This window comes from Streptomyces sp. NPDC085944 (assembly GCF_040686295.1).
In the GTDB taxonomy this organism is placed as follows: Bacteria; Actinomycetota; Actinomycetes; order Streptomycetales; family Streptomycetaceae; genus Streptomyces; species Streptomyces salinarius.
The window spans coordinates 57,210-113,671 of record NZ_JBFBJX010000019.1 but is presented as its reverse complement, the minus strand read 5'-3'; the positions used below and the strand labels follow the sequence as shown (position 1 = coordinate 113,671).

At 71.5% G+C, this 56,462-nt stretch carries 49 protein-coding genes and 1 tRNA gene (2 of these 50 cut by a window edge); 22 read left to right on the top strand and 28 right to left on the bottom strand.

Annotated features, from left to right (window positions below; all coding sequences use genetic code 11):
- The 6 genes from AB0P07_RS30510 to AB0P07_RS30485 form a co-directional block, all read left to right on the top strand.
- On the top strand, window positions 1–496 hold the 3' portion of the coding sequence (locus AB0P07_RS30510; RefSeq protein ID WP_365556239.1) for a TIGR03089 family protein. Its footprint begins 269 nt before the window's first position; the window shows 496 of its 765 coding nt (coding positions 270–765); the start codon falls outside the window, past its left edge; the stop codon is at window positions 494–496.
- Window positions 497–1,138: 642 nt separating this feature from the next.
- Entirely contained in the window at window positions 1,139–2,329 is a 1,191-nt protein-coding gene (locus tag AB0P07_RS30505; RefSeq protein ID WP_365556237.1) for an LCP family protein, read from the top strand.
- A gap of 266 nt (window positions 2,330–2,595) precedes the next feature.
- On the top strand, window positions 2,596–4,305 hold the full coding sequence (locus tag AB0P07_RS30500) for an LCP family protein (protein WP_365556235.1): 1,710 nt from the start codon (window positions 2,596–2,598) through the stop codon (window positions 4,303–4,305).
- A 253-nt stretch (window positions 4,306–4,558) separates the two neighbouring features.
- A complete protein-coding gene (locus AB0P07_RS30495) occupies window positions 4,559–6,271 on the top strand; it encodes an LCP family protein (protein ID WP_365556233.1) in 1,713 nt (570 codons plus the stop codon).
- 208 nt (window positions 6,272–6,479) lie between these two features.
- Complete coding sequence (locus AB0P07_RS30490) at window positions 6,480–8,204, top strand: LCP family protein (protein ID WP_365556276.1); 1,725 nt, start codon at window positions 6,480–6,482, stop codon at window positions 8,202–8,204.
- Between the two features lie 76 nt (window positions 8,205–8,280).
- The gene (locus tag AB0P07_RS30485; protein WP_365556231.1) at window positions 8,281–9,987 is read left to right on the top strand and encodes an LCP family protein; all 1,707 of its coding nucleotides are present in this window, start codon (window positions 8,281–8,283) and stop codon (window positions 9,985–9,987) included.
- Window positions 9,988–10,002: 15 nt separating this feature from the next.
- Here the strand turns inward: AB0P07_RS30485 and AB0P07_RS30480 are convergent, their stop codons facing one another.
- Window positions 10,003–11,058: a glycosyltransferase family 2 protein gene (locus tag AB0P07_RS30480; protein ID WP_061444364.1), complete on the bottom strand. Its 1,056-nt coding sequence runs from the start codon at window positions 11,056–11,058 to the stop codon at window positions 10,003–10,005.
- A 287-nt stretch (window positions 11,059–11,345) separates the two neighbouring features.
- On the opposite strand from AB0P07_RS30480, the gene AB0P07_RS30475 reads away from it, so the two are divergent.
- A complete protein-coding gene (locus tag AB0P07_RS30475; protein WP_365556228.1) occupies window positions 11,346–12,722 on the top strand; it encodes an LCP family protein in 1,377 nt (458 codons plus the stop codon).
- 18 nt (window positions 12,723–12,740) lie between these two features.
- Here AB0P07_RS30475 and AB0P07_RS30470 read toward each other — a convergent pair whose 3' ends face one another.
- Entirely contained in the window at window positions 12,741–14,015 is a 1,275-nt protein-coding gene (locus tag AB0P07_RS30470) for an LCP family protein (protein WP_365556226.1), read from the bottom strand.
- A gap of 119 nt (window positions 14,016–14,134) precedes the next feature.
- Between AB0P07_RS30470 and AB0P07_RS30465 the strand changes: the two genes are divergently transcribed.
- The gene (locus tag AB0P07_RS30465; RefSeq protein WP_061444361.1) at window positions 14,135–14,701 is read left to right on the top strand and encodes an acyl-CoA thioesterase; all 567 of its coding nucleotides are present in this window, start codon (window positions 14,135–14,137) and stop codon (window positions 14,699–14,701) included.
- Between the two features lie 57 nt (window positions 14,702–14,758).
- Here the strand turns inward: AB0P07_RS30465 and AB0P07_RS30460 are convergent, their stop codons facing one another.
- Window positions 14,759–15,799 carry a vWA domain-containing protein gene (locus tag AB0P07_RS30460; RefSeq protein WP_365556224.1) on the bottom strand — a complete coding sequence of 347 codons (1,041 nt, stop codon included), beginning with the start codon at window positions 15,797–15,799 and terminating at the stop codon, window positions 14,759–14,761.
- A 140-nt stretch (window positions 15,800–15,939) separates the two neighbouring features.
- On the bottom strand, window positions 15,940–17,097 hold the full coding sequence (locus tag AB0P07_RS30455; protein ID WP_365556222.1) for an acyl-CoA dehydrogenase: 1,158 nt from the start codon (window positions 17,095–17,097) through the stop codon (window positions 15,940–15,942).
- A gap of 191 nt (window positions 17,098–17,288) precedes the next feature.
- Here AB0P07_RS30455 and AB0P07_RS30450 point away from each other — a divergent pair, with 191 nt between their 5' ends.
- Window positions 17,289–18,632, top strand: a complete 1,344-nt coding sequence (locus tag AB0P07_RS30450; RefSeq protein ID WP_365556220.1) for a UDP-glucose/GDP-mannose dehydrogenase family protein — start codon at window positions 17,289–17,291, stop codon at window positions 18,630–18,632.
- A gap of 115 nt (window positions 18,633–18,747) precedes the next feature.
- Here AB0P07_RS30450 and AB0P07_RS30445 read toward each other — a convergent pair whose 3' ends face one another.
- Window positions 18,748–19,257, bottom strand: a complete 510-nt coding sequence (locus AB0P07_RS30445) for a CGNR zinc finger domain-containing protein (RefSeq protein ID WP_365556218.1) — start codon at window positions 19,255–19,257, stop codon at window positions 18,748–18,750.
- Window positions 19,258–19,368: 111 nt separating this feature from the next.
- Between AB0P07_RS30445 and AB0P07_RS30440 the strand changes: the two genes are divergently transcribed.
- A complete protein-coding gene (locus AB0P07_RS30440; protein WP_365556216.1) occupies window positions 19,369–19,728 on the top strand; it encodes a VOC family protein in 360 nt (119 codons plus the stop codon).
- Window positions 19,729–19,756: 28 nt separating this feature from the next.
- On the opposite strand, the gene AB0P07_RS30435 is transcribed toward AB0P07_RS30440, so the two are convergent.
- The gene (locus tag AB0P07_RS30435) at window positions 19,757–20,887 is read right to left on the bottom strand and encodes a dipeptidase (protein WP_365556214.1); all 1,131 of its coding nucleotides are present in this window, start codon (window positions 20,885–20,887) and stop codon (window positions 19,757–19,759) included.
- A 93-nt stretch (window positions 20,888–20,980) separates the two neighbouring features.
- Window positions 20,981–21,337, bottom strand: a complete 357-nt coding sequence (locus tag AB0P07_RS30430) for a MerR family transcriptional regulator (RefSeq protein WP_362289038.1) — start codon at window positions 21,335–21,337, stop codon at window positions 20,981–20,983.
- A gap of 65 nt (window positions 21,338–21,402) precedes the next feature.
- Between AB0P07_RS30430 and AB0P07_RS30425 the strand changes: the two genes are divergently transcribed.
- Complete coding sequence (locus AB0P07_RS30425; RefSeq protein WP_365556212.1) at window positions 21,403–22,494, top strand: alkene reductase; 1,092 nt, start codon at window positions 21,403–21,405, stop codon at window positions 22,492–22,494.
- Between the two features lie 4 nt (window positions 22,495–22,498).
- Here the strand turns inward: AB0P07_RS30425 and AB0P07_RS30420 are convergent, their stop codons facing one another.
- From AB0P07_RS30420 to AB0P07_RS30410, 3 genes are read right to left on the bottom strand one after another with little or no spacing between them, the layout of a single operon-like run.
- Window positions 22,499–23,677: a dipeptidase gene (locus AB0P07_RS30420; protein ID WP_365556210.1), complete on the bottom strand. Its 1,179-nt coding sequence runs from the start codon at window positions 23,675–23,677 to the stop codon at window positions 22,499–22,501.
- Window positions 23,678–23,705: 28 nt separating this feature from the next.
- Window positions 23,706–24,248, bottom strand: coding sequence for a 5-(carboxyamino)imidazole ribonucleotide mutase (gene purE / locus AB0P07_RS30415; RefSeq protein WP_365556208.1), 543 nt, complete (start codon window positions 24,246–24,248; stop codon window positions 23,706–23,708).
- Window positions 24,245–25,384 carry a 5-(carboxyamino)imidazole ribonucleotide synthase gene (locus tag AB0P07_RS30410; protein ID WP_365556206.1) on the bottom strand — a complete coding sequence of 380 codons (1,140 nt, stop codon included), beginning with the start codon at window positions 25,382–25,384 and terminating at the stop codon, window positions 24,245–24,247. The genes purE and AB0P07_RS30410 overlap by 4 nt, the downstream gene beginning before the upstream one ends.
- A gap of 164 nt (window positions 25,385–25,548) precedes the next feature.
- On the opposite strand from AB0P07_RS30410, the gene AB0P07_RS30405 reads away from it, so the two are divergent.
- A complete protein-coding gene (locus tag AB0P07_RS30405; RefSeq protein ID WP_365556204.1) occupies window positions 25,549–26,121 on the top strand; it encodes a GtrA family protein in 573 nt (190 codons plus the stop codon).
- 23 nt (window positions 26,122–26,144) lie between these two features.
- Here AB0P07_RS30405 and draK read toward each other — a convergent pair whose 3' ends face one another.
- The gene (gene draK / locus AB0P07_RS30400) at window positions 26,145–27,419 is read right to left on the bottom strand and encodes a two-component system sensor histidine kinase DraK (protein WP_365556202.1); all 1,275 of its coding nucleotides are present in this window, start codon (window positions 27,417–27,419) and stop codon (window positions 26,145–26,147) included.
- A gap of 73 nt (window positions 27,420–27,492) precedes the next feature.
- A complete protein-coding gene (locus tag AB0P07_RS30395; protein ID WP_019329973.1) occupies window positions 27,493–28,170 on the bottom strand; it encodes a response regulator transcription factor in 678 nt (225 codons plus the stop codon).
- A 607-nt stretch (window positions 28,171–28,777) separates the two neighbouring features.
- Between AB0P07_RS30395 and AB0P07_RS30390 the strand changes: the two genes are divergently transcribed.
- Complete coding sequence (locus AB0P07_RS30390) at window positions 28,778–30,274, top strand: MFS transporter (protein WP_362483634.1); 1,497 nt, start codon at window positions 28,778–28,780, stop codon at window positions 30,272–30,274.
- Window positions 30,275–30,414: 140 nt separating this feature from the next.
- Here the strand turns inward: AB0P07_RS30390 and AB0P07_RS30385 are convergent, their stop codons facing one another.
- From AB0P07_RS30385 to AB0P07_RS30370, 4 genes are all read right to left on the bottom strand, one after another.
- Window positions 30,415–30,621: a DUF397 domain-containing protein gene (locus tag AB0P07_RS30385; RefSeq protein ID WP_365556199.1), complete on the bottom strand. Its 207-nt coding sequence runs from the start codon at window positions 30,619–30,621 to the stop codon at window positions 30,415–30,417.
- Window positions 30,622–30,632: 11 nt separating this feature from the next.
- A complete protein-coding gene (locus AB0P07_RS30380; protein WP_365556197.1) occupies window positions 30,633–31,487 on the bottom strand; it encodes a helix-turn-helix transcriptional regulator in 855 nt (284 codons plus the stop codon).
- Window positions 31,488–32,265: 778 nt separating this feature from the next.
- The gene (locus AB0P07_RS30375; RefSeq protein ID WP_365556195.1) at window positions 32,266–32,823 is read right to left on the bottom strand and encodes an ATP-binding protein; all 558 of its coding nucleotides are present in this window, start codon (window positions 32,821–32,823) and stop codon (window positions 32,266–32,268) included.
- 197 nt (window positions 32,824–33,020) lie between these two features.
- Window positions 33,021–33,398 (bottom strand): STAS domain-containing protein, encoded by a 378-nt coding sequence (locus AB0P07_RS30370; RefSeq protein WP_365556193.1) that lies wholly within the window; start codon window positions 33,396–33,398, stop codon window positions 33,021–33,023.
- Window positions 33,399–33,639: 241 nt separating this feature from the next.
- On the opposite strand from AB0P07_RS30370, the gene AB0P07_RS30365 reads away from it, so the two are divergent.
- A complete protein-coding gene (locus AB0P07_RS30365) occupies window positions 33,640–34,566 on the top strand; it encodes an RNA polymerase sigma factor SigF (RefSeq protein ID WP_362348906.1) in 927 nt (308 codons plus the stop codon).
- Window positions 34,567–34,651: 85 nt separating this feature from the next.
- Here the strand turns inward: AB0P07_RS30365 and AB0P07_RS30360 are convergent, their stop codons facing one another.
- From AB0P07_RS30360 to hutU, 5 genes are read right to left on the bottom strand one after another with little or no spacing between them, the layout of a single operon-like run.
- Window positions 34,652–34,984, bottom strand: coding sequence for a hypothetical protein (locus AB0P07_RS30360; protein WP_365556190.1), 333 nt, complete (start codon window positions 34,982–34,984; stop codon window positions 34,652–34,654).
- Between the two features lie 35 nt (window positions 34,985–35,019).
- Window positions 35,020–36,192 (bottom strand): imidazolonepropionase, encoded by a 1,173-nt coding sequence (gene hutI / locus AB0P07_RS30355; RefSeq protein WP_365556188.1) that lies wholly within the window; start codon window positions 36,190–36,192, stop codon window positions 35,020–35,022.
- A gap of 41 nt (window positions 36,193–36,233) precedes the next feature.
- On the bottom strand, window positions 36,234–37,583 hold the full coding sequence (locus AB0P07_RS30350) for a formimidoylglutamate deiminase (RefSeq protein ID WP_365556185.1): 1,350 nt from the start codon (window positions 37,581–37,583) through the stop codon (window positions 36,234–36,236).
- The gene (locus AB0P07_RS30345; RefSeq protein ID WP_365556183.1) at window positions 37,580–38,797 is read right to left on the bottom strand and encodes an allantoate amidohydrolase; all 1,218 of its coding nucleotides are present in this window, start codon (window positions 38,795–38,797) and stop codon (window positions 37,580–37,582) included. Before AB0P07_RS30345 ends, AB0P07_RS30350 begins: the two co-directional genes overlap by 4 nt.
- A complete protein-coding gene (gene hutU, locus AB0P07_RS30340) occupies window positions 38,794–40,512 on the bottom strand; it encodes a urocanate hydratase (protein WP_365556181.1) in 1,719 nt (572 codons plus the stop codon). Before hutU ends, AB0P07_RS30345 begins: the two co-directional genes overlap by 4 nt.
- A 179-nt stretch (window positions 40,513–40,691) precedes the next feature.
- On the opposite strand from hutU, the gene AB0P07_RS30335 reads away from it, so the two are divergent.
- Window positions 40,692–42,065, top strand: a complete 1,374-nt coding sequence (locus tag AB0P07_RS30335; protein WP_365556274.1) for a diaminopimelate decarboxylase — start codon at window positions 40,692–40,694, stop codon at window positions 42,063–42,065.
- A gap of 100 nt (window positions 42,066–42,165) precedes the next feature.
- Here AB0P07_RS30335 and AB0P07_RS30330 read toward each other — a convergent pair whose 3' ends face one another.
- Entirely contained in the window at window positions 42,166–42,753 is a 588-nt protein-coding gene (locus AB0P07_RS30330) for a hypothetical protein (RefSeq protein ID WP_365556179.1), read from the bottom strand.
- Between the two features lie 130 nt (window positions 42,754–42,883).
- A complete protein-coding gene (locus tag AB0P07_RS30325) occupies window positions 42,884–43,747 on the bottom strand; it encodes a MurR/RpiR family transcriptional regulator (RefSeq protein WP_365556177.1) in 864 nt (287 codons plus the stop codon).
- Between the two features lie 152 nt (window positions 43,748–43,899).
- Between AB0P07_RS30325 and AB0P07_RS30320 the strand changes: the two genes are divergently transcribed.
- On the top strand, window positions 43,900–44,334 hold the full coding sequence (locus tag AB0P07_RS30320; RefSeq protein WP_365556175.1) for a hypothetical protein: 435 nt from the start codon (window positions 43,900–43,902) through the stop codon (window positions 44,332–44,334).
- A 350-nt stretch (window positions 44,335–44,684) separates the two neighbouring features.
- Here AB0P07_RS30320 and AB0P07_RS30315 read toward each other — a convergent pair whose 3' ends face one another.
- Window positions 44,685–46,070 (bottom strand): cystathionine beta-synthase, encoded by a 1,386-nt coding sequence (locus tag AB0P07_RS30315; protein ID WP_361008509.1) that lies wholly within the window; start codon window positions 46,068–46,070, stop codon window positions 44,685–44,687.
- A gap of 167 nt (window positions 46,071–46,237) precedes the next feature.
- On the opposite strand from AB0P07_RS30315, the gene AB0P07_RS30310 reads away from it, so the two are divergent.
- The 3 genes from AB0P07_RS30310 to AB0P07_RS30300 all read left to right on the top strand — a co-directional run bounded on the left by AB0P07_RS30310 (window position 46,238) and on the right by AB0P07_RS30300 (window position 49,841).
- Window positions 46,238–47,263: an SGNH/GDSL hydrolase family protein gene (locus tag AB0P07_RS30310; RefSeq protein WP_365556172.1), complete on the top strand. Its 1,026-nt coding sequence runs from the start codon at window positions 46,238–46,240 to the stop codon at window positions 47,261–47,263.
- Between the two features lie 241 nt (window positions 47,264–47,504).
- On the top strand, window positions 47,505–48,725 hold the full coding sequence (locus AB0P07_RS30305; protein ID WP_365556170.1) for an acetyl-CoA C-acetyltransferase: 1,221 nt from the start codon (window positions 47,505–47,507) through the stop codon (window positions 48,723–48,725).
- A gap of 306 nt (window positions 48,726–49,031) precedes the next feature.
- Window positions 49,032–49,841 (top strand): hypothetical protein, encoded by an 810-nt coding sequence (locus AB0P07_RS30300; protein WP_365556168.1) that lies wholly within the window; start codon window positions 49,032–49,034, stop codon window positions 49,839–49,841.
- Window positions 49,842–49,865: 24 nt separating this feature from the next.
- On the opposite strand, the gene AB0P07_RS30295 is transcribed toward AB0P07_RS30300, so the two are convergent.
- Window positions 49,866–50,177, bottom strand: coding sequence for a hypothetical protein (locus AB0P07_RS30295; RefSeq protein WP_328560900.1), 312 nt, complete (start codon window positions 50,175–50,177; stop codon window positions 49,866–49,868).
- 103 nt (window positions 50,178–50,280) lie between these two features.
- Here AB0P07_RS30295 and AB0P07_RS30290 point away from each other — a divergent pair, with 103 nt between their 5' ends.
- Entirely contained in the window at window positions 50,281–50,511 is a 231-nt protein-coding gene (locus tag AB0P07_RS30290) for a DUF4287 domain-containing protein (protein WP_365556166.1), read from the top strand.
- Between the two features lie 77 nt (window positions 50,512–50,588).
- Here AB0P07_RS30290 and AB0P07_RS30285 read toward each other — a convergent pair whose 3' ends face one another.
- From AB0P07_RS30285 to AB0P07_RS30275, 3 genes are all read right to left on the bottom strand, one after another.
- Complete coding sequence (locus AB0P07_RS30285) at window positions 50,589–51,512, bottom strand: Bax inhibitor-1/YccA family protein (protein ID WP_365556164.1); 924 nt, start codon at window positions 51,510–51,512, stop codon at window positions 50,589–50,591.
- 168 nt (window positions 51,513–51,680) lie between these two features.
- Window positions 51,681–52,859 (bottom strand): 4-hydroxybenzoate 3-monooxygenase, encoded by a 1,179-nt coding sequence (locus AB0P07_RS30280; RefSeq protein WP_365556162.1) that lies wholly within the window; start codon window positions 52,857–52,859, stop codon window positions 51,681–51,683.
- Between the two features lie 169 nt (window positions 52,860–53,028).
- Window positions 53,029–53,112, bottom strand: a tRNA-Leu gene (locus AB0P07_RS30275).
- Between the two features lie 445 nt (window positions 53,113–53,557).
- Here AB0P07_RS30275 and AB0P07_RS30270 point away from each other — a divergent pair.
- Both AB0P07_RS30270 and AB0P07_RS30265 read left to right on the top strand, forming a co-directional pair.
- The gene (locus tag AB0P07_RS30270) at window positions 53,558–54,328 is read left to right on the top strand and encodes an ABC transporter ATP-binding protein (RefSeq protein WP_102927536.1); all 771 of its coding nucleotides are present in this window, start codon (window positions 53,558–53,560) and stop codon (window positions 54,326–54,328) included.
- 73 nt (window positions 54,329–54,401) lie between these two features.
- A protein-coding gene (locus AB0P07_RS30265) for an FtsX-like permease family protein (protein WP_365556160.1) crosses the window boundary here: on the top strand, window positions 54,402–56,462 show its 5' portion. It continues 471 nt past the right edge of the window; only the first 2,061 of its 2,532 coding nucleotides appear in the window; its start codon is at window positions 54,402–54,404; the stop codon falls past the right edge of the window.

Below are 56,462 nucleotides of genomic sequence, written 5' to 3'. Positions count from 1 at the left end.
CGATGTGGCGGGCGACCCGAAGGCGGCGGACGTGGTCGTGAGCGGGCCGGAACCGGAGTCGCTGGAGGCGGCGCGGGCGTGCTCCGGTCCGCGGATCGCGCTGGCGCTGCGGCCGCTCGGGGGGCGGTTCGCGCCGGCGGCGCCGGAGGGCTTCGCCGATTACGCGGTGGAGGTGCCGGGGCAGGGGGACCGGTTCGTGCCGTACGCGCCGGTGGACCCGGAGGCGCCGGCGCTGATCGTGGCCGGGCGGGAGTTCAGCGGGGCGGAGGTCGTGGAGCGGGCTCGGGCGGAGGCGTCGGGGCTGGGGCTCACGGGGCCGGGGGCGCGGATTCTGTCGGGGTTGCCGTACGACACGTGGGAGGGGTTGAGCGCGGGGTTGTACGGGCCGTTGGCTTCGGGAGGGTCCGTGGTGCTGTGCCGGCATCTGGAGCGGGCGGGGGCGGATGTGGTGGATCAGCGGATCGAGGCGGAGCGGGTTTCGGTGACGGCGCGGTGAGGTTTCCGCGGGGTGGTTGGTGAACCGGCGTCGAGGTGACACCGGGTAGGGCGGCGACCTGTGCCGGCCAGGGCCCGGCGTGCGTGCCGGCTCGGGGCGGGGCTCGGGGCCCGTCGGCGCGGAGCGGTGCGCGGGGCCCGGCGCCTGTGCCGACGCGGGGCGGGGCGCGTGGCCCGGCGCCTGTGCCGACGCGGGGCCCGGCGCGTGTGCCGGCGCTGCGGGGATGCCTCCCCCAGTGCCTGAACGGCCTGGGAGGTACCCCCAGCGCCCACCCGTGCCACCAGGCGGCACGAATGCCCGCAGCTTGGGGGGCTGACGACTGGCCGCAGCTCGGGGGCGAGCGAATGCTCGCCAGCTTGAGGGGGCCGGCTACGTCCGCAGCTTGGGGTGGGCCACTGCCCGCAGACCAGCCGGGGACGGCGCGAGGGCCCGCGGCCAGGAGGCACGGGCGACTGCCCGCAGCCTGAGGGGCGGGGACTGCCCGCAGTTGGTGGGCGGGCGGCTGCCCGCGGCTGGGGGGAGCGGACCAATGCCCGTGGGGGCGTTTCGGGTCGTGTGCCCCGTTTGGGCTAGTTCCGTGCTGTCCTTCGCGGTGCCCCGGGGCATGGTCGTAGCAGCGCGCGGGTGTGGACGGAGGCAGGCGTGGGCGAGGACGCGGGTACGGCGGCCTCCGGTGGGCAGCCGGGGCGCGGGGCGTCCGCGAGCGGCCGTGGGCTGAAGCGGCGGCGGCGCAGGCGGCGGCTGGGGATCGCCGGGATCGCGGTCGTGGTGCTGGCCGGGGGTGCCGCGGGCGCCGGGTGGGCGGTGTACGCCAAGCTGAGCGGCAACATCACGGCGGACGATGCGGCCGCCGCCGAACTCGCCCGGTACGAGAAGGAGCGGCCCACGGCACTGGTGGACGGCGCGCAGAACATCCTCCTGATCGGGTCGGACTCGCGGTCGGGTGCCGGCAACTCCCGCTACGGCCACGACTCCGGGACCGAGCGGTCGGACACCACGATTCTGCTGCACCTGGCCGCGGACCGGGACAGCGTCACCGCCGTCTCCCTCCCCCGCGACCTCATGGTGAACGTCCCGGGCTGCCACCGCCCCGACGGGTCACTCACCGAACCGGCGTTCACACAGTTCAACTACGCCTTCGCGGCAGGCGGTTCGGCGTGCTCGATCCGCACGGTGGAGAAGCTGACCGGCATCCGGATCGACCACCACGTGGTCGTCGACTTCGAGGGCTTCAAGGAGATGGTCGACGCGCTCGACGGCGTCGAGGTGTGCCTGCGCAAGCCGGTCGACGACAAGGACGCCAAACTGAAACTGCCCGCGGGCAGGGTGACGCTCGACGGGGAGCAGGCGCTCGGATACGTCCGCGCCCGGAAGTCGCTCGGGGACGGCAGCGACACCGACCGGATGGACCGGCAGCAGCGTTTCCTGGGGGCGCTCGTGAACAAGGTGCAGAGCAATGGCGTACTGCTGAATCCGGTGAAGCTGTACCCCGTACTGGACGCGGCCACGTCCTCGCTCACGACGGATCCCGAGTTGGCGAGTCTGCGCGGGCTGTACGACCTCGTGCGCGGGCTGCGCGGAATTCCCGCCGAGCGCGTGCAGTTCCTGACCGTCCCCCGGGAGTCGTACGCGGGCGACGCCAATCGCGACCAACTCGTGCAGCCCGGCGCCGAGAAGCTGTTCACCCGCCTGCGGACGGACGAGCCCGTGACGATCACGGCCGAGCGGTCGGACCCGAGCGGCGGTACCGGGAATTCCGGCGAAACCGGTGCCGCCGAATCCCCGGCGCCGACGTTCAGCGGGAACACCGCCGACGAGGACATCTGCGAGTAAAGCGCATTCCAAGAAGGGGCAACCGCGGGTGCAAGGTGGCTTGCGCGCGCGGACAATTGTCCGAGAAATGCGCCGGATTGCCCAGTTGTAAGGTTCGTGGAATGCGTCACTGCCGTCGCCCCGTGCCGGGCGGGACGGTTAGTGTGAGCGACCCGGTGTGCCCGGCCGCGGAGTTCTGCCCTGGCCACGCACTGAACTGACGTGAGTGAGACCGGGCGCCCGGAGGGGAGGGCGCCGCGTGGCCCCGACGGAGGATTCGGAAAACCGTGGACGCGCAAGGCCGTGGGCAGGCGGAGGACATCGACCCCGCAGACCAGTGGGTGCTCAATCCGGACACCGGCGATTACGAATTGCGACTGTCTTCTTCCACTCCGCAGTCACCGGTACCGGGGCCCCGCCGGGCCACGCCGGCACCGACTCCCGAGGTTCCCGCGCCGCGCCGGCGGCGTGCGACGCCGGAGGAACCGCCGCCGGGACGGCGCGACCGCCGGCGGCCGGCGAAGAAGGCCAAGAAGAAGTCGAAGGGCAAGAAGATACTGCTGTGGACCGGCGGCACGATGGCGTTCGTCATCCTCGCCGCCGGCACGGCCGGTTATCTGTATCTCCAGCACCTCAACGACAACATCGACTCCCTCCCGGACGACGGCGCGAGCACCGGCGGTTTCCGCAAGGACGAGGCGATCAACATCCTGCTGATCGGCACCGACAAGCGCACCGGCTCCGGCAACGACGGCTACGGGGACAAGGGCAGCGCCGGCCACGCCGACACCACGATTCTGCTGCACGTCGCCAAGGACCGCTCCAACGCCACCGCCCTCAGCATCCCCCGCGACCTGATCGTCGACATCCCCGACTGCCCGACCACGCAGGAGGACGGCAGCACGAAGGTCATCCCCGGGACCTCCGGCGTCCGCTTCAACCAGAGCCTCGGCCAGAGCGGCCGTACGCCCAGCTGCACCATGCGGACCGTCACCGAGCTGACCGGGGTCCAGCCCGACAACTTCATGGTGGCCGACTTCAACGCGGTCAAAACCCTGTCCTCCGCGGTCGGCGGCGTCAAGGTCTGTCTGGCGAAGGACATCGACGACCCCGACTCGCACCTGAACCTGTCGGCGGGTGAGCACCTCATTCAGGGCGAGGAGGCGCTCGCCTTCGTCCGCACCCGCCACTCCGTCGGCTTCGGCGGCGACCTGAGCCGTATCGAGCTCCAGCAGCAGTTCCTCAGCTCGCTGATGCGCCAGCTGAAGTCCAACGACACGCTCACCAGCCCGACGAAGATGGTGAAGCTGGCCGAGGCGGCAACCGACGCGCTGACCGTCGACGCCAAGCTGAAGGACATCGGCAAGCTGAAGGACCTCGGTCTGGAACTGGGCAAGCTCGACACGAAGAACCTGACCTTCGCCACCGTGCCGGTCAAGGACAACCCGGCGGAGAAGACACCGGTGACCGTCGTCCTCAAGGAAGAATCCGCCCAGCAGGTCTTCGACATGGTCAAGAACGACGTCTCCTTCACCGAGGTCAAGAAGAAGGAGAAGGAGAAGAAGAAAAAGGAGGACGCCGCCGTCGCCGCCCGCCTCGAGGGCGAGAAGTCCGACCCTTCCGAGGTCCGCGTCCGCATCCTCAACGGCGGCGCATCGTCCGGCAGCGCGGGGCGGGAGCTGACCTACCTCCAGAACGAAGCCGGTGTCACGAAGTCGGAGAACGCGGGCAACGCCCCCGCCGACATCGCCAGGACCACCCTGGAGTACGCCCCCGACCAGGCCGACCAGGCCCGCGCCCTCGCCGAGATCCTCGGCCTGTCCGGCGCCGCCATGAAGCCCGGCGAGAGCGTCACCAACTCCCAGGGCCTGCCCACCATGACCCTCACCCTCGGCAAGGACTTCAAGGGCGCCGGAGTCAAGCTCGACGCCACCTCCGCCGAGGCGCCGAAGGACCTCCAGAGGTCCACGGCGGACAAGGTCGAGTGCGCGAAGTGACCTGAGGGGCCCCACGCGCGTCTGACAGTACGACAGTCCATCGGTCGGCCGGTCGCCCATCGGCCGTCCGTCGGCCGGCCGGTCCCTCATCCGGCCGTCCGTCGGCCGGCCGTTCCGTGGGTCGACCGGCGGAGCGGTCCCCGGTGAACAATCCACCGGTCGCCGTACAGCCAACGAGGGGCTTCGTACGTCCAACTGTGCGAGCAGGTCGCGTGCGGGTGTGCGTTCGCAGGCCCGAGGGTGGGAGAGGGACATGACGCAGAGCAGTGTGCGCGGGGAGGGAACGCGACCGGACACGGTCCGGCACGCCCGCGGCCGGCGGGCCGGACGCGACGGCCGGGGCGAGAGCACCGGGGACACGGCCGGGCAGGGGGACCGGGGAGGGTCGCAGGGCCACGGCGGCAGGAACGGCAGGCGCCCCGGGCGGCGGCGCGCCGGACGCCGGCACCGGGTGCTGAGGTGGTCCGCGACCACCCTCGCGGTGCTGATACTCGGCACGGCCGGCGCCGGATACCTCTACTACCAGCATCTGAACGGCAACATCGACAAGGGCGAGCGCAGCAGCGGCGACTCCAAGGCGCACAAGACCGAGCCGAACGCGGCCGGCCAGATGCCCCTGAACATCCTGCTGCTCGGCTCCGACAGCCGGGCCTCCGACGCCAACGTCGCGCTGGGCGGCGGCAGGAACCACCGCGACAACCCGCCGCTCGCCGACGTGCAGATGCTGATCCACCTGGCCGCGGACCGCAAGAGCGCCGCGGTGGTGAGCATCCCCCGGGACACCCGGGTCGACATCCCCACGTGCAAGGACCCCGACTCCGGCAAGGAGTTCCCGGCGACCAACGACATCATCAACACGTCGCTGGCCCGCGGCGGCGCCGGCTGCACCCTGGCCACCTGGGAGAACCTGACCGGGGTCTACATCGACCACTGGATGACGATCGACTTCGCGGGCGTCGTCTCGATGGCGGACGCGGTGGGCGGTGTCGAGGTCTGCGTGAACCAGAACGTGTGGGACCGCCCGCTGCCCGGCGTGCCCGGCGGCTCGGGTCTGAAGATGACGAAGGGCTCGCACAAGGTCAAGGGCGAGGAGGCGCTGCAGTGGCTGCGCACCCGGCACGCCTGGGGCAGTGACCCGCTGCGGGCCCGGGCCCAGCACATGTACATGAACTCGATGATCCGCACGCTGAAGAGCCAGAACGTCTTCACCGACGCCGGTCGGCTGATGGACCTGGCGGAGGCCGCCACGAAGTCGCTGACGGTCTCCGAGGAGATCGGCACCGTCAAGAAGCTGTACGACCTCGGCACGCAGCTCAAGACGGTGCCCACGGACCGCATCACCATGACGACGATCCCCACCGTCGAGGACCCCGACGACAGGAACCACCTGCTGCCGGCCGCCGACGCCGACAAGATGTGGGCGATGCTCCGCGACGACGTGTCCTTCGACGACAACGGGACGAGGGGGAAGAAGGACGGCGGCAAGGACGCCACCGGGGACGGTGCCGCGGCGGACGGCGATGCCGCAAAGCCCTCCGACGAGCCCGCCGCAGACTCCGAGATCGGCGTCCTCGTCCAGAACGCCACCCGCTCGGCCACCCTGGGTCCGGTCACCGGCCGGGCCGGCGCGGTCGCCGGGACGCTGGTGGGCAAGGGCTTCGTGAAGGCGACGAAGGACACCTCGGCAGCGCTCTCCGAGGAGCGGACCGTCGTCCGTTACCCGAGCGACGAGCTGGCGGGCGACGCGCGGCGCGTCGCCGAGGCGCTGGGGATCCCCGCGAACGCGGTGCGCAAGTCCACGGACGTGTCCGGGGTCACTCTCGTCGTGGGAGCTGACTGGCGCGAGGGCGCGTCCTATCCGAAGCAGAAGACGCCCGAGGCCGGAGACCTGCCGGAGAGCAGCGACGCCATCAACGGCTCGGACACCAGCAAGTGCATGGACGTCTACAAGCCCTACCGATGGTAGGAGTTCATGAAAATAGGAGGGAATGCCCTGTTGTAGGGGTGACGATCGTGACACCGGAGTCGTTCGACGCCGAACCGGGCGGATAGTGTGAGCGCTCCGGTGCCCCCTGCCGCGAGGTCCGCCCTGGCGTCGTGCACTTGTTGACCTTTTTCTACCGTGCGCCTTCAGGAGAAGGTGCCGCGTGGCCCCGACGGAGGATTGGGAGAGCGTGGACGCGCAAGGACGTGGGCGGGCAGACGACGTGGATCCCGCAGACCAGTGGGTGCTTAATCCGCGTACCGGTGAATACGAACTGCGGATGTCCCCTTCCGGACCCTCCGCCCCCTCCGCACCGGAGTCGTCCGTCCCCGGCCCCCGCACGGCGGGCCGCCGCACGTCCGCTCCGGACCGCGAGGTGCCGCCCCAGCGGCGGCGTCGCCCGGAGCCCGAGGAGCCGGTGCCGGGCCGGCGCGGACGCCGGCCGGAGAAGAAGAAGTCCAGGGGCAAGAAGGTCCTGCTGTGGACCGGCGGCACCATGGCCTTCGTCGTCCTCGTGGCCGGCGTGGGCGGTTACGTCTACCTCAAGCACCTCGAGGGCAACGTGTCGACGACGGACGTCGGCAACGCCGGAAGCAGCAGCTTCAGCAAGGACGAGGCGTTCAACATCCTCATCATCGGCACCGACAAGCGCACCGGTGAGGGCAACGAGGGCTACGGCGACAAGGGCAGCGCCGGGCACGCGGACACCAACATCCTGCTGCACGTCTCCAAGGACCGCTCCAACGCCACCGCGCTCAGCATCCCCCGCGACCTGATCGTCGACATCCCCGACTGCGAGACCGTGCAGGAGGACGGGACGAAGAAGATCGTCCCCGGCTCCGAGGGCGTCCGCTTCAACCAGAGCCTGGGCGACCTCGGCCGGGACGCGGGCTGCACGATGCGGACGGTGACGGAGACGACCGGCATCAAGCCGGACCACTTCATGATGGCCGACTTCAACGCGGTCAAGACGCTGACCTCGGCGGTCGGTGGTGTCGACGTGTGCGTGGAGCACGCCGTGGACGACTCGAAGTCCCATCTCAAACTCCCCGCGGGCGAGTCCACGGTCGAGGGCGAGCAGGCCCTCGCCTTCGTCCGCACCCGGCACGCCTTCGGCAACGAGGGCGACCTGGACCGCATCAAGGTGCAGCAGCAGTTCCTGGGCTCGCTCATGCGGAAGATGTCATCCGGCGACACCCTCACCAGCCCCACCAAGCTGGTGAAGCTCGCCGAGGCCGCGACCAAGGCCCTCACCGTGGACAGCGCCATCGGCAACGTGGGCACGCTCAAGGACGTCGCCCTGGAGCTGAAGAAGGTGCCGCCGAAGAACATCACGTTCACCACCGTGCCGGTGCTCGACAACCCGGCCGAGAAGGTCAAGGCGACGGTGATCGTGAACGAGGCGAAGGCACCCCCGGTCTTCGACATGATCAAGAACGACATCTCCTTCACCGAGGTCGAGCAGGAGAAGAAGGCGAAGAAGAAAAAGGAGGACGCCGCCGTCGCCGCCCGCCTCGAGGGCGAGAAGTCCGATCCCTCGGAGATCAGGGTCCGCGTCCTCAACGGCGGTGCTCCCACCGGCAGTGCCCAGCAGGAGCTGAACTACCTCCAGACCCGGGCCGGCGTCGCGAAGTCGGAGAACGCGGGCAACGCCCCCGCCGACATCGCCAGGACCACCCTGGAGTACGCCCCCGACCAGGCCGACCAGGCCCGCGCCCTCGCCGAGATCCTCGGCCTGACGGGCGCCGCCATGAAGCCCGGCGACAGCGTCACCAACTCCCAGGGCCTGCCCACCATGACCCTCACCCTCGGCAAGGACTTCAAGGGCGCCGGAGTCAAGCTCGACGGCACCTCCGTCAAGAAGCCGGACCTGGACAACGCGTCCACGGCCGACCAGAAGCTGTGCGCCAGTTGACCTGACGGGTCTGTCGCACGTCTCACAGGACGGCGACAGGTCCGCGCGGTGGCGCGGGGTGGGGAGGGACGCGGAGATGACGCGGAGCAGTGTGCAGGGGGACGAGACGCAGGAGGGCGCGGCAGACGCCTCCGAGCGTGCCGGGACCGTCGTAGGGGACGGCGACAACGGTGTCGGCGACACGGCGGACGATGGTGCGGGCGACACGGCGGACGATGGTGCGGGCGACACGGCGGACGACGCCGGGGACGGCTCGGGGAACGACGGCGGGAAGCCCTCGGTGGCGGCCGCCCGTCCGCGCCGGCGCCGCCGCGCCCTGCGCTGGACCGCGGTGCTGCTCGCCGCGGTCCTGGCCGGCACCGCCGGGGCCGGTTACCTCTACTACGAGCACCTCAACGCCAACATCAAGCAGGACGCCCTGAACCTGGGCGACAACAAGGTCGCCGCGCCGACGCCCAACGCGGCCGGACAGACCCCGCTGAACATCCTCGTCATCGGCTCGGACGCCCGGGACAGCAAGGAGAACCAGCAACTGGGCGGTGCCCGCGAGACGTTCGGCTCCACGCCGCTCGCGGACGTGCAGATGCTGGTGCACCTGTCGGCCGACCGCAGCAACATGTCGGTGGTCAGCATGCCGCGCGACACCCTGCTGGAGATACCCAAGTGCACCGACCCGGACGACGGCACGGTGTACCCGGCGAGCGAGGGCCGGGTGATGACCAACCAGAGCCTCGGTCGCGGCGGTCCGGGCTGCGCGGTGGCCACCTGGCAGGAGCTGACCGGCATCCACATCGACCACTTCGTGATGGTCGACTTCGCGGGCGTGGTCTCGATGGCGGACGCCGTCGGCGGCGTCCAGGTCTGCGTGGACGCCAACATCCACTCGCGCGACAACGAGGGCCACGGCTCCGGTCTGAAACTCGAGAAGGGCACCCACCCGGTCAAGGGCGAGCAGGCCCTGCAGTGGCTGCGCACCCGGTACGGCTTCGAGGACGGCAGCGACCTCGCGCGGGCCAAGGCCCAGCACATGTACCTCAACTCGATGGTCCGGGTGCTGCGCGAGAACGCGACCCTCAGCAGCCCGAACCGGCTGCGCAGGCTCGCCGAGGAGGCCACCGGGGCGCTCACCGTCGACCCGGACCTGGACTCCGTCAAGAAGCTGTACGACCTCAGCGACGAGCTGCGCAAGGTGAAGCCCGAGCGCGTCACCATGACCACGATGCCCAACCGGTACGTGGGCGCCCGCGTCGAACCGACCGAGGACGCGGAGCAGTTGTTCCGGCTGGTGCGGGAGGACATCGCCCTGGACGGCAAGGACGCGAAGAAGAAGCCCGACGCGGAGCCGGAGCCCCCGGCCGACCCGGCCGCACCCGACGACGAGCTGGCGGTCCAGGTCCGCAACGGCACCCGCACGGACGAGCTGGGCACCGCCCCCGGACGTGCGAACGCGATCGCCGGGCTCCTGGTCGAGCGGGGCTTCACGAAGGCGGTCGCGGACCCCTCGGTGCTGCCGAGCGAGGACCGTACGGTGATCCGCTACCCGAGCGCCGACCTGGAGGGCGACGCACGGCGCGTCGCCGAGTCCCTGGGCATCCCGGCGAGTTCGGTGAAGCGGTCCACGGACGTCTCCGGCGTCACCCTGGTCGTGGGCGCCGACTGGCGCGAGGGCACGGCGTACAAGGCGCCCGGGAGCGACAACAGCACCCCCGAGTCCGCCCAGGCCCTCAACGGCGCGGACGACAGCGCCTGCATGCACGTGAACCCCGCGTTCACCTGGTCCTGAGGCGGTCGGGCCGGGTCAGCGGGCCCCGGCGGCGTCCGTGGCCCCGGTCTCCGGCCGCACCGCCGGGCGCCGCGAAGCGATGACCTTGCGCGCCAGCGACTTCGGGCTGGTCAGGAAGCCCCAGCCCCACGACATGTGCATGGTCGCCAGCGCCACCGGGATCTGCGCCCGCGCCTTCAGCCCGAGCCCCTTGCCCGCGGGCAGCGAGCCCGCCACGATCGCCGCGAGGTAGCCGCCGGGCACCACGAAGCCCCACGGGGTCAGCGCCGCGCCCACCACGACACCGGCCGCGATGGCGCACACGGCGGTCGGCGGGGCGAGGTAGCGCAGGTTGATGGAGCCGGAGTGGTAGCGGGCGACGACGTGCCGCCAACGGCCGTAGTCCTTGTACTGCTTGGCCAGCGCCCGCACGGACGGCCGGGGGCGGTAGGACACCTTCAGCTCGGGCGAGAACCAGATCAGGCCGCCGGCCTCGCGGATGCGGAAGTTCAGCTCCCAGTCCTGGGCGCGGATGAACTCCTCGTTGTACCCGCCCTGCCGCTCCAGCGCCTCGCGGCGGAACACGCCGAGGTAGACGGTCTCGGCGGGCGCCGCCTGTCCGCCCGTGTGGAAGGCCGCGTTGCCCACGCCGATCTTCGACGTCATCGCGGCGGCGACGGCGTCCTCCCAGGCGTTCTCACCCTCGGCGTGCATGATGCCGCCCACGTTCTGCGCGCCGGTCTCCTCCAGGAGCCGTACGGCCGTGGAGATGTAGTTCGGCGACAGCATGCCGTGGCCGTCCACGCGGACGACGACCGGGTGACGGGATGCCTTGATCGCGGCGTTCAGCGCGGCGGGGGTGCGGCCGGTGGGGTTCGGCACGGTGTGCACGCGCGGATCCTCGGCGACGAGCTCGGCGGCGATCTCCTCCGTGCGGTCCGAGGACGGACCGACGGCGATGACGACCTCCATCTCGCCGGCGTACTCCTGGGCGAGGATGGCGCGGACGGCGCCGCGCAGGTGCCGCTCCTCGTTGAGGACGGGCATGATCACGGAAACGGCGGGCAGCCGCACGTCGGACTTGGCGTTCATCGGTGCTCACGTTACCGCGAACGGGGGACACGGGTGCGCGCCGCGGGGGTCACAGCCCCGGGCAGCAGATCGTATGGGCCTACGGTGCTCACGAATCCCACGTCCGGCCGCACGCTCCACGCCCAGGTGCCCGTCCCCGCGGAGGTGTCCCCTTGCCCACGCCGCCCCGCTCGTCCCGGGCCCCGGCCTCGACCGACCGGGGCGGGCCTCCGTCGCAGCGCGGCGGCCCCCGGCCGTCCCGGCGTCCGCCGAGGCCCCCCGTACGGCGGAAGAGGCCGCGCTGGGCCATGCGGGCGGTGACCGCCATGTCGGTGGTGGTGCTCGGCTCCGCCGGGATCGGGCACGCGGTGCTGTCGAACCTGGACTCGGACCTCTCGCGGGTCGACGCGTTCAAGGACATGAAGAACCGGCCCAAGGCTGGCGACGGCATGAACGTCCTGATGGTCGGCACGGACGGCCGGGACGAGATCACCAAGGAGGAGCGGCGCAAGTACAAGCTGGGCGGCGCGCCCTGCCACTGCACCGACACCATCATGATCGTGCACATCTCGGAGGACCGGGAGCGCGCGAGCGTGGTCAGCCTGCCGCGCGACTCGTACGCCGTCACGCCCGGCCACACCGACCGGACCACGGGCGAGCACCACAAGGGGCACCCGCTCAAACTGAACGCCGCCTACGCCGAGGGCGGCCCGCAGCTGACCATCCGCACGGTCGAGAACATGACCCGCGTGAAGATCGACCACTATCTGGAGGTCGACTTCACCAGCTTCATGAAGACCGTGGACGTGCTCGGCGGGGTGAAGATCTGCACCGTCCAGCCGCTCAAGGACAGCTACACGGGGCTCGACCTCGCCCCGGGCACCCACACGCTGATGGGCGGGCAGGCGCTGCAGTACGTGCGCTCCCGCCACCTCGACGGCGCCTCGGACCTGAGCCGGATGAAGCGCCAGCAGCGCTTCCTGGCCGCCCTGATCGACCGGGCGACCTCCTCGGGGATCCTGCTGAACCCGCTGAAGTTCCGTGACGTCACCCGGGCCGTGCTGGGCTCGGTCCGCGCCGACGAGAGCTTCGGCACCGACGAGCTGCTGACGCTGGGGCGGGCGATGCGGGACTTCTCGCCGTCGTCGTCCGAGTTCACCACCGTGCCGATCGGGCAGATGGGATACAAGATCGAGGGCGTCGGTTCGACCCTGAAGTGGGACCCGGTGAAGTCGAAGCGGCTCTTCGACGCCCTGCGCGAGGACCAGCCGCTGGCCGCGCCGAAACCCAGACCGAAGGGGCCGGCTCCGGTGCGGGTCCCGGTGGACCCGAAGCAGATCCGGGTCCAGGTGGAGAACGGCACGCACACCTCGGGGCTCGGCAAGCGGGTGGACGACGCGCTGGCCGCGACCGGGTTCCGCACCACCAAGGCGCCGCGCAACGCCGGGGACCGGGCGGTCGAGCGGACCGTCGTCGCCTACGACCCCCGCTGGGACCAGTCGGCGAAGTCGCTGGCCGCCGCCCTGCCCGGCAGTGAGCTGAAGCCCGTGAAGGGCCAGGGCGCGACGCTGAAGGTGATCGCGGGCGCCGATTTCAAGAAGGTGGCGAAGGTGCGGCCGGCCGACCCGCCGCAGGAGTCGGGCACGGTGGTGCGGGGCGACGAGGTGGTGTGCGGCGACAAGTGAGGTCCGCCGTTCTCCGGCTCAGTTGCCGGAGACGGTGACCTTCTCGTCGTTCTTCAGCTCCTCCACGAGCTTCTTCACCTTGGCGTCGTCCCACTTGAGGTTGGAGCCGACGCTGCCCGAGATCGGCATGTTCATCGAGGTGCCCTCGCCGCCGCTGACGCTCTTCATCGCCCAGAACATGCTCGCCAGGTCGAACAGGCCCATGTCCTTGTCGACGATCAGGGAGTCCAGGCCGGCGCCCATGGTCGGGTAGAGCTTGAACGGGTTGAGGACCGTCGACGGGGTGGCCACCTGGCTCGCCAGCGCCGACAGGAACTTCTGCTGGTTCTTGGTGCGGTCCAGGTCGGAACCGGCCAGCGCGTACCGGGTGCGGACGAAGGCGAGGGCCTCCTCGCCGTTCAGGGTCTGCTTGCCCTTCTTGAAGTCGGCGCCGGACTTCTTGTCCTTGATGTCCTGCGGGATGTCCATCTCGACGCCGCCGACCGCGTCCACGATGTTCGCGAAGCCGGCGAAGCCGATCTCCACGTAGTGGTCCAGACGCAGCCCGGTGTTGTGCTCGATGGTGCGCACCAGCAGCTCGGGGCCGTCCTCGGCGTAGGCGGCGTTCAGCTTGGTGTGCCGGCCGGTGCCCGGATACTTCTTGCCGGACTCGGAGCCGACGAAGCTCGGGATCTCCACGTCCGAGTCGCGGGGCAGGGAGATCAGCGTCGACCCGTTGTCCCCGGTGTGCAGGATCATCATCGAGTCGGTGCGCTTGCCCTCGGCGGATCCGGTGTGCAGGTCCTTCTTCTGCTCGTCGGTCATGCCCTCGCGGCTGTCGGACCCGACGATCAGGTAGTTCGTGCCCTCGCCGGCCTCGGGCCGCTCGATGACCTTGGACAGGTCGACCTCGCGGTTGAGCTTGGAGTCGGCCCAGAAGTAGGTGCCCACGGTGGTGACGACGAGCACGGTCACCACCGTGATCGCGGTCCACTTGATCCGGCGGCGCCAGTTCGGCGCGGGCCGGTCCCGGAGCTGACGGCCGGGGCCCTGGCCGCCGCCACCGCCGCCGTAGACCTGGCCGGTGTTGTAGCCGCTGTCGTAGCCGTCGCCGCCGTACCCCTGACCGTCGGTGTACGACGGCTGCTGGGGCACCCCGGCGCCGTACGGTGGGGCCGACGGGCCCGGGCCGGGCGTCGCACCGCGGCGGACCTGACGCATCACGCGCGCGCTCTCGGGCCGTTCGCTCGCGCTGCCGCGCCCGTAGCCGCTGCCGCGGTTGTCACCGGACCATCCCTCGGGCCAATCATTCATGCGCCCAGTGTGCCGGGCCGCCCTGTGGGCGTTACAAGGTATGTCGGAAAATCGGGGCAGCGCTGTTGCGAACCCGGCACAAAATCACGCCGGTGTGGCTCCGGCATAAGGTGGAGGCCATGACAGACCAGGCAGAACAGGCCTCGGCCGCGCAGCCGGCACCCCCGGAGATCCCGGGCAAGCCGACCTCGGCCTCCCGCACCACCCTCAGCCACATCATGACGCACAGCGACACCAACCTTCTGGGGACGGTGCACGGCGGTGTGATCATGAAGCTTGTCGACGACGCGGCGGGCGCCGTGGCCGGACGGCACTCCGGCGGCCCCGCCGTCACCGCGTCCATGGACGAGATGGCGTTCCTCGAACCGGTCCGCGTCGGCGACCTGGTCCATGTGAAGGCGCAGGTCAACTGGACCGGCCGCAGTTCCATGGAGGTGGGCGTCCGGGTCATGGCCGAGCGCTGGAACGAGTCCACCCCGGCCACCCAGGTCGGCTCGGCCTACCTGGTCTTCGCCGCCGTGGACGCCGACGGCAAGCCCCGCACGGTCCCGCCGGTCCTCCCCGAGACCGAGAAGGACAAGCGCCGCTACCAGGAGGCCCAGATCCGCCGCACCCACCGCCTGGCCCGGCGCCGCGCGATCATGGAGCTGCGGGAGCGGCGGGTGGCCGAGGGGTACGAGGACTGACCTCCATAGGAGCATCCCCCGCCCGGGACGTCGCGGCCCTCGCGGACGGCACGGGCGTCAGAGCATGAGCAGGAGCCGCGTGTTCGCGACCAGCTTCCGGTTCACGCTCGTGCTCTGCACGAAGATCGTGAAGTCGTCGTTGTGGTCCGGCTTGACGCGGACCTCCACGTCCGGCAGACCGAGCAGGGCGCGGGCCTCGGGTCCCGTGTAGATCTTGTCCGTCTTCTTCTCCAGCACCGATATCTGCTTCTTCGGCTGGACCTTCTCCGACTTGCTCAGCTGGTAGAACGCGCCGCCGGTGCGGTAGGTGTGCCCGCTCTCGACGACCCACTCCCGGACCGCGACGTCCCGGGTGACGTCGATGAGCTGGTACTTCGACGACTCCACCGGGGTGAGGCCGGCCGCCTTGATGGTGTCCTTGTTGACCGTGTCCGCGCCGGTGGAGAAGACGGCCCGCGAGCCCCGGATGCCCTTGGTGCGGCCCACCATGAACTTCTCGGTGGCCTCCTGGATGACCTGTCCGGCCTCCTCCAGGCCCTGGGTGCTGGTGGCGTCCCAGATGGCGATGTTGTCCTTCGGGAAGCCGTACTGCATGGCCTCGCGCCTGCCCATCTGGTCGGGCACGAGGACGGCCAGCGTCCAGTTGTCCTCCTGCGTCTCGATCATCGATGACACGGCCTGGACCAGGGCGCGCGGGTCCTTGGCGGGGGCGTCGGGGCAGCGGTGGCTCACGTTCTCCTGGCCGTCGGTGAGGACGAAGGTCAGGAAGCTGTGGTCCCCGTAGAGCTGGGCGGTCTGCGCCAGCTCGTGCTGCGACTTGAGCGTGGCGGCCAGCAGCGCCGTCATACCGCCGACCCGGTACATCTGCTTCAGGGACGGCATCCGCAGCACGTCCTTGTCGTAGATGACGCACTGCACCCGGTCGGCGAAGACGTACACCGTGACGCGGGTCTCCTGGTCCAGCTCCTGCGAGCGGCGGGCCAGGTAGGCGATCTGCTGGTCGGCGACCTCGACCACCTTGTGGCTCAGGCGGGACATGGACGAGCTGGCGTCCAGCACGAGAGCGACGTGGTTGATGTAGTTCTGGCTTCCGGACATGGCGGATCCCCCTCTTACCGACTGCCGCTCGGCGGCTTCCCGACTCGATGGATCCACCGTCTCACCCACCACTGACAACCCGTCACGACGAGCGAGGGGCGCCCGGCCGGCGGACGCCCCTCGCTGCACGGAAACCGCCGTTACGGCAGGTTGCGCGCCATGACGATCCGCTGGACCTGGTTGGTGCCCTCGTAGATCTGCGTGATCTTGGCGTCGCGCATCATGCGCTCCACCGGGTAGTCGCGGGTGTAGCCGTAGCCGCCGAGCAGCTGGACGGCGTCCGTGGTGACCTCCATGGCCACGTCGGAGGCGAAGCACTTGGCGGCGGCGCCCTGGAAGGTGAGGTCGCCGTCACCGCGCTCGGACTTGGCGGCGGCCGCGTAGGTGAGCTGGCGGGCCGCCTCGATCTTCATGGCCATGTCGGCGAGCATGAACTGGACGCCCTGGAAGTCGGCGATCGGCTTGCCGAACTGCTTGCGCTCCTGGACGTACCCCTTGGCGTAGTCGAGGGCTCCCTGGGCGATGCCGAGGGCCTGGGCGGCGATGGTGATGCGGGTGTGGTCCAGCGTCTTCATCGCGGTGGCGAAGCCGGTGCCCTCCGCGCCGATCATGCGGTCGGCGGGGATGCGGACGTTGTCGAGGTAGACCTCGCGGGTCGGGGAGCCCTTGATGCCGAGCTTCTTCTCCGGAGCGCCGAAGGAGACGCCCTCGTCGGACTTCTCCACGACGAAGGCGGAGATGCCCTTCGAGCGCTTGGCCGGGTCCGTCACGGCCATGACCGTGTAGAACTCGGACTCGCCCGCGTTGGTGATCCAGCGCTTGACGCCGTTGAGCACCCAGAAGTCGCCGTCGCGGACGGCCTTGGTCTTCATGCCGGCCGCGTCCGAGCCCGCGTCCGGCTCGGAGAGGCAGTACGAGAACATGCCCTCGCCCTTGGCGAGCGGGCCCATGTACTTCTTCTTCAGCTCCTCGGAGCCGGAGAGGATGACGGGGAGCGAGCCCAGCTTGTTCACCGCGGGGATCAGGGAGGAGGAGGCGCAGACACGGGCGACCTCCTCGATGACGACGACGGTGGCGAGCGCGTCGGCACCGGCGCCGCCGTACTCCTCGGGCACGTGCACGGCGTGCAGGTCGTTGGCGACCAGCGCGTCCAGCGCCTCCCGCGGGAAGCGGGCCTCCTCGTCGACCGCGGCGGCGTACGGCGCGATCTTCGCCTCGGCCAGCGAGCGGACGGCGTCGCGGAGCATGTCGTGCTCCTCCGACGGGCGGTACAGGTCGAAGTCAGCCGATCCGGCCAAGGTGTCTCACGCTCCAAAACGCTGTGATGCTGGGCACGCTAACTACCGTTAAGTAACCCAAATTTTAGGGCCCGCCCGCGTTCGTGGATAGGTGAGCTTGACGACAGCCGGACCGAAGGCCTCGAAAGGCTCTTCCCGCGTCCCCCGATATGCTCGGGCGCGCACCCATGCCGTACACCTCTGGAGCACCCATGGCCCTGAAGATCACCGTGATCGGTACCGGTTATCTCGGCGCGACGCACGCGGCGGCCATGGCCGAACTCGGTTTCGAGGTGCTGGGTCTGGACGTGGTGCCCGAGAAGATCGAGATGCTCCAGCGGGGCGAGGTCCCGATGTACGAGCCGGGCTTGGAGGAGCTGCTCGGCCAGCACGTCGCCGGGATCGAGGGGTCCAGCGGGCGGCTGCGTTTCACCACCGACTTCGCCGAGGTCGCGGCCTTCGGCGACGTGCACTTCCTGTGCGTGAACACCCCGCAGAAGCACGGCGAGTACGCCTGCGACATGTCGTACGTCGACGCCGCGCTGGCCTCGCTGGCACCGCACCTGACCGGCCCCGCGCTGGTCGTCGGCAAGTCGACGGTGCCGGTGGGCTCCGCCGACCGGCTGGCCGCCTACCTGGCCGAGCACGCGCCGGCCGGCCACGAGGCCGAGCTGGCCTGGAACCCGGAATTCCTGCGCGAGGGCTTCGCCGTCGAGGACACGCTGCACCCGGACCGGATCGTGGTCGGCGTGCGCAGCGAGCGGGCGGAGAAGCTGCTGCGCGAGGTCTACGCGACGCCCGTCGCGGAGGGCTCGCCCTTCGTCGTCACCGACTTCCCGACCGCCGAGCTGGTGAAGACCTCGGCGAACTCCTTCCTCGCCACCAAGATCTCGTTCATCAACGCGATGGCGGAGGTGTGCGAGGCCGCCGACGGCGACGTGGCCAAGCTGGCGGAGGCCATCGGCTACGACGACCGGATCGGGAAGAAGTTCCTGCGGGCCGGGATCGGCTTCGGCGGCGGCTGTCTGCCGAAGGACATCCGCGCGTTCATGGCGCGCGCCGGTGAGCTGGGCGCCGACCAGGCGCTGACCTTCCTGCGCGAGATCGACTCGATCAACATGCGCCAGCGCGGCCAGATGGTGGAGCTGACCCGGCAGGCGCTGGGCGGCGGCCCGTTCCTGGGCAAGCGGATCGCGGTGCTCGGCGCCTCCTTCAAGCCCGACTCGGACGACGTACGCGACTCCCCCGCGCTGAACGTCGCCGGGCAGGTCCACCTCCAGGGCGCCCAGGTGACCGTGTACGACCCCAAGGGCATGGAGAACGCCCGGCGGCTCTTCCCGACCCTCGGCTACGCCGACTCGGCGCTGGAGGCGGTGCGGGGCGCGGACGTCGTGCTGCACCTCACCGAGTGGCGGGAGTTCCGCGAGCTGGACCCGCAGGTGCTGGGCGAGGCGGCGGCGGCCCGGGTGATCCTGGACGGGCGCAACGCGCTGGACCCGACACTGTGGCGCAAGGCCGGCTGGACGTACCGGGCGATGGGCCGTCCGACGGCCTAGTCCGTCGGGACGGGTACGGGCGACGCCGGTTCGGCCGAGGCTCAGTCGGCCGAACCGGCATCCGTCCGTATTGTGCCGCAGGACGCGGCCGGGCGGCCGGTGAAGCGGGCGGTGTTTACGACTCCTTGGCCCGGTAGCGGCGCATCTTGGCGCGGGCCCCGCACACCTGCATGGAGCACCAGCGGCCGCGTCCGGCCGGGCTGCGGTCGTAGTACGCCCAGTGGCAGTCGGGCGCCTCGCACGCCTTGAACCGGCTCCAGGTGCCGGCCACCAGCGCCTCGGCGACGGCGGCGGCGACGCGTGCCGTCAGCGAGCCCTTTCGGACCGGGGCGAGAGCGGCGGAGCCGTCGGCCGTCTCGACGGTGACGACCAGCGGGGCGGCGGCCAGCAGCTCGCCCAGCGGGGTCACCGTGCGGTGCGGCGGATGGCCGGCGTGGGCGAGCAGAGTGGCGCGCAGGGACTCGCGCAGCTCACGGGCGTCGGGCAGGTCGTCCTCCGTCAGGCCGAACCGCTCCCGGACCTCCGGCGTGTCCAGCGAGTCGGCGCCCGTCTCGACGTTCAGCAGCGTGTTCACCAGGGCCTCGACCAGTTCCAGGCCGCCCGGCGCGGGCGATCGCTCACTCATGCTTGCGACGTTACCCCCAATGGGGCAACATGCAGTAACCGTTACCGGTTAACCGACTCTACGGGTAACAGAGAACAGTGATCCCCGACCGGACGCTTCAAGGAGGAAGTCATGGCTGTCGCCGAACTGGGCCCCGTGGTCCTGGACTGTCCCGAGCCCCGCGCACTGGCCCGCTTCTACGCCGACGTGCTCGGCGGCACCGTCGAGGGCGACGACGACTGGGTCGACCTGAAGCTGCCGGACGGACGGGCGCTGGCGTTCCAGGCCGCCCCCGGCTTCGTACCGCCGAAGTGGCCCGCGCCCGACGACTCGCAGCAGTTCCACCTCGACCTCACCGTCAGGGACCTGGACGCGGCCGAGAAGGCGGTCCTGGAACTGGGTGCCCGTCCGCTGGACGCGGAGGACCGCACCCGCACCTTCCGGGTCTACGCCGACCCGGCCGGACACCCGTTCTGCCTCTGCGCCTGCTGAGCCGCCACGCCCGGTGAGCGCCGCCCGCTCAGCCGTCCAGGTCGGCGATGACCGCCGTGGACGGCTCGCGGCGCAGCTGGGCGGCCTTCGCGGTGAAGGCCGCAGCACGCAGGACGCGCTGGACGTTGCCCCAGGTCAGCAGGGCCACGTCCGCCTCGTCCCAGCCGCGGCGGAGCAGTTCGGCGATGAGCCGGGGATAGCAGGAGGGGTCGCCCAGCTCCAGCGGGTGGGCGGTGCCGGTGTCGTAGGTGCCGGACAGGCCGACGCTCTGCGGGCCGGCGACCGTGCGGACGTGGTCGAGGTGGTCGGCGACGTCGCGCACGGTCGGGCCGGTCTGCTCGGCGGTCAGCGGCACCATGCACAGGCCGCCGGCCGCGCCCAGCTCCACCAGCAGGTCGTCGGGGAGGTTGGCGGGGTGCGGGCGCAGGGCGCGGGCGGCGGAGCGGGTGCACAGCGCCGGCGCCTTGGACACCGCGAAGACGCGGCGCACGGTCTCGGCACCGGCGCCGGAGAGGTCGGCGACGACACCGAGGCGGTTCATCTCGCGGACGACCTCCTCGCCGAACCGGGTCAGTCCCGCCTCGCCGGCCCAGCTCACCCCGGACAGCGTCAGCGCGCGCAGGCCGAGGGCGTGCAGGGAGCGCAGGATGCCGAGGCGATCGCCGATCGCGGCGGCGCCCGCGGGACCGGGGACCACGGCGACCCGGCCGCAGTTGCGGGCGTCGATCGCCTGCCCCGCGTCGTACGCCAGGCGCAGCCCCTCGGGGTGGGCCCGCACGACCGTCTTGACCAGGTCGAGCTGTTCCAGCGTGGCCCCCACCGCCCGGTCGCCGTCGATGGACTCGGGCAGGTGCAGCGACCACAGCAGCGCGCCCACGTGCCCCTCACGCAGCCGCGGCACGTCGGTGTCGACGGCGCTCTCGCCCAGCTCCAGGTCGTACCAGGGCAGGTGCCTGAGCGCCCAGGGCAGCCCGCTGCAGCCGTCGGCGACGGGATGGGCGGCCAGCACGGCGAGCGCCCGGGTCAGCGGCTCGTCGTCGGGGTCGGACACGGGCGCGTAGGGCTCCGGCGGAAAGGCCTCCGCGGCGAGCGGCACGGGCAGGTCGTCGAGCCCACCGGCCTCGGTACCGGTGTGCAGGTCGTCCTGGAGATCTGCCATGGCGGTGCTCCGTACGGTCGTCGTGCGATACGGCCACCGTCGCACGGAGCGGTAAGGGCTTCCTGGTGGGTGGGGCGTTCGGGGGTACGCCGCTCAGCCCCCGGCGGCGTCGATCACCTCGTCGAGGGTGTCCCGGGAACGGAGCAGGTCGGTGATCGTCCGGTCGATGCGGGCACGTTCGGCGGTGAGGTCGGCGAGCAGCTTCGGCGTCGCCACGGCCGAGGGGCCGCCGTCGCCGTCGCGCATGCACGGCAGCAACTGCGCGATCTTGCTGCTGCACAGCCCGGCCGCGTACAGCTCCTGGATGCGGATGACCCGGTCGACGGCCGCCTCCGCGTACTCGCGGTGGCCGCCGGGCGTGCGCTCGGCCGCGAGCAGCCCCTGCTTCTCGTAGTAGCGCAGCGAGCGCTCGCTGACGCCCGTGCGCCGGGCCAGTTCGCCGATCCGCATCCGCCGTGCCTCCCGGTCAGTCCGCCCTTGATTCTGACATCAGTGTCAAGTTTTAACGTACGGGCATGTCGAACACAACAGAGCTCTTCGCGCCCGCCCCGCTCGGTCCTCTCACCCTGCCCAACCGCCTGGTGATGGCCCCGCTGACACGCAACCGTGCCGAGGCCGACGGCACCCCGACCCGGCTCATGGCCGCGTACTACGCCCAACGCGCCTCCGCCGGACTGGTCATCGCCGAGGCCGCGACGCCGAACGCGGTCGGGCAGACGTACCCGAACATCACCGCCGTGCACAGCGCCCGGCACGTGGCGGGCTGGCGGCGGGTCACCGGCGCCGTGCGGGAGGCCGGCGGGCGGATGTTCCTCCAGCTCCAGCACGGCGGCCGGGTCGGGCATCCGGCGACGAGCGGGCTGACGCCCGTCGCGCCCTCACCCGTGCCGCTGCCCGAGACGATCTTCACGCCCGACGGGCACCGGCCGGCCGTCGTCCCCCGGCAGATGACCACCGAGGACATCCGGACCACCGTCGCCGACTTCGCGCGGGCCGCCCGCAACGCCCTCGACGCCGGGTTCGAAGGTGTGGAGGTGCACTCCGCCAACGGGCACCTGCTGCACCAGTTCCTGTCCGCCAACACCAACCTGCGCACCGACGGCTACGGCGGCTCCGTCGCCGCGCGCGTCCGGTTCACCACCGAGGTGGTGGAGGCGGTGGCCGCCGAGATCGGCGCCGAACGGGTGGGGTTGCGGGTCTCCCCCGGCAACACCGTCAACGGCATCGCCGAGGGCGAGACCGAGGAGCTTTACCCGGCGCTCGCCGAGCGGCTCAGCGGGCTCGGGCCGGCGTATCTGCACCTGGTGTACGCCGACCCGGACGCCCCGGTGTTCGGGAAGCTGCGCGCGGGGTGGCCGGGCGTGCTGATCGGCAACCCGGTGCTGGGCGACGAACTCACCACGGACGCCGTGCGCCGCGCCTCCGAGCGGCTGCTGGCCGCGGGCGCCGACCTGATCGCCCTGGGCCGGCCCTTCCTCGCCAACCCCGACCTGGTGGAGCGGCTGCGGCTGGGCGCCCCGCTGAACCCGGCGCGGGACCGGTACTTCATGTACGTGGGCGGGGCGACCGGTTACACCGACTACCCCGCCCTCGCGTCACAGACGTGACGGCTCAGCCGTCCAGCTGCTCGATGGTGGCGTTGGACGGTCCCCGCGTCGCCCGGAGCCCCCGGGCCACGTCCTCTGCGGTGTCCAGGACGCGGACCGCGTTCTTCCAGGTGAGCTTGGCCAGGTCGGCCTGGGACCAGCCGCGGTCGAGGAGTTCGGCGATCAGGTTCGGGTAGCCGGCGACGTCGTCGAGGCCGTCCGGGGTGAAGGGCGTGCCGTCGTAGTCGCCGCCGATGCCGAGGTGGTCGACTCCGGCGACCTCGCGCATGTGGTCGAGGTGGTCGGCGACCGTGGAGACGGTGGCCACGGGGCGCGGGACGCGCTCCTCGAAGGCGGCGTGCACCTTCATCGCCTCCGGGCTGGAGTCGAGGTGGTGGTAGCCGTGCTCGCGCATGTTCTCGTCGGCCTCGGCCGTCCAGTCCACGGCGGCCTGGAGCACGAACTTCGGCACGAACGTCACCATCGCCATGCCGCCGTTGGCGGGCAGCCGCTCCAGCACGTCGTCCGGGATGTTGCGCGGGTGGTCGCACACCGCGCGGGCGGACGAGTGGGAGAAGATCACCGGCGCGGTGGAGGTGTCCAGCGCGTCGCGCATCGTCGTCGCCGCGACGTGCGAGAGGTCGACCAGCATGCCCTCGCGGTTCATCTCCCGCACGACCTCGCGGCCGAAGGCCGACAGGCCGCCGACGCCGGGCTCGTCGGTCGCCGAGTCCGCCCAGGCGACGTTGTCGTTGTGGGTGAGCGTCATGTAGCGCACGCCGAGCGCGTACAGGGCGCGCAGCGTGGCCAGCGAGTTGTCGATGGAGTGGCCGCCCTCGGCGCCCATCAGGGAGGCGATCCGGCCCTCGGCGCGGGCCGCCTCCATGTCGGCGGCGGTCAGCGCGGCGCGCAGCTCGCCGGGGTGGCGCGCGATGAGCTGCCGTACGCAGTCGATCTGCTCCAGCGTCGCCGTCACCGCGCCGGGAAGGTCGGAGCGCACGTACACCGACCAGTACTGGGCGCCGACGCCGCCGGCCCGCAGCCGGGCCAGGTCGGTGTGGAGGGACGCGGACTGGTCTGCGGCGATGTCCCGGGCGTCGAGGTCGTAGCGGACCTGTTCGCGCAGCGCCCAGGGCAGGTCGTTGTGCCCGTCGACGACGGGGAACTCGCGCAGCAGCTCCCGGGCGCGGTCCAGCGATGTCATCCGCATACCTTCCGTCACTGTGTGTCGGTCACTTTCCGAAGCCGAAGCCGGCCGTCGAGCCCGCGACCTTGTTGCGCAGTCGCTTGCCCTTCTCGGTGGCCTGGTCTTTGAGGTCCTGCTGGAACTCGCGCATCCGGCCGAGCAGCTCCTCGTCGTGGGCGGCGAGGATGCGGGCGGCCAGCAGCCCGGCGTTGCGGGCGCCGCCGACGGAGACCGTGGCGACGGGGACGCCGGCCGGCATCTGCACGATGGACAGGAGGCTGTCCATGCCGTCCAGGTACTTCAGCGGCACCGGGACGCCGATGACCGGCAGCGGTGTGACCGAGGCGAGCATGCCGGGCAGGTGGGCGGCGCCCCCGGCCCCGGCGACGATCGCCTTGAGGCCGCGCCCCGCGGCCTGCTCGCCGTACGCGATCATCTCGTGCGCCATGCGGTGCGCGGAGACGACGTCCACCTCGTAGGGGATCTCGAACTCGTCGAGTGCCTTGGCGGCGGCCTCCATGACGGGCCAGTCGGAGTCCGACCCCATGACGATGCCTACGACCGGGCTCGCCGGGCTGGCCTGGCTCATTCGGTGATCGTCCCTCTCAGGTAGCCGGCAGCGTGACGGGCGCGCTCCAGCACGTCGTCCAGGTCGTCGCCGTAGGTGTTGACGTGGCCCACCTTGCGGCCGGGCTTCACGTCCTTGCCGTACATGTGGATCTTGAGCTGCGGGTCGCGGGCCATGCAGTGCAGGTACGCCGAGTACATGTCCGGGTAGTCGCCGCCCAGGACGTTGACCATGACCGTCCACTCGGCGCGCGGGCGCGGGTCGCCGAGCGGGAGGTCGAGGACCGCGCGGACGTGGTTGGCGAACTGCGAGGTGATCGCGCCGTCCATCGTCCAGTGGCCGGAGTTGTGCGGGCGCATCGCCAGCTCGTTGACGAGGACGCGGCCGTCACGGGTCTGGAACAGCTCGACGGCCAGGTGGCCGACGACGTCCAGCTCCTTGGCGATGCCGAGCGCCATCTCCTCGGCACGCAGGGCCAGCTCCTCGTCGAGGCCGGGCGCCGGGGCGATCACCGTGTCGCAGACGCCGTTGACCTGGCGGGACTCGACGACGGGGTAGGCCACCGCCTGGCCGTGCGGGGAGCGGACCACGTTGGCGGCCAGCTCGCGGACGAAGTCGACCTTCTCCTCCGCCAGCACGGGCACGCCCGCGCGGAAGGGCTCGGCGGCCTCTTCCACGGAGTCCACGACCCACACGCCCTTGCCGTCGTACCCGCCGCGGACCGTCTTGAGGACGACGGGGAAACCCTCGCCCTCGTCCGCGAAGGCGGCCACGTCGGCCGGATCGCTCACGATGCGGTGCCGCGGGCAGGGCACGCCGATCGCGTCGAGCTTCGCGCGCATCACGCCCTTGTCCTGGGCGTGCACGAGCGCCTCGGGGCCGGGGCGCACGGGGATGCCGTCCACCTCCAGGGCCTTGAGGTGCTCGGTCGGCACGTGCTCGTGATCGAAGGTGATCACGTCACAGCCGCGCGCGAACTCGCGCAGCGTGTCCAGATCGCGATAGTCGCCGACGACGACTTCGTTCACGACCTGCGCCGCGGAGTCCTGGGGAGTGTCACTGAGAAGCTTGAACCTGATGCCGAGCGGGATGCCCGCCTCGTGTGTCATACGAGCGAGCTGGCCACCGCCGACCATGCCGACTACGGGGAACGTCACGCCCCTAGCGTATCGGGCGCGCGGAGCCCACCTGTTTACCGGCCGTTTCCCGCCGCTCTCCGCGCCCGTTCCGGCCCCGTGCGTCCGTCCGCAGGAAGATCGCGCGTCCGGGTGGTTAGCATGAACGGATTGACGCCAACCGATGGACGGGGGCCTGCACGACCATGGGACATGGTTCCTCGGGTGCTCAGACGGCTCCCGCCACGCCCCGGGCACCCCGTGAGGGAGTGCGGGGCCGGATCGACCGGCTCGTGCGCGAGGTCGTGAAGTTCGGTGCCGTGGGCGGCGCGGGGGTGCTGGTCAACCTCCTCGTCTTCAACTTCGTGCGGCACACGACCGACCTCCAGGTCGTGCGGGCCAGCATCATCGCCACGATCGTCGCGATCGCCTTCAACTACGTGGGCTTCCGCTACTTCGCCTACCGCGACCGCGACAAGAGCGGCCGGACCCGCGAGATGTCGCTGTTCCTGCTGTTCAGCGCGGTCGGGCTGATCATCGAGAACGGCGTGCTCTACACGGCGACGTACGGCTTCGGCTGGGACAGCCCGCTGCAGAGCAACATCTTCAAGTTCCTCGGCATCGGGATCGGCACGCTGTTCCGCTTCTGGTCGTACCGCAGCTGGGTCTTCCGCGCGCTGCCCGCCCGTGAGCCGGTGACGCGGGCCGAGACCTTCCTTGAGCACGAGCACCCGACCGCGCTCCCCCGGGCCGACGGCGCTCCCGCCGGCCGCCGCTGACCGGCGCACCGTCCCCGGCGCGCTCAGCGCACCGTCTGGTCGCCGTCCCCCGGGGTCTTCTTCGACGGCGGCGTACGGGACAGGAACAGTCCGAAGACCGGCGGACGCCCCTGGAGCAGCTCCAGGCGTCCGCCGTCCGCCTCGGCCAGATCGCGGGCGACGGCGAGGCCGATGCCCGTGGAGTTGCGTCCGCTGATCGCCCGTTCGAAGATCCGCGCCCCCAGGTCGGCCGGGACGCCGGGCCCCTCGTCGGTGACCTCGACCACGGCCTGGTTGCCGGTCACCCGGGTCCGCAGGGCGACGGTGCCGCCGCCGTGCATCAGGGAGTTCTCGATCAGCGCGGCCAGCACCTGCGCCACGGCGCCCGGGGTGCCCACGGCCGTCAGATGACGCTTGCCGGAGCTGACGATGGCCCGCCCCTCGCCGCGGTAGGCGGGGCGCCACTCGGCGATCTGCTGCTGGATGACGTCGTCCAGCTCGAAGGTGACGGCGGAGCCGCTGCGCGGGTCGCGGGAGTTGGTCAGCAGCCGGTCGACGACGTCCGTCAGCCGCTCCACCTGCGACAGCGCGATCGTCGCCTCCTCCTTCACCGTCTCCGGCTCGTCGGTGAGGGTGATCTCCTCCAGCCGCATCGACAGCGCGGTCAGCGGCGTACGGAGCTGGTGGGAGGCGTCGGCGGCCAGGCGGCGCTCGGCGGTGAGCATCCGGGCGATGCGCTCGGCGGAGGAGTCCAGGACGTCGGCGACGCGGTCCAGCTCGGGGACGCCGTACCGCTTGTGCCGGGGGCGCGGGTCGCCGGAACCGAGGCGTTCGGCGGTCTCGGCGAGGTCGGTGAGCGGGGAGGCGAGGCGGTTGGCCTGCCGGATCGCCAGCAGTACGGCGGCGACCACCGCGAGCAGCGCCACCAGGCCGATGATCAGCAGGGTCCGCCCGACCTCGCGGGTCACCGAGGACCTGGGCTCCTCGACGAGGACGGTCTCGCCCTCCTCGCCGGTGGCCCTGCCCCGGAGGACGTCGCCGGACGGTTTGTCGCCGACCTCGACGACCTGCTCGCCGGGGATGCGGATCAGGGCGTACCGGGCGTCGCTGATCTGCTCCCGCAGGAACTGCTCGTCGACGGAGCCGGTGCCGATGAGTCGGCTGTCCACGATGCTGGCCAGCCGGACCGCCTCCAGGTCGACCCTCTCCTGTGCGGTGCTGCTGATCGTGCGGGTCTCGACGATGACGAGGGAGACGCCGAAGACGGCGATCACGACGAGCACCACGGCGAGCGTGGACTGGATCAGTCGACGGCGCATGTCCTCTTACCCGGGTCGCCCGGGCGGGCCCTCGCGGGCTCGCTCGGTTCTCCTCGACTCAGTTCTTCTCGAGTCAGTTCTTCTCGAAACGGAAGCCCACGCCGCGCACGGTGGCGATGTAGCGGGGGTTGGCCGCGTCGTCGCCGAGCTTCTTGCGCAGCCAGGAGATGTGCATGTCGAGGGTCTTGGTCGACGACCACCAGGTGGTGTCCCAGACCTCGCGCATCAGCTGGTCGCGGGTGACGACCCGGCCGGCGTCGCGCACCAGGACCCGCAGCAGGTCGAACTCCTTCGCGGTGAGCTGCAGCTCCTCCTCGCCCATCCAGGCCCGGTGCGACTCGACGTCGATGCGCACACCGTGGGTGGCGGGCGGCTGCGGGGGCTCCACGGCGCCGCGCCGCAGCAGGGCCCGGACCCGGGCGAGCAGTTCGGCGAGGCGGAAGGGCTTGGTGACGTAGTCGTCGGCGCCCGCGTCCAGGCCGACGACGGTGTCCACCTCGTCGGCGCGCGCGGTCAGGATCAGGATCGGCACGGCGTGGCCCTCGGACCGCAGCCGGCGGGCGACCTCGAGACCGTCCATGTCCGGCAGGCCGAGGTCCAGCACGACCAGGTCGATGCCGCCCTGCAGCCCCGCGTCGAGTGCGGTGGGTCCGTCCTCACGCACCTCGACCTCGTACCCTTCCCTGCGCAGTGCGCGGGCCAGCGGCTCCGAGATGGACGCGTCGTCCTCGGCGAGCAGTACACGGGTCATGAGCTGATGGTAGACCGCTCGGAGCAACGCCCGGGGCAAGATCGCCCCGAGGGACTCCCGCCCGCGGACCGCCTGCGAGCGACCTGTGGACCGCCTGTCGACCGCCCGTGGGTCACTTGCGGACAAGCCGGGCAGTCACCGACGTCCGCCGCGCGATCGACTGCGCGACCTGCCCCGTCGACCCCACGTCCGAACCTGCGGCTGTGGGGTGCCATCCTGTAATGGACCTTCGAAAGATCGTTCGCGGTTCCATTATCACCTGTGATCCGCGTCTCAAGTCCTTCCATACCGGGCGGTGTCCTGCCGTATGGTGAATCAGCGCCTGTAGTACCCAGGGGACCTTTGGCGACAGTTTCGACGCTGAAGGTCTCTTTTGTGTGCGGGTCGGCCCCCACGGCCGGCCTTGAAAGGAATGACCTGTGGCCGGGCCTCGGCGCGTGCAGTGACGCGCACGGAGGCGTGGATCCCGGTGGCCGCCGCCCACCGCTTCGCAATCCGGAGCGGAATCCCTCAGGCGTGGGACGGGCGGGGAAGGCCGCCGGTGCCGGCCGCCCCCCACCGGGCGCGCATCGCCTCGTGAGCGCGTCCCGACCAGCAAGGATCGACCATGGCGTCCAGCCTGACGAAGGACTCGGTCACCCCGGGCACCCCCGGAACCGAGAAGACCTTCTTCGGCCACCCCCGCGGACTGGCCACACTTTTCATGACCGAGATGTGGGAGAGGTTCTCCTACTACGGCATGAGGGCTCTGCTCCCGCTGTACCTCGTCGCCCCGGGCGGCCTCGGCCTCAACGCCGGCACCGCGACCGCGATCTACTCGGTGTACCTCTCGCTGGTGTACCTGCTCACGATGCCGGGCGGCTGGTTCGGCGACCGCGTATGGGGTCCCCGCAAGACCGTCGCCATCGCCGGTGGCGTGATCATGCTCGGCCACCTCACGCTGGCGCTGCCGTCCGCGGGCACGTTCTACGCGGGCCTCGGTCTGGTAGCCATCGGCTCCGGCCTGCTGAAGGCCAACATCTCGACGATGGTCGGCCAGCTCTACAGCGGCCCCGACGACCCGCGCCGCGACGGTGGCTTCACGGTCTTCTACATGGGCATCAACCTCGGTGCCTTCGCCGCGCCGCTGACCATCGGCACCATCGGCGAGAACGTCAACTGGCACCTGGGCTTCGCCCTCGCCGCGGTCGGCATGGGTCTGGGCGTGCTCCAGTTCCTGATCGGCAGCCGCCACCTGGACCCGCACTCCAGCACGGTCCCGAAGCCGCTGTCCGTCGAGGAGAAGACCTCGACGCTGCGCAAGGCCGCGTTCTGGGCCGCGCTGGCCGTCGTCTTCTACGCGATCGTCGGCTTCTCCGGTGTCTACACCCTGAACTGGATCCTGGTCCCGCTGACCCTGCTCGGCGTGATCGTCCCCATCCTGGTGCTGACCAACATCAAGCGCGACAAGTCCCTGGACCGCGCGGAGCAGTCCAAGATGTCGGCGTACATCTGGTTCTTCGTCGCCGCGGCCGTGTTCTGGATGATCTACGACCAGGGCGGCTCGACCCTGTCGCTCTTCGCCGACTCCTCGACGAACACCAGCGTCCTCGGCTGGGACTTCCCGGTCTCCTGGTTCCAGTCGGTCAACCCGGTCATCATCATGGCCCTGGCCCCGGTCTTCGCGACGGTGTGGCTGGCGCTCAACCGCCGCGGCAAGGAGCCGAGCACGGTCGTCAAGTTCTCCTTCGGCCTGGTCCTGGTCGGCGCGTCCTTCTTCCTCTTCCTGGCCCCGCTGGGCATCGCGGAGGGCGGCCACAAGGCGGCGGCGCTGTGGCTGGTGGCGATCTACTTCGTCCAGACCTGCGGTGAGCTGATGCTCTCCCCGGTCGGCCTGTCGGTGACGACGAAGATGGCTCCGGTGAAGTACGCCTCCCAGATGATGGGCGTCTGGTTCCTCGCCGTCACCGCCGGTGACGCCACGACCGGCCTGCTCTCCATCGCCGGCGTCGACCTCAACAAGACGGGCATCGTCGCCGCGGAAGCCACCCTCGCGGTGGTCGCGGGCCTCGCGATCTGGATGTACCGCAAGCGCGTCAAGGAGCTCATGGGCGACGTCCGCTGAGCCCTGCGGGCACGCCCGCTTCTTCCCGGAGGGTCACCCCGTCCTGCGGACGGGGTGACCCTCCGGGCGTGGGGACGAGGTTGGCGGAACCTCGTGGCGGGCGAACCACGCCTCCCGGCTCCCGGCCCCCGGGGTGGTCGTCACGGTCGAAAACCCCGGCTCCGTCCGTGGGCATCCGCCGCGGCGTACGCGGCGAAGCGCGTCCACGTGGCGGGACGGAGGGCGAGGCGGGGCCCGTTCGGGTTCTTGGAGTCCCGGACGAGGATCGTCGCCGGGGCGGTGGCTATCTCGAGGCAGTTCGAACTGTCGCCGCTGTACGTGGACTTCCGCCACTGGTGGATGCTCATGCCAGCCTCTCTCACATGTCCCGCCTGAGGTTTTCAATGAAGTCGCGCGACGCGGTGGTGTCGAGCGCGCAGGACTCCATGTGCTCCAGCACGGCACGGTACTTGGCCAACTGAGCCTCCGCGTCGAGAAATCCGCAGCCGCCGTGGTGGGTGTCCAACTGAACGGTGTCGAGTTGCGGCACGGCTCCCTCGACATAGTCGAAGGACTGTCCGGTGCTGGGGTAGTACGCCGCTCCGAAGGGGATGACCCGGACTGTGACGTTCGGCAGCTCGCCCATCTCCAAGAGGTGCTTGAGCTGACCGCTCGCGACTTCGGGGCCGCCGAAGCCCATCCGTAGAGCCGACTCGTGGACGATTGCCGAGTACTGAGGCGCGCACTCCCGGTGAAGGACGCCCTGGCGCTTGATGCGATGGGTGAGGCGATGCTCGATCTCGTACTGCCGCATGGACGGGACCACGGCTCGAAAGAGCGCACGTGCGTGGTCCGTGGTCTGCAGGAGCGCGGGGATGTGCATGGCGAGAGCCACGCGCAGGCCTGTGGCGTGGTGCTCCAGTTCGGCCAGGTCGACCAGGGCCGCAGGCAGGTGCTCGCGGTACTCCTCCCACCAGCCGCGGGTCCGGCGCCCGGTCATCGCCGAGAGAGCCGCGATCAGGCGTTCGTCGACACAGTCGTAAGCGGAGGCCATCGCCGCGACACGGTCGGCACTGAGCGGACTGCGGCCGGTCTCGATCATGCTGACGCGCCCCTGGTTGACGCCCAGGTGTGCGGCCGCCTGTGTGACCGTGAAGCCAGCACGTTCGCGCAGTTTCCGCAGTTCGGCGCCGAGACGCCGCTGTCGCAAAGTGGGGTTGGTTACAGGGGGCACGACGCCTCTCCTCAGGCCACCGCATGGCGCGTTCGTAACTCACACGAGGTAACAACAGGTGCATCTTCCGGATTTGGGAGATAAATCTCCCCAATAGCCCTACGGTAGCCCCAACCGCCCAACCCCCCGCCCCCGTAAGCCGGAAGCGCACCCCCTGGGCACAGCCACCGCCCGGCGCGGCCGTTGGGCAGCCGGATCCCCTCCTTCCCGAAAGGCTGCTTCATGGGCACCGTATCCCCGTCCGACACCTGGGCGTACGCCCTCCGCCTGCCGCACGACCCCAGGGCCGCACGCGTCGCACGGGTGACCGTACGGGCCGTCCTCGGCGGGCACGGGCGGCACGGAGTACTGGACAGCGTCGAGCTGCTGGCGTCGGAGCTGGTCACCAACGCCTACCGGCACACCCGCGGTCCCTGCTCGCTGCGGCTCACCGCGCTGAGTGACGGGCGGCTGCGGGTCGGGGTGTGGGACAGCAGCCCGCACGTGCCCTCTCCTTCGCGGAACCGCCGGGAGGGCACCGGACGGCTCCCGCCCCGCGGGGGGACGCGGAGGGCGGGCGCGGGCTGCAGCTCGTACAGGCGTGTGCCGACTCGCGGGGAGGGTGGTCACTCGGCGACGACGTGCTCCCGCGCGGCGCCGGGAAGCTGCTCTGGTTCGAGGTGCGGGGGTAGCGCAGGGCACGGTCCCCACCGGGGTCCGGGGCGGAGCCCCGGGGACGGCAGCCTCTTGGCCGACCGAGACGGGCGGGTGGGCGAAGAGCCCGGCAAGCGCCGCAGGCCTACGCCGGAGCGCCCAGCTCCGCCCAGACCCGCTTGCCCGCGACTCCCGGCGTGCGTACGACGCCCCAGTCCAGGCACAGGCGCTGCACGATGAACATCCCGTGGCCGCCGGGGCGCCCCGCGCGGTGCGGGGTCCGCGGCGCCGGCTGGCCCGTACCGCGGTCGGAGACCTCCAGCCGGATCACCTTCTTCTCGCAGGTGATCGACAGCTCGTCCGGGCCCTCCGCATGGAGACACGCGTTGGTGACCAGCTCGGAGACCACGAGCAGGACGTCCTCCGCGGCGGCACGCTGGTCCGCGGTGGCGGAGGGCAGCCAGCCCCAGGCGTACAGCGCCTCGCGGGTGAAGTCACGGGCCAGCGGGACGACCCCGCTCGCGTCCTCGAAGCTCAGCCTGCGGGCCTGCCGCCCGCCGCCCCCGGAAGCGGAGGCAGCCGTGGGCACGGACGCCGCCCCGGGAGCCCCCGAGGAAGGCACCTGCGCGGGCGCGGACGCCCCGGAAGCGCCGCTGGGCTCCGGACCGCGGTCGCCCGGCGGGTAGGGCCGGGTGGTGCTCATCAGCGCTTCACCTCACCGATTCACCAGTTCACGTTTCAAATTCGCTGCCGGCAATGTCGCACACAGCCGGTTCAGGGTCTCTCCTGCCCGACCGGACCGTGCGAACACCCCTGTATTCGCCACGAAACCCGGCGCGGGGCGGAAACGCCCGCCCCGGGAAGCACACGCACCCCTCCGTCGGCCGGACAAGGACCGGCTCAGCCGGACTCGTCGGCCAGGGCGGCCGCAAGCGTGTCATGCAGGGTGAAGACAGCTTCGGCCCCCGTGATCTCGAACACGCGGGCCACCACCGGCTGCATGGCCACCAGATGCACGCCGCCCCCGGTCGCCTCTGCCTTCAACCGAGCGCCGAGCAGGACGTTGAGCCCCGTGGAGTCGCAGAACTCGAGCCGTGAACAGTCCACGACGAGCCGGTTGAATCCCTTGGCGAGACAGTCCTCCAGCGGCTCGCGCAACAGATCGGCGGTGTGGTGATCCAGCTCACCCGCCGGGGTCACGACGGCACTGGGGCCCTCTTCCCGTACCTCGACCAGAAGCCGGCCCGACTGGGCCTGGCCGACCGTCCCGCGGTCCATGCCGTTTCTCTCTCCCGAGGTCGTGACTGCTTGCTGACGCCCCCCGAACACTACGCCCTCCCGCAGTGCGCCGACACTCTAACAATCGCGCACAAACGGACATATTGACACAGAACGCACTTGCGATCGACTCGGTGGACCCGGTAGGGCTAGTACGACACGTCAACCGACACGGCCGGCTTTGGAGGCGCCGCACACCGCAGTGCACGTATTTGGCTTCGGCAGCCGTATGCCGAGAACGATGGAGGACATCATGTCACCCCGGCTCGACGGATCGCGTACCCACCAAGCGACGTCGACACTCCCTCCGGAACATCTGGATCCCATCGAGCACCACGACGCCGTCGTCGACCCCGACGACGCACTCGCCGGGCTTCCGGACATCCCCGCCTACGACGAGGTCGCTCCGGCGGACGCCAGGGCCCTGTCCAAGACCCTCTTCGAGCGGCTGGAGTCGCTTGAGGAAGGCACCCATGAGTACGCGTACGTGCGCAACACGCTCGTCGAGCTGAACCTGGCGCTGGTCAAGTTCGCCGCCTCCCGCTTCCGCTCGCGCAGCGAGCCGATGGAGGACATCATCCAGGTCGGCACCATCGGCCTGATCAAGGCGATCGACCGCTTCGAGATGTCGCGCGGTGTGGAGTTCCCCACGTTCGCGATGCCGACCATCATCGGCGAGATCAAGCGCTTCTTCCGCGACACCTCGTGGTCCGTGCGCGTCCCGCGCCGCCTGCAGGAGCTGCGGCTCGACCTGGCGAAGGCCGGCGACGAGCTGGCTCAGCGCCTCGACCGCGCCCCCACGGTGAGCGAGCTGGCCGAGCACCTCGGCCTGTCCAAGGACGAGGTCGTCGAGGGCATGGCGGCGTCCAACGCCTACACCGCCTCCTCACTGGACGCCCAGCCGGAGGAGGACGACGCGGAGGGCGCGCTCGCCGACCGCATCGGCTACGAGGACCACGGGCTCGAGGGCATCGAGTACGTCGAGTCGCTGAAGCCGCTGATCGCCGAGCTGCCCTCGCGGGACCGGAAGATCCTCTCCCTCCGTTTCGTCGCGGGCATGACCCAGTCGGAGATCGGCGAGGAACTGGGCATCTCGCAGATGCACGTCTCACGTCTGCTGTCGCGGACCCTCGTACGGCTGCGCAAGGGGCTCACGGTCGAGGAGTAGTCCTCGGACCCTGACCGGGTGTTCCTTGCCCTCAAGGGGGGCGGTCCGAAACCGGGCCGCCCCCCTTCGGGCTGCCGGGGCCCCGTCACCCGGAGTGGGCGAACAGGGCGGCGGTCGGCAGCAACGGCACCAGGACGCACAGCAGCCAGAACGAGCGCGGGGCGAGGGCGGTCCTGCGCCGCAGGGGCTCGTTGGCCAGCCACCAGAGCAGCCCGAACAGCGCGACCACCGGGACGACGATCACCAGCCAGAGCGCCATCCCGTCGTTCTCCGTCGGGTTGCGCACGGTCCAACCGAGTTCGGCCAGCGGCCAGTTCACCAGCACGTACCAGACGATCCAGATCGGCACCACCGCCGGTACGCCGAGCAGCAGGTTCACCAGGAACGGCGCTCCCCAGGCCCGCCAGTGCCTCGCCATCCGCCCTGTCCCCGCTCCCGCCGACGCTCGTACGCTCACACCTTACGTACGCCGCGCCGCCACACGCCCGCGACCAGCGGCACCCCCGGCCGGTAGGCCAGGTGGACGTGGCTCGGGGCGTCCAGGAGCGTCAGGTCGGCGTACGCGCCAGGGACGAGGCGTCCGACGTCGTCGCGGCGCAGGGCAGCGGCGCCGCCGGCAGTGGCCGACCAGACCGCCTCGTCCGGCGTCATCCCCATGTCCCGTACCGCGAGCGCGATGCAGAAGGGCACGGACGACGTGAAGGAGGAGCCGGGGTTGCAGTCGGTGGAGAGGGCGACCGTGGCACCGGCGTCGATCAGGCGCCGGGCGTCCGGCCACCGGGCGCGGGTGGAGAACTCGGCGCCGGGCAGCAGGGTCGCGACCGTACGGCTGTTCGCGAGGGCGTCCACGTCGGCGTCGGTCAGGTGGGTGCAGTGGTCGGCGCTGGCGGCGTCGAGTTCGACGGCGAGCCGGACGCCGGGGCCGTAGGAGAGCTGGTTGGCGTGGATGCGGGGGTGCAGGCCCCTGGCCCTGCCCGCGGTGAGGATGGCGCGGGCCTGGTCGCCGTCGAAGGCGCCCTTCTCGCAGAACACGTCGATCCAGCGGGCGTGCGGCGCGCAGGCGTCGAGCATCTCGCCGGTGACCAGGTCGACGTAGGCGGCGGGGTCGTCTGAGAGTTCGGGGGCGACGATGTGGGCGCCGAGGAAGGTGACCTCGTCGGTGTGGCGGGCGGCGACGCGCAGGGCGCGGGACTCGTCGGCGGTGGTCAGGCCGTAGCCGGACTTGGTCTCGAAGGTGGTCGTGCCCTGCCGCAGGGCCTCGGCGAGGTAACGGGTGAGGGAGGCCTCCAGCTCCGCGTCGCTCGCGGCGCGGGTGGCGGCGACGGTGGTGCGGATGCCGCCCGCGCTGTAGGGGCGGCCGGACATGCGGGCGTTGAACTCCTCGGTGCGGTCGCCCGCGAAGAGGAGGTGGGAGTGGGAGTCCACGAAGCCGGGGAGGACCGCCCGGCCCTCGGCGTCGACCCGGTTGTCAGTGGCGGGTGCTTTGCTTGATTCACCGGTCCACGCGACCCGGTCGCCCTCGATGACGACGGCCGCGTCCCGGACCAGACCGAGCGGGGAGTGGTCGCCGAGGGAGGGGTCGTTGGTGACGAGTGCGGCGATGTTGGTGATGACGGTGCTGCTCATGGGGTCCCTGGTGTCCTCGTGGGGGCGGGGGCTGATCGCCGTCAGGCGTGCAGGGCTTCGACGGCCTGCGCGAGGGCCTGCGGCACGTCGGGGACGAGGGCGTGCGCCCCATCGCGTACGACGTGCCGCCCGCCCACGATCGTGTGCCGCACGTCCGCTGCCGTCGCGGCGAATACGGCCGTCTCGGCGCCGAGCCTGGGCAGTGGCCCCGCCGTCCTGACCGAGTCCAGCGCGATGGTCGCGAGGTCGGCGCGGGCTCCGGCCTCGATGCGGCCGGTGTCGTCCCAGCCGAGGGCGGCGTGGCCGTCGGCCGTGGCGGCGCGCAGCAGGGCCGCGGCGGTCCAGTGGCCGCGGGCGCGGGTGCGCAGACGCTCGTTCAGCTCCATTGCGCGCGCCTCTTCCAGCAGGTCGACGACGGCGTGGCTGTCGGAGCCGAGGGAGAGCGGGGAGCCCGCCCGCTGCAGCGCGGCCGCCGGGCCGATGCCGTCGGCCAGGTCCCGTTCCGTGGTGGGGCACATGCAGGTGCCGGTGCGGCTGCCGCCGAGCAGGGCGACGTCCTCGTCGGTGAGGTGGGTGTTGTGGACGCCGGTGGTGCGGGGGCCGAGCACGCCGTGGTCGGCGAGGAGGCGGGTGGGCGTGCAGCCGTGGGCCTGCCGGCAGGCGTCGTTCTCGGCGGTCTGCTCGGACAGGTGCATGTGCAGCGGGGCCCGCCGTTCCTCGGCCCACCGCGCCACGGTCGTCAACTGGTCCGCGGGCACGGCCCGTACGGAGTGGATCGCGGCCCCGATCCGTGCGTGATCCCGTTCCTTGAGAACTGAACAGCGTTCGGCCCAGGCCTCCGCCGTGCCGTCGGAGAAGCGTTGCTGGTGGGTGTTGGGGGGTTCGCCGAAGCCGGAGGACAGGTAGCAGGTGTCGAGGAGGGTGATGCGGACACCGGCTTCGGCGGCCGCCTCGATCAGCGCCTCGCCCATCGCGTTGGGGTCGGCGTAGGGGGTGCCCGCGGGCGCGTGGTGCACGTAGTGGAACTCGCCGACGGTGGTGATGCCGGCCAGCGCCATCTCGGCGTACACGGCGCGGGCGAGTGCGTGGTAGGTGTCCGGCGTCAGCCGGTCGGCGACGGAGTACATGACCTCGCGCCAGGTCCAGAAGGTGCCGGAGCCGACCTGGACGGTGCCGCGCAGGGCGCGGTGGAAGGCGTGCGAGTGCGCGTTCGCCAGCCCCGGCAGGGTCAGTCCGCGCAGGATCTCGGCGCCGGGTGGCGGGGTGTGGACGCCCTGGTGGACGGCGGTGACGCGGCCGCCCTGGACGTCCACGGCGACGCCCGGCTCGACGTGGGTGCCGAGCCAGGCGTGCTCCAGCCAGTACGTCCGGGTCCGCTCGGTGGAGGTCACGTGCAGGCCAGCCCTTCCAGTACGTCGGCGAGTGCGCTCACCCCGGCCGCGCAGTCGTCCTCGGCGGCGTACTCGGCCGGGGAGTGCGAGACGCCGGTGGGGTTGCGTACGAACAGCATGGCGGTCGGGATGCGGTCGGAGAGGATTCCGGCGTCGTGTCCGGCGCCGGTGCCGAGGACGGGGACCTTCAGTTCCGTACGGGTGCCCAGGATGCGGGCGAGTTCGTCGCGCAGGGCGTGGTCGAACTCGACGACGGGCGTGAAGGACTCGCGCACGACGTCGAGGTCCACGCCGTGGGCGGCGGCGTACTCGCGGGCGGCCTTCTCGATACCGGTGACGACGGTGTCCAGGCTCTCCTGGTCGGCGGCGCGCGAGTCGAGCCAGCCGCGGACCAGGGAGGGGACGGCGTTGACGCCGTTGGGTTCGACGCCGATCTTGCCGAAGGTGGCGACGGCACCGGCGAGTTCGGCCTCGCGGCGGGCGGCGAGGACGGTCTCGGCGTACGACAGCATGGGGTCGTGCCGGTCGGCGAGGCGGGTGGTGCCGGCGTGGTTGGCCTCGCCGCGGAAGTCGAACCGCCAGCGTCCGTGCGGCCAGATGGCGGAGGCGATGCCGATGCGGTCGCCGGACAGGTCGAGGGCGCGGCCCTGCTCGACGTGGAGTTCGACGAAGGCGCCGATGCGGGCGAGCCGTTCGGGGTCGGGGCCGAGGGCGCCCGGGTCGTACCCGGCCAGCTCCATGGCCCGCGGGAGGGTGACGCCGTCGCCGTCGGTGAGGCGGTGCGCCTGCTCGACGGTGAGCGCGCCGGCGGTGAGCCGGGAGCCGACGCAGGCGAGGCCGAAGCGGGCGCCCTCCTCGTCACCGAAGTTGACGATGCCCAGCGGCCTGGTGAACCGCGCTCCCCTGGCGCGCAGTTCGTCCAGGGCGGCGAAGGCGGAGACCACGCCGAGCGGGCCGTCGAAGGCACCGCCGTCGGGCACGGAGTCCAGGTGGGACCCGGTGACGACGGCGTTCCCGGCGGCCGGGTCGCCGAGCCAGGCCCACTGGTTGCCGTTGCGGTCGGTCTCGAAGGCGAGGCCGCGCGCCTCGGCCTGCTCCTGGAACCAGGCCCGGCAGTCGGCGTCGGCGCCCGTCCAGGCGTAGCGGCGGTAGCCGCCGGAGGCGGAGCTGCGGCCGACCGGCAGCAGCTCCGCCCACATGCTGTGGAAGCTCACGCGCCGTCACCCTCGCGCGTCGCGTCGCCCTGCCGGGTCGCGTCACCCGCGGCGGCCCCGGCGCCCTCGCGCATCGGCACCCGCACGCCCCGCTCCCCGGCGACCGACTCGGCGATGTCGTACCCGGCGTCGACGTGCCGGATGACGCCCATGCCGGGGTCGTTGGTGAGGACCCGGCGGATCTTCTCCCCGGCGAGCGGGGTGCCGTCGGCGACGGTGACCTGGCCGGCGTGGATGGAGCGGCCCATCCCGACGCCGCCGCCGTGGTGGAGGGAGACCCAGGAGGCGCCGGAGGCCACGTTGACCATGGCGTTGAGCAGCGGCCAGTCGGCGATGGCGTCGGAGCCGTCGAGCATGGCCTCGGTCTCGCGGTACGGGGAGGCGACGGAGCCGCAGTCGAGGTGGTCGCGGCCGATGACGATCGGGGCGGCCAGCTCACCGCTCGCGACCATGTCGTTGAACCGCTCGCCGGCCTTGTCGCGCTCGCCGTAGCCGAGCCAGCAGATCCGGGCGGGCAGGCCCTGGAAGTGCACCCGCTCGCCGGCCATCTTGATCCAGCGGGCCAGGGACTCGTTCTCCGGGAAGAGGTCGAGGATCGCCTGGTCGGTCCTGGCGATGTCGGCGGGGTCGCCGGACAGGGCGGCCCAGCGGAAGGGGCCCTTGCCCTCGCAGAAGAGCGGGCGGATGTACGCCGGCACGAAGCCGGGGAAGGCGAACGCCCGGTCGTACCCGGCGAGCCGGGCCTCGCCGCGGATGGAGTTGCCGTAGTCGAAGACCTCGGCGCCCGCGTCCTGGAAGCCGACCATGGCCTCGACGTGCCGGGCCATGGACTCGCGGGCCCGGGTGGTGAAGCCCGCCGGGTCCTTGGCGGCGGCGTCGGCCATGTCCTCGAAGGCGATGCCGGTGGGCAGGTAGGCCAGCGGGTCGTGGGCCGAGGTCTGGTCGGTGACGATGTCGATCGGGGCGCCCATGGCGAGCAGCTGCGGGACCAGTTCGGCGGCGTTGCCGAGGACGCCGACGGACAGCGGCTTGCGGCGGTCCCGGGCCTCGGTGGCCAGCTGGAGGGCGTGGTCGAGCGAGTCGGCCCTGACGTCGAGGTAGCGGTGCTCGATGCGGCGGTCGATGGCGCGCGGGTCGCAGTCGATGCAGATGGCGACGCCGTCGTTCATCGTGACGGCGAGCGGCTGGGCGCCGCCCATGCCGCCGAGGCCGGCGGTGAGGGTGACGGTCCCGGCCAGGGTGCCGCCGAACTTCTTCGCGGCGACGGCGGCGAAGGTCTCGTAGGTGCCCTGCAGGATGCCCTGGGTGCCGATGTAGATCCAGGAGCCGGCCGTCATCTGCCCGTACATGGTCAGGCCGAGGGCCTCCAGGCGACGGAACTCCTCCCAGTTGGCCCAGTCGCCGACCAGGTTGGAGTTGGCGATGAGCACGCGCGGCGCCCACTCGTGGGTCTGCATGACGCCGACCGGACGGCCGGACTGGACGAGCATCGTCTCGTCCTGCTTCAGGGTTTTCAGGGTGCGGACCATGGCGTCGAAGGAACGCCAGTCACGCGCCGCCTTCCCGGTGCCGCCGTAGACGACGAGCTTGTCGGGGTGCTCGGCGACCTCGGGGTCGAGGTTGTTCTGCAGCATCCGCAGGGCGGCCTCCTGCTGCCAGCCCAGGGCGTTCGGCTCGGTACCGCGTGGCGCTCGGACGGGACGAGGTCCGGACATGGTCTGCCTCCTGGTGGCTTGCTCCCGGCGGATGTTTGCTACGGATATTCATATCCTCGCCACGTGAATAGAACTAGTCAACAGGGTCGTGCCCCGCGCGGCGCGCGTGCGAGTGTGGGGAAGGACGCGTCTGGGCAGGCGGCGACGGTATGGAGGCTGGCGTGAGCAACGGCACGGACATGAGCGGTGACACCGGCGCGGAGCGGGCGGTGCGGCGGGACCGGGCCGTGCGGGCGGCCGTGGAGCAGGGGCTGCTGGGGCCCGACGCACCCATCGTCGGGCTGCTGGACGTCGCCGGGATACGGGAGTCGGCCGCGGCCCTGCGGTCGGCGTTCGAGGCGGTGACGGCGCCGGGCGCGCCCGTGTTGCACGCCTTCGCGGTGAAGGCGTCCCCGCTGGTCCCGGTCCTGCGGCTGCTGCACGAGGCGGGCATCGGGGCGGAGGTCGCGAGCCCGGGCGAGCTGGCCCTGGCGCGGGCGGCGGGGGTGCCGGCGGAGCGGACGGTGCTGGACTCGCCCGCCAAGACGCCGGACGAGCTGCGCCAGGCCCTGTCGCTGGGCATCGCCGTCAACGCGGACAACCCGCAGGAGCTGGAGCGCCTCGACGGCCTGGTGTCCCGGGGGAAGAGCGCGTCCCCGCTCGGCATCCGGGTCAATCCCCAGGTCGGCGGGGGCTCCATCGAGGCCCTGTCGACGGCGACGGCGACCTCGAAGTTCGGGGTGGCCCTGCGCGACGCGGGGGCGCGCGAGTGGGTGGTGCGGGCGTATCTGGACCGGCCGTGGCTGACCCGGCTGCACGCGCACACCGGGTCCCAGGGCATTCCGCTGGTCCTGATGGCCGAAGGGGTGCGTCAGACGTACGCGCTCGCCGAGGAGATCAACGAGCGGGCGGGCCGCAGACAGGTCGACACGCTCGACATCGGCGGCGGCCTCCCGGTGAACTTCGCGTCGGAGGAGGCCACACCGACGTACGCCGAGTACGCGCGCGTGCTGAGCGAGGCGGTGCCGGGGCTGTTCGACGGGCGGTACGGGCTGGTCACCGAGTTCGGGCGGTCGCTGCTGGCCAAGCACGGCACGGTCGTGGCGCGCGTGGAGTACGCCAAGAGCGCTGGGGGGCGGCCGGTCGCGGTGACGCACGCGGGCGTGCAGGTCGCGACGCGGACGGTGTACGCGCCGGGGTCGTGGCCGCTGCGGATCGCCGCGTACGACGGCAAGGGGCTGCCCAAGGCGGGGCCCGACGTGGCGCAGGACGTGGCCGGTCCGGCGTGCTTCGCGGGCGATCTGCTGGCCGTGGGCCGGGCGATGCCGCTGCTCGAACAGGGGGACTACGCGGCGGCGCTGGACACGGGGGCGTACTACTTCGCGCACCACTACGCGTACAACTCGCTGGCGCGGCCCGCGGTGTACGGGTTCGTCGCCGACGAGGGCGGGGGCGTCTCCTTCGCCACCGTGCGGGAGGCTCAGCGGGTCGAGGAGATCGTGGCCGAGGCGGGTGGGGCCTACGCCGATGCGCTGACCGTCGCCGTTCGCCGTGGGGGTTCTGCCCGTTCGTAGACCCGCGGTCCGTCGTGGCCGGTCGCGCCCACGCGGCGGAGCCGCACCATGTCACAGCCCCGCGCCCCTGGGCGGGGCGCTTCGCGCCCCGGCCCCCGGGTCAGACCACCGCCGCCGTCTTCCGCCTCGCGCCACCCGGGGCCGCGTCGCCCGCCGCGATGCCCGTGCTGCGGTATCCCTTGACCGCCCTGCCCGCCGGGCGGCCGGTGTTGCCGGCGAGCCAGTCCACCCGGACCCAGAGCAGGGCGTCCCGGGACTGCTCGCGGCGGCCGATCCAGGCGGACTTGAGCCACAGCCCGGCCCCGCAGCCGGCCAGCAGCAGTCCGCCCGCGGCGGGGACGGCGAAGGCGCTGCCGAGGGCGGCGAGGAAGGCGAGGGCCAGCCACCAGCGGTGTCCCCGGCGCCAGTTGCGCACGGTGACCCCGCGGTCCTGGAGCACGTCGTGCTTGCCCGCGCGGGCGGCCGAACCGGCCAGGGCGGTGTAGCGCCGTCGGCGGACCCACGCCACGACGGCCGTGGCGACGACGAAGAGCGCGGCCCCGGCCAGCACCCCGATCCGGCGTCCGGTGAATCCCGGCACCAGCACGCCGATGCCGGCCGCGAAAACGCCCAGCCACCACAGCGGCGCGGCGCCCGCCCGTACGACGACGGCGACCCGAGCCAGCCCCACCTGTCCTCCGCGCGCCACGTCCTGCCTCCTGTCCCGTTCCTGCCTGTGCGTTGCGTCTGAAGGGTGTGTCAGGCGCCGCACTGTAACGGGGCAAGCTGAGACGAATCTGAGAACCCGTCCGCCGTACGGGTCACCCGGCCCGAGGGGCTCAGTCCACGAAGAGTCCCCGCGCGGCCGCCTTGGCGTCGAACTCCTCCAGCCGGGCCTGCGCGTCCGGCAGGTCGTCGCACATCGCCTCGAGGAGCACCCGGCCCAGCAGCATCGGCGCGCAGGCGGTGTCGAAGGCGAGGCCGGTGCCGACGGCGGCGGGGAGCAGCAGGTCGGACACCTTGGCGACCGGCGCGAAGGCGGAGTCGGCGACGGTCACCACCGTGAGCCCGGCCTCCTTGGCGTGGGCGAGCGCCTCGACGACCTCGCGCGGATGCCGGGGGAGGGCGAAGCAGAGCAGGGTGCCCGCACCGGCCCGGACGGCGGCGTCGATGCGGTCGTGGAGCATCGTGCCGCCCTCCCCGAGGAGGCGGACGTCCGGGTGGACCTTGGCGGCGAAGTAGGCGAAGCCGTGCGCCTGGGCGGCGGCGGCCCGCAGCCCGAGCACCGGCAGGGGCCTGCTCCCGGCGAGCAGCCGCCCCGCCTCCCGCACCGGCGCCGGGTCGGCCAGCACCTCCGCGAGGTGCCGCAGGTTCTCGATCTCGGCCGCCACGGCCTGCTGGTACTCGTTGACGGCGCCGGTGTCCGCGACCGGTTCCGCGGGGGCGACCTCGCGCAGATGGCGGCGCAGCGCCGGGTAGCCGTCGAAGCCGAGGGCGACGGCGAAACGGGTGACGGACGGCTGGCTGACCCCCGCCAGCTCGGCCAGCTCCACACTCGACAGGAAGGGCACGTCGGATGCCCGGCGCACCATGCTGTGCGCGATGCGCCGCTGGGTCGGCGTCAGCCGGTGCCCCTCGAACAGCGCCTGCAGCCGCGCGGCCGGCCCGTCGGCCCCGCTCGTCCCGCCGGTCCCGTTCGTCATGTGGCCCCCTCGACCTATTCACGCGCCCCGACTTCTGCATACCGTTATACAGCGGGGTGGTGCGGCACCGCCGATCCGTACCGGCCGGCCCCCGTCGAAGTCGGGGGTTGTCCCCAGTGCCGAAGCAGCCCCGGCTGGCTACCGTCAGTTTCATGACGGGAATGGACGCACGCGACGCCGACCTCAAGAAGGATCTCGACGCCACCCTGCGCACCCGCAGGGAGCTCGGTGAGGAGTACGAGTCCGCGCTGGTCGACTCGTTCCTGGAGAAGGTCGACCAGCGCATCGACTCGGTCGTGGACCGCCGGGTGCGCCGGCAGCTCGCCGAGCAGCAGATGACGGCGGCCCGGGACAGCCGGTCGCCGAGGCCCACGGACACCTTCGGCGAGCGCTTCGGTTTCGGCATCGTCTCGCTGGTGCTGGCGATCCCGCTGTCCGCGATCGGCGGCGGTGTGGCGCACCTGCCCGGGATGCTGGTCGCCTGGGTCGGCATCGTCGGGGTCAACGTCGTCCAGGTCGCCCGCACCAACCCGGGCCTGTTCGGACGCCGCCACCGCACCGGCCGGGACGACGCCTGGGAGGACTGAGACCTGGGGCGGGGTCCTGGGGCCGGGTCCTGGGGCCGGGCCCTGAGGGGAGACTGCGCGGGGACCGCCGCACCCCCATCGCTGGGGGGCGGGACGACGGCGGTCCCCGCGGGGGACGCGCACGTGCCGGGCCTCACGTCCGGGCGGCGCGTCCGTGGCGTCCTTGGAGGTCCGGGAGCCGCTCCGGAAGGTCCGTGACGCCGTTCGGTGTCGGCGGGTCCGGGGAGCCGCTCCCTTCCCTGCCGACACCCTTACTCTGCCGGTCCCGTGTTAAGCGACTGCTGCGCGCACGTGACGTGCGCGTACCACTTCCGCGAAGGCCGCGGAGGTCAGCGGCCCGGCGACCGCTCCTACTTGCCCTTGGCGAGGAAGGACAGCAGGTCCTGCCGGCTCACCACCCCGGTCGGCTTGCCCTCGACCAGGACGATGGCCGCGTCGGCGCCGCCGAGCACCGACATCAGGTCCGCCACCGGCTCGCCCGAGCCGACCTGGGGCAGCGGGGCGGACATGTGCTTCTCCAGCGGGTCCTCCAGTGAGGCGCGCTTGGCGAACAGCGCGTCCAGCAGCTCGCGCTCCACGACCGAGCCGACGACCTCGGCGGCCATCACGTCCGGGTGACCGGCACCGGGCTTGACGATCGGCATCTGCGAGACGCCGTACTCGCGCAGCACTTCGATGGCCTCGCCGACGGTCTCGTCCGGGTGCATGTGGACGAGGGAGGGGATGTGGCCGCCCTCCTTGTGGTTCAGCACCTCGGCGACGCGGGCGCTGGGACCGGCGTCCTCCAGGAAGCCGTAGTCGGCCATCCACTCGTCGTTGAAGATCTTGCTGAGGTAGCCGCGTCCGCTGTCCGGCAGCAGGACCACCACCACGTCGTCCTCGCCGAGCCGCGCCGCCACCTCCAGGGCCGCGACGACCGCCATGCCGCAGGAGCCGCCCACCAGCAGGCCCTCCTCCTTGGCCAGGCGGCGGGTCATCTGGAAGGAGTCCTTGTCCGAGACGGCGACGATCTCGTCCGCGACCTCGCGGTCGTACGCCGTCGGCCAGAAGTCCTCGCCGACGCCCTCGACCAGGTAGGGACGCCCGGAGCCGCCGGAGTACACGGAGCCCTCGGGGTCGGCGCCGATCACCTTCACCGCGCCGTCACTGGCGTCCTTCAGGTACCGGCCGGTGCCGGAGATGGTGCCGCCGGTGCCGACGCCGGCCACGAAGTGGGTGATCTTCCCCTCGGTCTGCTCCCACAGCTCGGGGCCCGTGGAGTGGTAGTGGGAGAGCGGGTTGTTCGGGTTGGAGTACTGGTCCGGCTTCCAGGCGCCCGGCGTCTCGCGGACCAGCCGGTCGGAGACGTTGTAGTAGGAGTCGGGGTGCTCGGGGTCGACCGCGGTCGGGCAGACGACGACCTCGGCGCCGTACGCACGCAGCACGTTGATCTTGTCGGTGGACACCTTGTCGGGGCAGACGAAGATGCACTTGTAGCCCTTCTGCTGGGCGACGATGGCGAGGCCGACGCCCGTGTTGCCGCTGGTCGGCTCGACGATCGTGCCGCCCGGCTGCAGCTCTCCGCTCTTCTCCGCGGCCTCGATCATGCGCAGGGCGATGCGGTCCTTCACCGAACCGCCCGGGTTGAAGTACTCCACCTTGGCCAGGACGGTCGCCCTGATCCCCTTGGTCACGCTGTTGAGCCGCACCAGCGGGGTGTTGCCGACGAGGCTGATCATCGAGTCGTGGAATTGCACCGTGGTCTCCGGATGCCGCAAATGAAAGGTCGATATCGGTCCGGCCAGCCTATGGCCTGCCGACCCGAGCATGCCCCGTCACGGTCGTTCACCCTGCGTTGAGATTGGGCGACCGTCCGTACGGGGCAAGGAGTGGGTGTACGGGTTTCGGGAGGTGGCGGCTACGTATGACGAGCATGTCGAGGGCGAGGGCGGCCCGCCGGATCGCGGCCGGCGCCGCGTACGGCGGCGGCGGCATCGGGCTGGCGGGAGCGGCGGCGGTCGGCCTGGTGGTGGCCGAGGTGCAGCTCGCCAGACGCCGGGTGGGTGTGGGCACCCCGGCCCGGGTGCCGAACGCGCAGGGACTGTACGGCGGCACCCTGCCCACGGCCGGTGAGCCACCGCTGCGGCTGCTGATGCTGGGCGACTCCACGGCCGCCGGGCAGGGCGTCCACCGGGCCGGCCAGACGCCGGGCGCACTGCTGGCGTCGGGGCTCGCGGCGGTGGCGGAGCGGCCGGTGCGGCTCGGGTCGGTCGCACTGCCGGGGGCGTGTTCCGACGACCTCGACCGGCAGGTGACGCTGGCACTCGCGGATCCGGACCGGGTGCCCGACATCTGCGTGATCATGATCGGCGCCAACGACGTCACCCACCGGATGCCGGCGACCCGCTCGGTACGGTACCTGTCCGCAGCGGTACGGCGGCTGCGCACGGCCGGCGCGGAGGTGGTGGTCGGCACCTGTCCGGACCTGGGCACGATCGAGCGGGTGCGGCAACCGCTGCGCTGGCTGGCCCGGCGGGCCTCCCGGCAGCTGGCGGCGGCGCAGACCATCGGCGTCGTCGAGCAGGGCGGGCGCACGGTGTCGCTGGGCGACCTGCTGGGCCCGGAGTTCGCGGAGAATCCCCGGGAGCTGTTCGGGCCGGACTACTACCACCCCTCCGCGGAGGGGTACGCAACGGCGGCGATGGCGGTACTGCCGTCGGTGTGCGCCGCGCTCGGCCTGTGGCCGGCCGAGGAGGAACACCCGGACGCGCTGCGCCGCGAGGGCTTCCTGCCGGTGGCCCGGGCGGCGGCGGAGGCGGCGTCCGAGGCGGGCACGGAGGTCGCTGCCGCCGTACCCACGGGGCCTCGGGGGCCTTGGGCGCTGCTCAGGCGCCGGCGGCGGCGGAGGGTCTCGGAGGCAGAGCCGGCGCCGTCGGGACAGCCGGGGTAGGAGCCGGGTCGCTTCACGGCGCCGCCCGGTGCCGCTGCGTCCACCCGTGCCGCCCTGGGGGTACCTCCCAGGCCGTTCAGACACTGGAGGAGGCACGACTGCCCGCAACGGGGAGGGATGCCAAGCAAGCGCTTAGACATGTGCGGTCCAAGTCACACCGCCGCGGGCGTGACCCGGGCCATACGGCCGGGTAACTTCCCCACCAGCCGCCCGATTCCTTCGCCTCGCCACTGGAGCCGTGATGCCCGAAGCCGTGATCGTCTCTGCCGCCCGTTCCCCCATCGGCCGCGCCTTCAAGGGCTCCCTGAAGGACCTGCGCCCCGACGACCTGGCCGCCACGATCATCCGGGCGGCCCTCGCGAAGGTCCCCGAGCTGGACCCGCGGGACATCGACGACCTGATGCTCGGCTGCGGTCTGCCCGGCGGCGAGCAGGGCAACAACCTCGGCCGGATCGTCGCCGTCGAGATGGGCATGGACCACCTGCCGGGCTGCACGATCACCCGGTACTGCTCCTCGTCCCTGCAGACCTCGCGCATGGCCCTGCACGCCATCAAGGCCGGCGAGGGCGACGTCTTCGTCTCGGCCGGTGTCGAGATGGTCTCCCGGTTCGCCAAGGGCAACTCCGACAGCCTGCCGGACACCCGCAACCCGCTCTTCGCCGAGGCCGAGGCCCGTACCGCCGAGGTCGCCCAGCAGGAGGGCACCACCTGGCACGACCCGCGCGAGGACGGCCTCGTCCCCGACCCGTACATCGCGATGGGCCAGACCGCCGAGAACCTGGCCCGCGCCAAGGGCATCACCCGGCAGGAGATGGACGAGTTCGGCGTCCGGTCCCAGAACCTCGCCGAGGAAGCCATCAAGAACGGCTTCTGGGAGCGCGAGATCACCCCGGTCACGCTGCCCGACGGCACGGTCGTCAGCAAGGACGACGGTCCGCGCGCCGGCGTCACCCTGGAGGGCGTGGCGGGTCTCAAGCCGGTCTTCCGCCCCGACGGCCTGGTCACCGCCGGCAACTGCTGCCCGCTCAACGACGGCGCCGCCGCCCTGGTGATCATGAGCGACACCAAGGCCCGCGAGCTGGGCCTGACCCCGCTCGCCCGCATCGTCTCCACCGGTGTCTCCGGCCTCTCCCCCGAGATCATGGGCCTCGGTCCGGTCGAGGCGAGCAAGCAGGCGCTGTCCCGCGCCGGGCTGAGCATCGGCGACATCGACCTGGTCGAGATCAACGAGGCGTTCGCCGCGCAGGTCATCCCCTCCTACCGGGACCTCGGCATCCCGCTGGAGAAGCTCAACGTCAACGGCGGCGCCATCGCCGTCGGCCACCCCTTCGGCATGACCGGCGCCCGTATCACCGGCACGCTGATCAACTCCCTGCAGACGCACGACAAGCAGTTCGGCCTGGAGACCATGTGCGTCGGCGGCGGCCAGGGCATGGCGATGGTCATCGAGCGCCTGAGCTGACCCCCGTCGGGGCCGCCACCGAGGGCCACTGATGGACCGTCAGTAGCACCCGGTGGACCCAGCGTGACGGACCGGCCCGGAGCCCTGCCGACCGCAGGGTTCTGGGCCGTTTTGTGACCCAAACTCCCCCAGGATGTGACCTACCTCTCCCGTACCCTTGATTTACGCAGGTCAGAACAGCATCACCCCCACCTTCCGGGCCCAAAGTCCTGTCCGTTTCGTGACGTTACGCACTGACAGACGGTTAGTCCTCCCTTCAAGCTGATGTAGGAAGTCGGGGGTCGACTTTGAACCGGGAGTACGTCAGTGAGCGCCATGCCGATCGCCCTGCTGCTCACCACGGCCGCCACCGGCGCCGTGGGCGTCGCCGTCCTGCGCAGCATCCTGGTGCTGCGCCGCCAGGTGACCGCCTTGCGCACCGAGCTGGCCGAGAGCCGGGCCACCGCCGCGCGGGCCCGGGTGCCCGCCGCCCGCACCACCGCCGACGCCGAGGAGATACGCGCCGCCGTGGCGGAGGCGCTCGCCGAGGAGCGTGAGCGCGAGCTCGCCGAGGCGCGGGCCTTCTGGGCCGCCCAGGAGACCCGGGACGTCTCCGACGCGCCCCTGCTGCTCGGCCTGTCCGACAGTGAGCTGTTCCTGCCCCGCCAGACCGACCTCGCGGGCCTGGAGCCGGTGGTCGAGCCGGCCGCGGACACCGACGAGCCGTCCGACCGGGACACGGGCCACACGGGCCCCAGGGAGTCCGCCGAGCTGGCCGCCGCGCGCCGCCGGCACCCCTCGCACCCGGACTTCGTGCCGAACCCGTCCCCGGCCGTGAACGACCACGACCGCACCGTGGCGGCCCTGGAGGAGCTGGCCGAGTCCAGCGTCGCGCTGGCGGACGTCCGTCCTGGCCCGCTGGGCACTCTCGACGTGTACGTCTTCGCCGACGGCACCACCCTGTGCATGACCCCGGGCCACCGGGAGACCGCGGAGCGCCTTGCCGCCGCCCTGGGCGCGGGTCAGACGCCGTACCTCCTGGGCGGTTCCGGGATCTCCGGCGCCTACACGCTGACCTTCGCCTGCGGCGAGGAGAACGTGTACATCCTGGCGGACCGCGTCATCGCGTCCCTGTAGGCGCCCCAGGGCCTCCCGGCCGCGTCACACCCCGGCCCGCTTGCGGGCCTCCTCCACCAGCGCCGCCGCTTCCTCCACCTGGCCCTCGTCCTTCAGTACGAGGGCCAAGTCGTGCGCGGCAACGGCGATCTGGTCGGCGGCGGCGAACATGCCCGCGTCCGGCATCTCACGGGGCTCGGCCCCGGGCTCCTCCACGAGCTGGGCGCGCCGGGCCAACTCCCTGGCCAGCTCCAGCGCCTCGGCGGCCGCGCCGCGCTGCAGCCTGCTCTGCGGGGCGGCCCGCAGCCGGTCGGCGAAGTCGTCCACGGCACGGGTCAAAGGCGTCGTATCAACCACGGCGTGAGCGTACGCGGCCGTCCGGGACTGTTGCCAACGGACGCACGCTCGGGCACGGTGACCTGAAGGACCGGCCTACATCCCCTTTCGTCCGGAGGCGCCGATGTCCCAAGTCTTCTCCGAGGAGACCCATCGCAATCTGCTCGCCCGTATCCCCCAGTGCACCGGCCGTGAGATCTCCGACTGGCTGCGCGCCGTCGAGGACGGCCCCGCCCTCTTCCGCTTCGAGGAGAAGGTCAGCTGGCTCCGCCACGAACACGACCTCGCGTACGGCCACGCGAAGGCGATCGTCCACGAGTACGACCTGAGAAGGGCCGCGCGCAAGCTGCTGTGAGCGGGCGCCGACCCACGACGAAGGGCCCCGGGCACGAAGCCCGGGGCCCTTCACCTGCGTGGTGCTACTGGGCGCTGCTAGTCGTTGCTGTTCAGGATCGCGATGAGACGCAGGAACTCCAGGTAGATCCAGACCAGCGTCAGCGTGAGGCCGAAGGCGGCGAACCAGGCCTCCTCGCGCGGGGCGCCGTAGGCGAGCCCGTCCTCGACCTGCTTGAAGTCGAGGGCGAGGAAGCAGGCGCCGAGGATGACACCGATGACGCCGAAGACGACACCGAGCGCACCGCTGCGGAAGCCGAGGCCGTCACCGCCACCGAAGACGGCGAACAGCAGGTTCACCATCATCAGGAGGACGAAGCCGAGCGCGGCCGCCATCACGAAGCCGTAGAAGCGGCGGTTGACGCGGATCCAGCCCGCCTTGTAGGCGATCAGCACACCGGCGAAGACCGCCATCGTGCCGATCACGGCCTGCATGGCCGCGCCGTCCGCGATGCGGTTGTCGACGACGCTGGAGACGACGCCGAGGAAGACACCCTCGAACGCCGCGTAGGACAGGATCAGCGCCGGCGTGGGCTTGCGCTTGAAGGACTGGACGAGCGCCAGGACCATGCCGATCAGGGCGGCACCGATACCGATGCCGTACGAGCGGCCGATGTTGGCGTCGTCCACCGGCAGCAGCGCCCACGCGAGCGCGGCCGTCACCACGAGCACACCGAGCGTGCTCGCCGTACGGACGACGACGTCGTCCATCGTCATCCGGCCGGTGGTGGCGGGCGCCTGCGGCCCCGCGCCGAACTGCTGGTCCGGCTGGGCGTAAGGGTTCTGCGCGTACGGGTTGCCGGCGGGCGGCTGGGCGTACGGGGTGCCCTGGGCGCCCTGCGCGTACGGGTTGGCCTGCGTGGCGACGGCGGGTCCCCCGGCCTGCGGCGCGGCGTTGAAGCCCGCGTAGCCGTTGTCGCGGCTGAACCCCCGTCGCGAGAAGACCGGGTTTCTGCTCCTCATTTCACTCCTCCATGGCCACACGGCGCAGCCTTGGCTCAAGAGTAATAGAACGGCAAAGGAATGACCCTACTGCTTGAGGAGGATCTTTCCCTCGCCTTGCGGCTCAACACGCTACGCCGATCAGTGATTCCCCTCACGGCCGGGGTCGCGCGGGCCGCCGGGCGGCGCTCACCCGATCGGGAACCCGGTGTAGGCCTCGGCGAGGTCGGTCTCGGCGGCGCGGGAGGAGGTGATCCGGTCGAGGCGGGCCAGCTGGAGCCGGTCCTCGAAGGGGGTGGCGTCCGGGGCGGTGTGCAGCAGGGTCGTCATGTCGTACGAGAACCGCTCGGCCTGCCAGACGCGGCGCAGGCAGGTCGCGGAGTAGGCGTCGAGCAGGTCGTCGGAGCCGGTCGCGGCGCGGTGGGCCAGCGCACGCGCGAAGGTCACCACGTCGCCGACGGCGAGGTTGAGGCCCTTGGCGCCGGTGGGCGGCACGATGTGCGCGGCGTCGCCGGCCAGGAAGAGGCGGCCGTGCCGCATCGGTTCGTGGACGTAGGAGCGCATCGGCGTGACCGACTTCTGGGTGATGGGGCCCCGTCGCAGCGTCCAGTCGTCGTCGGTCTCGAAGCGGCGCTCCAGCTCGTCCCAGATCTGCTCGTCGCTCCAGCCGTCGGCGTCCGTGTCCACGGGGACCTGGAGGTAGAGGCGGGAGACGGACGGGGAGCGCATGGAGAGAAGGGCGAAGCCCCGGTCGTGGCGGGCGTAGACCAGCTCGTCGTGCGAGGGGGCGACGTCGGCGAGGACGCCGAGCCAGCCGAAGGGGTACGTCCGCTCGAAGGTGCGCCCGTCCGGCACGGCCGCCCGGGCCACTCCCCAGAAGCCGTCGCAACCGACGACGTAGTCGCACTCCAGCACGTCCTCGGCGCCCTCCGCGCCGCCGCGGCGGAAACGGACGCGCGGCCGGTCCGTCTCGGCGCCCTCCACGGCCAGCGCCTCGGTCTCGAACAGCAGCGGCCCGCCCTCCTCGAGCTGGAGGGCTATGAGGTCCTTGCAGACCTCGGTCTGGGCGTAGACCGTGACGGACCTGCCGCCGGTGAGCGCGGGAAAGTCCACGCGGTGGCGGCGCCGGTCGAACCGCAGCTCGATGCCGTCGTGGCGCAGCCCCTCGCGGTCCATCCGCTCCCCGGCCCCGGCCTCGCGCAGGACGTCCACCGTGCCCTGCTCCAGGATCCCGGCGCGCTGCCTGCGCTCGACGTAGGCGCGGTCGCGGCTCTCCAGGACGACCGAGTCGATCCCGGCGTTGTGCAGCAGCCGGGCGAGCAGCAGCCCGGCAGGGCCTGCCCCGATGATGCCGACGGTGGTGCGCATCGGTCGTTCCCTTCGATCGGCGTCGTTGCCTTGTCCCCGTTGTTCGCCTGGTGAAATTTCCTTCACCAGACAGGAATGAGTTTCCGGTCGACCGCATGCCGCTGTCAACGGTTTCAGGGGATACGAGAAGGGGGGTGACGCTCTGCGCACAGGGCCATGACGGCGGTTGTGCCCGGAGCCGGACTTGAACCGGCACGCCCTCGAAGGGGCAGCGAGGTTTAAGCTCGCCGTGTCTGCATTCCACCATCCGGGCAGGCCATGGGCTCCGCGTCGCGTGCCTTGAGCCTATCGGGACGCACCTCCCGGCCTCGGGCGGGCGAACCGATGTTGTCTTATTTTATTGGCGCCTGAGGGAGCATCAGATGCCGGGGCAGGCCGTCAGCACATGCCAACAGCCTTGCGTGCCGGACTCCGCCATGTATGCGGAATGACGGGAATTCACCGTCTCGACAAGGGCGCCCGCCCCGTTCTCGCTCGCCCCGCCGTCGGAGACGCCCGTCATCCGCAGGTATGACACGGGGCGGCGCCGTCCGACCGGAGTCGCCCCCGTAAACCGGAACAGCGGCTGACTCCACGGCGCCGCACTGCAAGGACGATGGATGACGTCCCCGAGCACACACCGTGCCGGCCGCAGACGTCGTGCGGTCCGCACGCGCCGTGCCGGCCCCGCACGCCGTACCGACAGGAGCGCCCTTCCCGTGACCACCGCACCCATCGCCGACCGGTCCACCGCCGTGGCCGCACGCGCCACGGAGCTTTCCAAGATCTACGGCCAGGGCGAGACCCAGGTGGTCGCCCTGGACCGGGTCTCCATCGACTTCCGGCAGGCCGAGCTCACCGCGATCATGGGCCCCTCCGGCTCCGGCAAGTCCACGCTGATGCACTGCGTCGCGGGCCTGGACACCTTCTCGTCCGGCTCGGTACGCATCGGCGAGACCGAGCTGGGCTCGCTCAAGGACAAGCAGCTCACCAAGTTGCGCCGGGACAAGATCGGCTTCATCTTCCAGGCGTTCAACCTGCTGCCGACGCTGACCGCGCTGGAGAACATCACCCTTCCGATGGACATCGCGGGCCGCAAGCCCGACAAGCAGTGGCTGGACTCGGTGATCCAGATGGTCGGGCTGTCCGGGCGCCTGGGGCACCGCCCCTCCCAGCTGTCCGGCGGACAGCAGCAGCGGGTCGCCGTGGCGCGGGCGCTGGCCTCCCGGCCGGAGATCATCTTCGGCGACGAGCCGACCGGCAACCTCGACTCCCGTTCCGGCGCCGAGGTCCTGGGCTTCCTGCGCAACTCGGTGCGGGAACTGGGCCAGACCGTGGTGATGGTGACCCACGACCCGGTGGCCGCCGCCTACGCGGACCGGGTGGTCTTCCTCGCGGACGGACGCATCGTCGACGAGCTGTACGGGCCGACGGCCGACTCGGTGCTCGACCGCATGAAGCGGTTCGACGCCAAGGGCCGCACCAGCTGACACGCCCCGCCGGCCCCCGTCCTCCCCGCCCCGCCCCGCCCCCGTCCCCCGTACGTCTGGACAGAGAAGACCCATGTTCCGTACCGCCTTGCGCAACGTCTTCGCGCACAAGGCCAGGTTGTTGATGACCGTGCTCGCCGTGATGCTCGGCGTGGCGTTCGTGTCGGGCACCCTGGTCTTCGCCGACACCCTCTCGAACGCCTTCCGCAACCAGTCGGCGAAGAGCTACCAGGACGTCGCCGTCGCCGTCACCTCGTACGCCGACTCGGACAACTCCGAGGAGGAGTACGGCCTCTCCGACGCGGTCCTGGACCGGATCTCCGCCGTGGACGGCGTCGCCGGGGTGTACGGCCGCGTCGAGGGCTTCGCCGGGGTCGCCGACCCCGACGGGAAGCTCATCGGCGTCGGCTGGTCCAACAAGGGCTCCAACTTCGCGCCCGGCAAGGACGGCAAGGACGCCGCATACACGTTCACCGACGGCTCCGGCCCGGTGCAGGACGACCAGATCGCCCTGGACGAGGACTCCGCCGCCAAGGGCGAGTACGAGGTCGGCGACCGGGTGCGCGTCGCGACCAACGGCCCGGTGAAGGAGTACACCCTCAGCGGTGTCTTCACCACCGAGGACGGCGCCGTCAACGCGGGCGGCAGCCTCGTCCTCTTCGACACCGCCGTCGCGCAGAAGCAGTACCTCCGGCCCGGCTACTTCGAGAGCGCCACCGTCGCCGCCGCCCCCGGCGCCGACGACGCGCGGATCCTGAAGGCCGTCGAGCCGCTGCTGCCGGAGACCGCCGAGGCCCAGACCGGCCAGGCGCTCGCGGACGAGCAGGCCGACCAGATCGAACAGGGCCTGGGCAACCTCAAGCAGGTCCTGCTCGGCTTCGCCGGCATCGCGCTGTTCGTCGGCATCTTCCTGATCTCCAACACCTTCACGATGCTGGTCGCCCAGCGCACCAAGGAGATCGCCCTGATGCGCGCCGTCGGCGCGTCCCGCAGGCAGATCACCCGCTCGGTGCTCGCCGAGGCCGCGCTGGTGGGCCTGGTGGCCTCGGCCGTCGGCTTCGCCCTCGGCGTCGGTCTGGCCGTCGGACTGCGTTCCGGCATGTCCGCGTTCGACATGAAGATGCCGGCCGGTCCGCTGGTCCTGTCCGCCGCGCCGGTGGTCGCGGCGTTCGCGGTGGGCGTGCTGATCACGGTGTTCGCCGCCTGGCTGCCCGGCCGCCGGGCCGCGAAGATCCCGCCGGTGGCGGCCATGAACAGCGTCCACGCGGTGGCCACCACCAAGTCGCTGGTGGTGCGCAACTCCATCGGCGCGGCCGTCACCGCCCTCGGTGCGGTGGGGATCGTGGCGGGTGCCTCGGCCGGCGGCGACGACGGCCGGATGTACATCGGCGCGGGCGCGTTCTTCGCGCTGATCGGCGTGATCGTCCTGATCCCGCTGCTGTCCCGGCCCGTGATCGCACTGGTCCGTCCGCTGCTCGTGGGTCCCTTCGGGGTGGCGGGCAAGCTGGCCGGGCAGAACGCGGTCCGCAACCCGCGCCGCACCGGCGCCACCGCCTCGGCGCTGGCGATCGGACTGACGCTGGTGACCGGACTGTCGGTGCTCGGCGTCACGGTCGGCACCGCCATCGACAAGATGACCACGGACAACATCAAGGCCGACTACATGGTCTCGATGGCCAACGGAGGCGACCTCGACCGGACCGCGCTGACGGCGCTGGAGAAGGCCGACGGCGTGTCCGCGGTCTCGCCCCAGCAGGACGCCTACTTCCGGGTCGACGGCGACTACGTGTCGGCCTCCGCCGTCACCCCGGGCGACATCGAGAAGGTCCTGTCCGTCGACGTCGTCAGCGGCAGCGCGGGCTCGCTCGCCCAGGGCCGGATCGCGGTCGCCCAGAAGACGGCCGAGAGCAGGGGCTGGAAGACCGGCGACACCGTCCCCGTCACCTTCGACGACGACCGGAAGGTCACGCTGACGGTCGGCGCCGTCTACAAGGACAGCGAGTTCCTCTCCCCCGTCCTCGTCGACCGCGAGGTCGTGGACCGCCACGAGGCGAAGCCGTCCATCCGGCAGATCTTCGTCAAGCTCGACGGCGGCCAGTCCGCGGCGAACGAGAAGGTCCTCGTCGACGCGCTG

Excerpts from the sequence above, each read along its gene's own strand:
- AB0P07_RS30495 (WP_365556233.1), top strand. The coding sequence starts at position 4,559 with ATGACGCAGAGCAGTGTGCGCGGGGAGGGAACGCGACCGGACACGGTC.
- AB0P07_RS30485 (WP_365556231.1), top strand. The coding sequence starts at position 8,281 with ATGACGCGGAGCAGTGTGCAGGGGGACGAGACGCAGGAGGGCGCGGCA.
- AB0P07_RS30480 (WP_061444364.1), bottom strand. The coding sequence starts at position 11,058 with ATGAACGCCAAGTCCGACGTGCGGCTGCCCGCCGTTTCCGTGATCATG.
- AB0P07_RS30475 (WP_365556228.1), top strand. The coding sequence starts at position 11,346 with ATGCGGGCGGTGACCGCCATGTCGGTGGTGGTGCTCGGCTCCGCCGGG.
- AB0P07_RS30470 (WP_365556226.1), bottom strand. The coding sequence starts at position 14,015 with ATGAATGATTGGCCCGAGGGATGGTCCGGTGACAACCGCGGCAGCGGC.
- AB0P07_RS30465 (WP_061444361.1), top strand. The coding sequence starts at position 14,135 with ATGACAGACCAGGCAGAACAGGCCTCGGCCGCGCAGCCGGCACCCCCG.
- AB0P07_RS30460 (WP_365556224.1), bottom strand. The coding sequence starts at position 15,799 with ATGTCCGGAAGCCAGAACTACATCAACCACGTCGCTCTCGTGCTGGAC.
- AB0P07_RS30450 (WP_365556220.1), top strand. The coding sequence starts at position 17,289 with ATGGCCCTGAAGATCACCGTGATCGGTACCGGTTATCTCGGCGCGACG.
- AB0P07_RS30445 (WP_365556218.1), bottom strand. The coding sequence starts at position 19,257 with ATGAGTGAGCGATCGCCCGCGCCGGGCGGCCTGGAACTGGTCGAGGCC.
- AB0P07_RS30440 (WP_365556216.1), top strand. The coding sequence starts at position 19,369 with ATGGCTGTCGCCGAACTGGGCCCCGTGGTCCTGGACTGTCCCGAGCCC.
- AB0P07_RS30435 (WP_365556214.1), bottom strand. The coding sequence starts at position 20,887 with ATGGCAGATCTCCAGGACGACCTGCACACCGGTACCGAGGCCGGTGGG.
- AB0P07_RS30430 (WP_362289038.1), bottom strand. The coding sequence starts at position 21,337 with ATGCGGATCGGCGAACTGGCCCGGCGCACGGGCGTCAGCGAGCGCTCG.
- AB0P07_RS30425 (WP_365556212.1), top strand. The coding sequence starts at position 21,403 with ATGTCGAACACAACAGAGCTCTTCGCGCCCGCCCCGCTCGGTCCTCTC.
- AB0P07_RS30420 (WP_365556210.1), bottom strand. The coding sequence starts at position 23,677 with ATGACATCGCTGGACCGCGCCCGGGAGCTGCTGCGCGAGTTCCCCGTC.
- purE (WP_365556208.1), bottom strand. The coding sequence starts at position 24,248 with ATGAGCCAGGCCAGCCCGGCGAGCCCGGTCGTAGGCATCGTCATGGGG.
- AB0P07_RS30405 (WP_365556204.1), top strand. The coding sequence starts at position 25,549 with ATGGGACATGGTTCCTCGGGTGCTCAGACGGCTCCCGCCACGCCCCGG.
- draK (WP_365556202.1), bottom strand. The coding sequence starts at position 27,419 with ATGCGCCGTCGACTGATCCAGTCCACGCTCGCCGTGGTGCTCGTCGTG.
- AB0P07_RS30395 (WP_019329973.1), bottom strand. The coding sequence starts at position 28,170 with ATGACCCGTGTACTGCTCGCCGAGGACGACGCGTCCATCTCGGAGCCG.
- AB0P07_RS30390 (WP_362483634.1), top strand. The coding sequence starts at position 28,778 with ATGGCGTCCAGCCTGACGAAGGACTCGGTCACCCCGGGCACCCCCGGA.
- AB0P07_RS30385 (WP_365556199.1), bottom strand. The coding sequence starts at position 30,621 with ATGAGCATCCACCAGTGGCGGAAGTCCACGTACAGCGGCGACAGTTCG.
- AB0P07_RS30375 (WP_365556195.1), bottom strand. The coding sequence starts at position 32,823 with ATGAGCACCACCCGGCCCTACCCGCCGGGCGACCGCGGTCCGGAGCCC.
- AB0P07_RS30370 (WP_365556193.1), bottom strand. The coding sequence starts at position 33,398 with ATGGACCGCGGGACGGTCGGCCAGGCCCAGTCGGGCCGGCTTCTGGTC.
- AB0P07_RS30365 (WP_362348906.1), top strand. The coding sequence starts at position 33,640 with ATGGAGGACATCATGTCACCCCGGCTCGACGGATCGCGTACCCACCAA.
- AB0P07_RS30360 (WP_365556190.1), bottom strand. The coding sequence starts at position 34,984 with ATGGCGAGGCACTGGCGGGCCTGGGGAGCGCCGTTCCTGGTGAACCTG.
- hutI (WP_365556188.1), bottom strand. The coding sequence starts at position 36,192 with ATGAGCAGCACCGTCATCACCAACATCGCCGCACTCGTCACCAACGAC.
- hutU (WP_365556181.1), bottom strand. The coding sequence starts at position 40,512 with ATGTCCGGACCTCGTCCCGTCCGAGCGCCACGCGGTACCGAGCCGAAC.
- AB0P07_RS30335 (WP_365556274.1), top strand. The coding sequence starts at position 40,692 with ATGAGCGGTGACACCGGCGCGGAGCGGGCGGTGCGGCGGGACCGGGCC.
- AB0P07_RS30325 (WP_365556177.1), bottom strand. The coding sequence starts at position 43,747 with ATGACGAACGGGACCGGCGGGACGAGCGGGGCCGACGGGCCGGCCGCG.
- AB0P07_RS30320 (WP_365556175.1), top strand. The coding sequence starts at position 43,900 with ATGACGGGAATGGACGCACGCGACGCCGACCTCAAGAAGGATCTCGAC.
- AB0P07_RS30310 (WP_365556172.1), top strand. The coding sequence starts at position 46,238 with ATGACGAGCATGTCGAGGGCGAGGGCGGCCCGCCGGATCGCGGCCGGC.
- AB0P07_RS30305 (WP_365556170.1), top strand. The coding sequence starts at position 47,505 with ATGCCCGAAGCCGTGATCGTCTCTGCCGCCCGTTCCCCCATCGGCCGC.
- AB0P07_RS30290 (WP_365556166.1), top strand. The coding sequence starts at position 50,281 with ATGTCCCAAGTCTTCTCCGAGGAGACCCATCGCAATCTGCTCGCCCGT.
- AB0P07_RS30285 (WP_365556164.1), bottom strand. The coding sequence starts at position 51,512 with ATGAGGAGCAGAAACCCGGTCTTCTCGCGACGGGGGTTCAGCCGCGAC.
- AB0P07_RS30280 (WP_365556162.1), bottom strand. The coding sequence starts at position 52,859 with ATGCGCACCACCGTCGGCATCATCGGGGCAGGCCCTGCCGGGCTGCTG.